The 55917-nt window shown below is 65.8% G+C and carries 51 protein-coding genes and 1 riboswitch (1 of these 52 only partly in view); of the genes, 18 read left to right on the top strand and 33 right to left on the bottom strand.

All coding sequences use genetic code 11. The features are described from left to right. Both gap and V9L21_RS04980 read right to left on the bottom strand, forming a co-directional pair. On the bottom strand, window positions 1-643 hold the 5' portion of the coding sequence (gene gap / locus V9L21_RS04985; protein ID WP_126749283.1) for a type I glyceraldehyde-3-phosphate dehydrogenase. It extends 359 nt beyond the left edge of the window; the window shows 643 of its 1002 coding nt (coding positions 1-643); the start codon lies at window positions 641-643; the stop codon falls past the left edge of the window. Window positions 644-708: 65 nt separating this feature from the next. Further along, window positions 709-2817, bottom strand: coding sequence for a transketolase family protein (locus tag V9L21_RS04980; RefSeq protein WP_337309679.1), 2109 nt, complete (start codon window positions 2815-2817; stop codon window positions 709-711). A gap of 135 nt (window positions 2818-2952) precedes the next feature. Here V9L21_RS04980 and speD point away from each other — a divergent pair, with 135 nt between their 5' ends. Genes speD through V9L21_RS04965 form a run of 3 tightly spaced genes read left to right on the top strand, consistent with a single transcriptional unit; the run spans window position 2953 to window position 5470 of the window. Next, window positions 2953-3342, top strand: coding sequence for an adenosylmethionine decarboxylase (gene speD, locus V9L21_RS04975; protein ID WP_337309677.1), 390 nt, complete (start codon window positions 2953-2955; stop codon window positions 3340-3342). A gap of 26 nt (window positions 3343-3368) precedes the next feature. Next, entirely contained in the window at window positions 3369-4079 is a 711-nt protein-coding gene (locus tag V9L21_RS04970) for a nucleotidyltransferase family protein (protein ID WP_337309674.1), read from the top strand. Next, a complete protein-coding gene (locus V9L21_RS04965; RefSeq protein ID WP_337309672.1) occupies window positions 4076-5470 on the top strand; it encodes an aminopeptidase P N-terminal domain-containing protein in 1395 nt (464 codons plus the stop codon). The genes V9L21_RS04970 and V9L21_RS04965 overlap by 4 nt, the downstream gene beginning before the upstream one ends. On the opposite strand, the gene V9L21_RS04960 is transcribed toward V9L21_RS04965, so the two are convergent. From V9L21_RS04960 to V9L21_RS04920, 9 genes are all read right to left on the bottom strand, one after another. Next, the gene (locus V9L21_RS04960) at window positions 5412-6386 is read right to left on the bottom strand and encodes a LysR family transcriptional regulator (protein ID WP_337309670.1); all 975 of its coding nucleotides are present in this window, start codon (window positions 6384-6386) and stop codon (window positions 5412-5414) included. The two genes, V9L21_RS04965 and V9L21_RS04960, sit on opposite strands and share 59 nt — an antisense overlap. A gap of 33 nt (window positions 6387-6419) precedes the next feature. Further along, window positions 6420-7772: an esterase-like activity of phytase family protein gene (locus tag V9L21_RS04955; protein ID WP_337309668.1), complete on the bottom strand. Its 1353-nt coding sequence runs from the start codon at window positions 7770-7772 to the stop codon at window positions 6420-6422. A 91-nt stretch (window positions 7773-7863) separates the two neighbouring features. After that, the gene (locus V9L21_RS04950) at window positions 7864-8370 is read right to left on the bottom strand and encodes an SRPBCC family protein (protein ID WP_337309666.1); all 507 of its coding nucleotides are present in this window, start codon (window positions 8368-8370) and stop codon (window positions 7864-7866) included. Then, window positions 8351-9484 (bottom strand): saccharopine dehydrogenase family protein, encoded by a 1134-nt coding sequence (locus tag V9L21_RS04945; protein ID WP_337309664.1) that lies wholly within the window; start codon window positions 9482-9484, stop codon window positions 8351-8353. The genes V9L21_RS04950 and V9L21_RS04945 overlap by 20 nt, the downstream gene beginning before the upstream one ends. Then, the gene (locus V9L21_RS04940; RefSeq protein ID WP_337309662.1) at window positions 9481-11091 is read right to left on the bottom strand and encodes an FAD-dependent oxidoreductase; all 1611 of its coding nucleotides are present in this window, start codon (window positions 11089-11091) and stop codon (window positions 9481-9483) included. The genes V9L21_RS04945 and V9L21_RS04940 overlap by 4 nt, the downstream gene beginning before the upstream one ends. 7 nt (window positions 11092-11098) lie before the next feature. Further along, window positions 11099-12649, bottom strand: coding sequence for a polyamine aminopropyltransferase (locus V9L21_RS04935; protein WP_337309660.1), 1551 nt, complete (start codon window positions 12647-12649; stop codon window positions 11099-11101). Between the two features lie 16 nt (window positions 12650-12665). Continuing rightward, window positions 12666-12884, bottom strand: coding sequence for a DUF350 domain-containing protein (locus tag V9L21_RS04930; protein ID WP_015868006.1), 219 nt, complete (start codon window positions 12882-12884; stop codon window positions 12666-12668). 57 nt (window positions 12885-12941) lie between these two features. Further along, window positions 12942-14441 carry a DUF4178 domain-containing protein gene (locus V9L21_RS04925; RefSeq protein ID WP_337309658.1) on the bottom strand — a complete coding sequence of 500 codons (1500 nt, stop codon included), beginning with the start codon at window positions 14439-14441 and terminating at the stop codon, window positions 12942-12944. 9 nt (window positions 14442-14450) lie between these two features. Continuing rightward, complete coding sequence (locus V9L21_RS04920; protein WP_337309656.1) at window positions 14451-15503, bottom strand: SPFH domain-containing protein; 1053 nt, start codon at window positions 15501-15503, stop codon at window positions 14451-14453. A 167-nt stretch (window positions 15504-15670) separates the two neighbouring features. On the opposite strand from V9L21_RS04920, the gene V9L21_RS04915 reads away from it, so the two are divergent. From V9L21_RS04915 to V9L21_RS04905, 3 genes are all read left to right on the top strand, one after another. Then, a complete protein-coding gene (locus V9L21_RS04915; protein ID WP_337309654.1) occupies window positions 15671-18013 on the top strand; it encodes an NADP-dependent malic enzyme in 2343 nt (780 codons plus the stop codon). A gap of 184 nt (window positions 18014-18197) precedes the next feature. Further along, window positions 18198-18611 carry a ribonuclease domain-containing protein gene (locus V9L21_RS04910; protein ID WP_337297294.1) on the top strand — a complete coding sequence of 138 codons (414 nt, stop codon included), beginning with the start codon at window positions 18198-18200 and terminating at the stop codon, window positions 18609-18611. 50 nt (window positions 18612-18661) lie between these two features. Beyond that, complete coding sequence (locus V9L21_RS04905; protein WP_086012221.1) at window positions 18662-19087, top strand: barstar family protein; 426 nt, start codon at window positions 18662-18664, stop codon at window positions 19085-19087. Between the two features lie 268 nt (window positions 19088-19355). Here the strand turns inward: V9L21_RS04905 and rsmA are convergent, their stop codons facing one another. From rsmA to V9L21_RS04890, 3 genes are read right to left on the bottom strand one after another with little or no spacing between them, the layout of a single operon-like run. Next, complete coding sequence (gene rsmA, locus V9L21_RS04900) at window positions 19356-20126, bottom strand: 16S rRNA (adenine(1518)-N(6)/adenine(1519)-N(6))-dimethyltransferase RsmA (protein WP_337309652.1); 771 nt, start codon at window positions 20124-20126, stop codon at window positions 19356-19358. Beyond that, complete coding sequence (locus V9L21_RS04895) at window positions 20126-21532, bottom strand: peptidylprolyl isomerase (protein WP_337309650.1); 1407 nt, start codon at window positions 21530-21532, stop codon at window positions 20126-20128. The genes rsmA and V9L21_RS04895 overlap by 1 nt, the downstream gene beginning before the upstream one ends. 17 nt (window positions 21533-21549) lie before the next feature. Next, entirely contained in the window at window positions 21550-24132 is a 2583-nt protein-coding gene (locus V9L21_RS04890; protein WP_337309648.1) for an LPS-assembly protein LptD, read from the bottom strand. A 234-nt stretch (window positions 24133-24366) separates the two neighbouring features. Here V9L21_RS04890 and V9L21_RS04885 point away from each other — a divergent pair, with 234 nt between their 5' ends. The 5 genes from V9L21_RS04885 to V9L21_RS04865 all read left to right on the top strand — a co-directional run bounded on the left by V9L21_RS04885 (window position 24367) and on the right by V9L21_RS04865 (window position 29579). After that, window positions 24367-25542, top strand: coding sequence for an aminoglycoside phosphotransferase family protein (locus tag V9L21_RS04885; protein WP_337309646.1), 1176 nt, complete (start codon window positions 24367-24369; stop codon window positions 25540-25542). Further along, window positions 25543-26277, top strand: coding sequence for a 16S rRNA (uracil(1498)-N(3))-methyltransferase (locus tag V9L21_RS04880; RefSeq protein ID WP_337309644.1), 735 nt, complete (start codon window positions 25543-25545; stop codon window positions 26275-26277). Window positions 26278-26356: 79 nt separating this feature from the next. Continuing rightward, window positions 26357-27721, top strand: a complete 1365-nt coding sequence (locus V9L21_RS04875; protein WP_337309642.1) for a M20/M25/M40 family metallo-hydrolase — start codon at window positions 26357-26359, stop codon at window positions 27719-27721. Window positions 27722-27822: 101 nt separating this feature from the next. Beyond that, window positions 27823-28284, top strand: coding sequence for a YidB family protein (locus tag V9L21_RS04870; protein WP_337309640.1), 462 nt, complete (start codon window positions 27823-27825; stop codon window positions 28282-28284). 119 nt (window positions 28285-28403) lie between these two features. Next, window positions 28404-29579, top strand: coding sequence for an MFS transporter (locus V9L21_RS04865; protein ID WP_337309638.1), 1176 nt, complete (start codon window positions 28404-28406; stop codon window positions 29577-29579). A 7-nt stretch (window positions 29580-29586) separates the two neighbouring features. On the opposite strand, the gene V9L21_RS04860 is transcribed toward V9L21_RS04865, so the two are convergent. Together V9L21_RS04860 and V9L21_RS04855 are read right to left on the bottom strand one after the other, a co-directional pair. Then, window positions 29587-30441 (bottom strand): alpha/beta hydrolase, encoded by an 855-nt coding sequence (locus V9L21_RS04860; RefSeq protein WP_337309636.1) that lies wholly within the window; start codon window positions 30439-30441, stop codon window positions 29587-29589. After that, complete coding sequence (locus V9L21_RS04855; protein WP_337309634.1) at window positions 30438-31949, bottom strand: M20 family metallopeptidase; 1512 nt, start codon at window positions 31947-31949, stop codon at window positions 30438-30440. The genes V9L21_RS04860 and V9L21_RS04855 overlap by 4 nt, the downstream gene beginning before the upstream one ends. A 92-nt stretch (window positions 31950-32041) precedes the next feature. Between V9L21_RS04855 and V9L21_RS04850 the strand changes: the two genes are divergently transcribed. Beyond that, on the top strand, window positions 32042-32839 hold the full coding sequence (locus tag V9L21_RS04850; protein ID WP_337309632.1) for a DUF72 domain-containing protein: 798 nt from the start codon (window positions 32042-32044) through the stop codon (window positions 32837-32839). 21 nt (window positions 32840-32860) lie between these two features. On the opposite strand, the gene V9L21_RS04845 is transcribed toward V9L21_RS04850, so the two are convergent. Next, a complete protein-coding gene (locus tag V9L21_RS04845; protein WP_337309630.1) occupies window positions 32861-33379 on the bottom strand; it encodes a bactofilin family protein in 519 nt (172 codons plus the stop codon). Window positions 33380-33515: 136 nt separating this feature from the next. Here V9L21_RS04845 and V9L21_RS04840 point away from each other — a divergent pair, with 136 nt between their 5' ends. Continuing rightward, entirely contained in the window at window positions 33516-34439 is a 924-nt protein-coding gene (locus V9L21_RS04840; RefSeq protein ID WP_337309628.1) for an ion transporter, read from the top strand. Here V9L21_RS04840 and V9L21_RS04835 read toward each other — a convergent pair. The 4 genes from V9L21_RS04835 to V9L21_RS04820 form a co-directional block, all read right to left on the bottom strand. Then, window positions 34384-34974: an IMPACT family protein gene (locus V9L21_RS04835; RefSeq protein WP_337309626.1), complete on the bottom strand. Its 591-nt coding sequence runs from the start codon at window positions 34972-34974 to the stop codon at window positions 34384-34386. The genes V9L21_RS04840 and V9L21_RS04835 overlap by 56 nt on opposite strands. Window positions 34975-35012: 38 nt before the next feature. Beyond that, entirely contained in the window at window positions 35013-35600 is a 588-nt protein-coding gene (gene metW, locus V9L21_RS04830; RefSeq protein ID WP_337309624.1) for a methionine biosynthesis protein MetW, read from the bottom strand. Then, entirely contained in the window at window positions 35597-36775 is a 1179-nt protein-coding gene (gene metX / locus V9L21_RS04825) for a homoserine O-succinyltransferase MetX (protein ID WP_337309622.1), read from the bottom strand. Before metX ends, metW begins: the two co-directional genes overlap by 4 nt. Before the next feature lie 128 nt (window positions 36776-36903). Continuing rightward, window positions 36904-37467 (bottom strand): TMEM165/GDT1 family protein, encoded by a 564-nt coding sequence (locus V9L21_RS04820; RefSeq protein WP_337309620.1) that lies wholly within the window; start codon window positions 37465-37467, stop codon window positions 36904-36906. 9 nt (window positions 37468-37476) lie between these two features. Next, window positions 37477-37659, bottom strand: a riboswitch (yybP-ykoY riboswitch). Between the two features lie 266 nt (window positions 37660-37925). Here V9L21_RS04820 and V9L21_RS04815 point away from each other — a divergent pair. Continuing rightward, the gene (locus V9L21_RS04815) at window positions 37926-38510 is read left to right on the top strand and encodes an RNA recognition motif domain-containing protein (RefSeq protein WP_337309618.1); all 585 of its coding nucleotides are present in this window, start codon (window positions 37926-37928) and stop codon (window positions 38508-38510) included. A gap of 105 nt (window positions 38511-38615) precedes the next feature. Here the strand turns inward: V9L21_RS04815 and V9L21_RS04810 are convergent, their stop codons facing one another. From V9L21_RS04810 to V9L21_RS04795, 4 genes are read right to left on the bottom strand one after another with little or no spacing between them, the layout of a single operon-like run. Continuing rightward, window positions 38616-39398, bottom strand: coding sequence for an SDR family oxidoreductase (locus V9L21_RS04810; protein ID WP_337309616.1), 783 nt, complete (start codon window positions 39396-39398; stop codon window positions 38616-38618). A gap of 31 nt (window positions 39399-39429) precedes the next feature. Further along, on the bottom strand, window positions 39430-40074 hold the full coding sequence (gene lptC, locus V9L21_RS04805) for an LPS export ABC transporter periplasmic protein LptC (RefSeq protein ID WP_337309615.1): 645 nt from the start codon (window positions 40072-40074) through the stop codon (window positions 39430-39432). After that, entirely contained in the window at window positions 40071-40619 is a 549-nt protein-coding gene (locus tag V9L21_RS04800) for a KdsC family phosphatase (RefSeq protein ID WP_337309613.1), read from the bottom strand. The genes lptC and V9L21_RS04800 overlap by 4 nt, the downstream gene beginning before the upstream one ends. Then, window positions 40619-41617 carry a KpsF/GutQ family sugar-phosphate isomerase gene (locus V9L21_RS04795; protein WP_337309611.1) on the bottom strand — a complete coding sequence of 333 codons (999 nt, stop codon included), beginning with the start codon at window positions 41615-41617 and terminating at the stop codon, window positions 40619-40621. Before V9L21_RS04795 ends, V9L21_RS04800 begins: the two co-directional genes overlap by 1 nt. Window positions 41618-41704: 87 nt before the next feature. Between V9L21_RS04795 and V9L21_RS04790 the strand changes: the two genes are divergently transcribed. Then, window positions 41705-43687: a cation:proton antiporter domain-containing protein gene (locus V9L21_RS04790; protein WP_337309609.1), complete on the top strand. Its 1983-nt coding sequence runs from the start codon at window positions 41705-41707 to the stop codon at window positions 43685-43687. Between the two features lie 42 nt (window positions 43688-43729). On the opposite strand, the gene V9L21_RS04785 is transcribed toward V9L21_RS04790, so the two are convergent. From V9L21_RS04785 to rpmH, 7 genes are all read right to left on the bottom strand, one after another. Beyond that, a complete protein-coding gene (locus tag V9L21_RS04785; RefSeq protein ID WP_337309607.1) occupies window positions 43730-44683 on the bottom strand; it encodes a zinc ribbon domain-containing protein in 954 nt (317 codons plus the stop codon). 85 nt (window positions 44684-44768) lie between these two features. Next, window positions 44769-45230: a Crp/Fnr family transcriptional regulator gene (locus V9L21_RS04780; RefSeq protein ID WP_126749319.1), complete on the bottom strand. Its 462-nt coding sequence runs from the start codon at window positions 45228-45230 to the stop codon at window positions 44769-44771. Window positions 45231-45320: 90 nt separating this feature from the next. Continuing rightward, the gene (gene mnmE, locus V9L21_RS04775; RefSeq protein WP_337309605.1) at window positions 45321-46739 is read right to left on the bottom strand and encodes a tRNA uridine-5-carboxymethylaminomethyl(34) synthesis GTPase MnmE; all 1419 of its coding nucleotides are present in this window, start codon (window positions 46737-46739) and stop codon (window positions 45321-45323) included. Between the two features lie 78 nt (window positions 46740-46817). Next, window positions 46818-48503 (bottom strand): membrane protein insertase YidC, encoded by a 1686-nt coding sequence (gene yidC, locus V9L21_RS04770; RefSeq protein WP_258503119.1) that lies wholly within the window; start codon window positions 48501-48503, stop codon window positions 46818-46820. Further along, window positions 48500-48787 carry a membrane protein insertion efficiency factor YidD gene (yidD, locus tag V9L21_RS04765; protein ID WP_157616523.1) on the bottom strand — a complete coding sequence of 96 codons (288 nt, stop codon included), beginning with the start codon at window positions 48785-48787 and terminating at the stop codon, window positions 48500-48502. Before yidD ends, yidC begins: the two co-directional genes overlap by 4 nt. Next, the gene (locus V9L21_RS04760; RefSeq protein ID WP_337309601.1) at window positions 48784-49182 is read right to left on the bottom strand and encodes a ribonuclease P protein component; all 399 of its coding nucleotides are present in this window, start codon (window positions 49180-49182) and stop codon (window positions 48784-48786) included. Before V9L21_RS04760 ends, yidD begins: the two co-directional genes overlap by 4 nt. 86 nt (window positions 49183-49268) lie before the next feature. Further along, window positions 49269-49403 (bottom strand): 50S ribosomal protein L34, encoded by a 135-nt coding sequence (gene rpmH / locus V9L21_RS04755; protein WP_007834827.1) that lies wholly within the window; start codon window positions 49401-49403, stop codon window positions 49269-49271. A 319-nt stretch (window positions 49404-49722) separates the two neighbouring features. On the opposite strand from rpmH, the gene dnaA reads away from it, so the two are divergent. From dnaA to gyrB, 3 genes are all read left to right on the top strand, one after another. Then, the gene (gene dnaA / locus V9L21_RS04750) at window positions 49723-51102 is read left to right on the top strand and encodes a chromosomal replication initiator protein DnaA (protein WP_126749323.1); all 1380 of its coding nucleotides are present in this window, start codon (window positions 49723-49725) and stop codon (window positions 51100-51102) included. A gap of 89 nt (window positions 51103-51191) precedes the next feature. Next, window positions 51192-52298 (top strand): DNA polymerase III subunit beta, encoded by a 1107-nt coding sequence (gene dnaN, locus V9L21_RS04745; RefSeq protein ID WP_157611122.1) that lies wholly within the window; start codon window positions 51192-51194, stop codon window positions 52296-52298. Between the two features lie 134 nt (window positions 52299-52432). Next, window positions 52433-55057, top strand: a complete 2625-nt coding sequence (gene gyrB, locus V9L21_RS04740; protein ID WP_337309599.1) for a DNA topoisomerase (ATP-hydrolyzing) subunit B — start codon at window positions 52433-52435, stop codon at window positions 55055-55057. A gap of 135 nt (window positions 55058-55192) precedes the next feature. Here the strand turns inward: gyrB and V9L21_RS04735 are convergent, their stop codons facing one another. After that, on the bottom strand, window positions 55193-55774 hold the full coding sequence (locus tag V9L21_RS04735) for an OmpA family protein (protein ID WP_337309598.1): 582 nt from the start codon (window positions 55772-55774) through the stop codon (window positions 55193-55195). Window positions 55775-55917: the final 143 nt, after the last annotated feature.

Raw genomic sequence — 55917 nt, 5'->3', positions numbered from 1 at the left:
TGGCAGCGCCGGTGCTCGAGGGGATGATGTTTTCCAGGATGCCGCGGCCGCCGCGCCAGTCCTTGTTGCTCGGGCCGTCGACGGTCTTCTGGGTGGCGGTGGCGGCGTGCACGGTGGTCATCAGGCCGCGCTTGATGCCCCACTTGTCGTTCAGCACCTTGGCGAGCGGCGCCAGGCAGTTGGTGGTGCAGCTGGCGTTGCTCACGATGGCTTCGCCAGCGTACTTCTTGTCGTTCACGCCGTAGACGAACATGGGGGTGTCGTCCTTCGAAGGGGCCGACATGATCACCTTCTTGGCGCCCGCATCGAGGTGCTTCTGGCAGGTTTCCTTGGTGAGGAAGAGGCCGGTCGACTCGAGCACGATGTCGGCGCCGACTTCGTTCCACTTCAGCTGCGAGGGATCGCGCTCTTGCGTGAGGCGGATCTTCTTGCCGTTGACGATCAGCATGTTGCCTTCAACCGTGACTTCGCCCTTGAAGCGGCCATGCACCGAGTCGTACTGGAGCATGTAGGCCAGGTAGTCGGGCTCGAGCAAGTCGTTGATGGCGACGATCTCGATGTCGTTCTTGAAGTTCTGCACCGCAGCGCGCAGCACGTTGCGGCCGATGCGGCCGAAGCCGTTGATACCGAGTTTGATAGCCATCTGATTTGCTCCTAAGGTTGAAAAACTTGTGATCTGACGGAAAGAAGAAACGCCTGGCTGCCGGCTCAGTCGCGCAGGGCGGCTTCGACGGTGGCGGCAACGTTCTCTGCCGTGAACCCGAAATGCTTGAACAGCGCCGGTGCGGGTGCCGACTCGCCGTAGCTGTCGATGCCCACGATGGCCGCGCAGCCGTATTTCCACCAGCCGCCGGTGCAGCCCATTTCGACGGCGATGCGCGGCAGCTTCTTGGGCAGCACGCTCTTCTTGTAGGCCACGTCCTGGCGATCGAAGGTGGTGGTCGAGGGCATCGACACCACGCGCACGGCAATTTTCTTCTCGGCCAGCAATTTCTGCGCGGCAAGGGCCAATTGCACTTCGGAGCCGGTGGCAATGATGACTGCGGCGGTCTTCTTGCTCTTGAGGCCGACGGCCTCGGGCTCCGACAGCACATACGCACCGCGGCTGATGTCGCCGAGGTCGCCCTTGGGCGCATAGGCGATGTTCTGGCGGCTGAGCAGCAGCGCGGTGGGGCGCGACTGGTTCTGCAGCGCCACGGCCCAGGCCACGGCGGTTTCAGCCGTATCGCCCGGACGCCAGACGTCGAGGTTGGGAATCAGGCGCAGCGACGCGGCGTGCTCGATCGACTGGTGCGTGGGGCCGTCTTCGCCCAGGCCGATGGAGTCGTGCGTGAACACGTGCACCACGCGGCGCTTCATGAGCGCGGCCATGCGGATGGCGTTGCGGCTGTAGTCGCTGAAGGTGAGGAAGGTGCCGCCGTAGGGAATGAAGCCGCCATGCAGCGCCACGCCGTTCATGATGGCCGCCATGCCGAACTCGCGCACGCCGTAGTTGATGTGGCGGCCGATCACGCCATGGGGAGGCTCGGCCTTGTCGGCGGTGCTGTCGGGCTTGGGCTCGTCTTCGGCGCCCTGGGCGGGCTGCTGCGGCTGGCCCATGACCACGGCACCGGTCTTTGCGTCGAAGCGCAGGGCCGCGGTGCTCTTGGTGTTGGTGAGGTTGGAGCCGGTGAGGTCGGCGCTGCCGCCGAGCATTTCGGGCAGGGCGGCGGTAAAGGCTTCCAACGCCAGTTGGCTGGCCTTGCGGCTGGCCACGGTTTCGCCCTTGGTGTGCGCAGCCACCACGGTGTCGAACGCCACCTGGTGGAAGTTCTTGGGCAGCTCGCCCTTCATGCGGCGGGTGAACTCGGCGGCCAGGCCCGGGTAGGCTTCGGCGTAGGCGGCGAACTTGTCGTTCCAGGCGGCTTCGGCCTTGGCGCCCTCGGCCTTGTGGTCCCAGTCGGCGTAGGCTTCCTGCGGCACTTCAAAGGCCGGGTACGGCCACTCCAGCGCGGCGCGGGTGAGGGTGATTTCATCGGCGCCCAGCGGCTCGCCGTGGGCCTTGGCGGTGTTGGCGCGGTTCGGGCTGCCCTTGCCGATCTGCGTCTTGCAGATGATGAGGGTGGGCTTCGAATCTTCCTTCTTGGCCTTGGCGATGGCCTTGGACACGTCCTTGGCGTCGTTGCCGTCGATCGGGCCGATGACGTTCCAGCCGTAGGCCTTGAAGCGCTCTTCGGTGTTGTCGATGAACCAGGGCTTGACCTGGCCGTCGATGCTGATGCCGTTGTCGTCGTACAGCGCAATCAGCTTGTTCAGGTGCCAGGCGCCGGCCAGCGCGCAGGCTTCGTGGCTGATGCCTTCCATCATGCAACCGTCGCCCAGGAAGGCGTAGGTGTGGTGGTCGACGATGTCGAGGTTCTTGCGGTTGAACTCGGCCGCAAGCAGCTTCTCGGCCAATGCAAAGCCAACCGCGTTGGTGATGCCCTGGCCCAGCGGGCCGGTGGTGGTTTCCACGCCGGGGGTCACGTCGACCTCGGGGTGGCCGGCGGTCTTGCTGTGCAGCTGGCGGAAGTTCTTGAGCTCGCTAATGGGCAGGTTGTAGCCCGTGAGGTGCAGCACCGCGTACAGCAGCATCGAGGCGTGGCCGTTCGAGAGCACGAAGCGGTCGCGATCGAACCAGTGCGGGTTGGCCGGGTTGTAGCGCAGGTGTTCGCCCCAGAGTGCGACGGCCATGTCGGCCATGCCCATCGGTGCGCCCGGATGTCCGGAGTTAGCTTGTTGGACGGCATCCATGGCCAGCGCGCGAATCGCGTTGGCCATCAGGGCTTGGTTTGCCATGGGCGGTGGACTTTCGGGGAATGTGGATTGGGGGGAACCCGCGATTTTACCGGGCTCGCTCCAACCCGCTCCAATACGGCCTGAACACCCGACTGATGTTCTTTGGCGACAGCCGGACTGCTAGAGTTGCCACCCATGCATGGGCTGCACCTCACCGCCGATCTCCACGACTGCCGATGCGCAATGCAATGGCTCACTGACAAGGAGGCGCTCGGCGCCGTTTGCCTGAAGGCCGTAACGGCCGCCGGGCTGCAGCCGGTGGGCAAACTGGTGCACGGGTTTCCGGCCACGCCGCAGGGGCCGGGCGGCGTGACGGCCACGGTGCTGCTGGCCGAATCGCACCTGTGCATCCACACCTGGCCCGAGCAGCGCGGCGCCACGCTCGACGTGTATGTGTGCAACTTCGGCGCCGACCATTCGGCCAAGGCGCATGCGCTGATGGAATGCATGGTGGCGCTGTTCCAACCCGGCCACAGCGAACGCAACGAGCTCGTACGCGGCCAGGTCGGCCAGGTGGCCGCTTGAAGCCGGCGCCTTCCTTGGTGCGGGCAATGATCCTTGCGGCCGGTCGCGGCGAGCGCATGCGCCCGCTGACCGACACCACGCCCAAGCCGCTGCTCGAAGTGCGCGGCAAGCCGCTGATGCAATGGCCGATGGAAGCGCTGGCGGCCGGCGGATTCACCGAGCTGGTGGTCAACACCGACTGGCTGGGCGAGCAAATTTCCGGCCGCTTCGGCGCAGAGCCGCAGCTTGGCGAGCAGCGCGCGCTATCAATTTCATATTCCGACGAAGGCCGCGAGTTTGGCGGCGCGCTGGAAACGGCGGGCGGCATCGTGCGCGCGCTGCCGTTGCTGGGCGATGTTTTCTGGGTGGCGGCGGGCGATGTGTTCGCGCCGGATTTTGCCTTCACGCAGGCTTCGGTGGCGCGGTTCGCGGCCAGCGGCAAGCTCGCGCACCTGTGGCTGGTGCCCAACCCGGCGCACAACCCGAAGGGCGATTTCGGGCTTTCGGCCGAAGGCCTGGCGCTCAACTCGGCGGCCGAGAAGTACACCTTCTCGACCATCGGCCTGTACCGCGCCGCGCTCTTTTCGCCGCCTTACTGCAGCATTGCGGCCGGCAACCCGGCGGGCCTCAAAGCCCCGCTGGCACCCATCTTGCGCGCCGCGATGGACAATGAACTCGTGAGCGCCGAGCTCTACACCGGGCCCTGGACCGATGTGGGAACGCCCGAACGGCTTCTTCAACTGAACACGCCAAGATGACCTCAGAAGACCTCAAGATCTACGCCGAGCGCCGCGCGCGCCTCGCCTCGCAACTGGGCAAGGACGGCATCGCCATCGTGCCGACCGCGCCCGAGCAGCAGCGCAACCGCGACACCGACTTCCTGTTTCGGCACGACAGCTACTTCTATTACCTGACGGGCTTCACCGAACCGAACGCCTGGCTGGTGCTGGCGGGCGACGGCCGTAGCACGCTGTTCTGCGCCCCCAAGGACCTGGAGCGCGAGATCTGGGACGGCTATCGCCTGGGCCCCGACGCGGCCCCCGAGGCGCTAGGCGTGACAGAGGCCTTTTCGGTCAACGACCTCGACGCCAAGCTGCCCAAGCTGCTCGAGAACAGGTCGACCGTGTGGTTTCCGTTCGCCACCCACAAGGGGCTCGAAACCCGCGTCGACGGCTGGCTTCAATCGGTGCGCGCGCGCGTGCGCTACGGGGCGCTGTGCCCCCAGGAGCAGCACGACCTGTGCGGCCCGCTCGACGAAATGCGGCTGATCAAGGACGCGCACGAGCAAGACATCATGCGGCGTGCCGCGCAGATCAGCGCCAGGGCGCACATTCGCGCGATGCAGCTTTCGGCGCGCATGCTGCGCGAGGGCAAGGACGTGCGCGAATACCACCTCGATGCCGAGCTGCTGCACGAGTTCCGCCTGGGCGGCTCGCAGTACCCGGCCTACGGCTCCATTGTGGCGGCGGGCGCCAATGCCTGCGTGCTGCACTACCGCGCCGATGCGGCCCCGGTGCGTAACGGCGAACTGGTACTCATCGACGCCGGCTGCGAACTCGACGGCTACGCCAGCGACATCACGCGCACCTTTCCGGCCAACGGCAAGTTCAGCGGCCCGCAGCGAGCGCTGTACGACCTGGTGCTTGCGAGCCAGGACGCGTCGGCCGCGGCCACCAAGGCCGGCAACCGCTTCAACGACCCGCACGATGCGGCCGTGAGGGTGCTTGCGCAGGGCATGCTCGACCTGGGCCTGCTCGACGGCAACAAGGTCGGCAGCGTGGACGACGTGATCGACAGCCGCGCCTATTTCCAGTTCTACATGCACCGCACCGGCCATTGGCTGGGCATGGACGTGCACGACTGCGGCAGCTACGTCGAGCCCACGCAAGTGGGTGAGGTGAGCGAGCGAAAAGATCCGCTGTCGAACGAGGTCATCAAGAACCGGCCGAGCCGCATCCTGCATCCAGGCATGGTGCTGACGCTGGAACCCGGCATCTACGTGCGGCCCGGCGAGGGCGTGCCCGAGCGGTTCCACAACATCGGCATCCGCATCGAGGACGACGCCATCGTCACGGCCACTGGCTGCGAGCTTATTTCGCGCGGCGTGCCGGTGAAGGCGGACGAGATCGAGGCACTGATGCGAGCTTGACCGCCCGCTGAGACACCGGCGGCGGCACATGCCGCGCCTGCAGGAAGTCGATGAACACCCGAAGCTTGCGCGGTATTTGCGCGGAGCTCGGGTGATAGAGGTAGAAGCCCGGAAAGGTCGGCCACCAGGGTTCGAGCAGCGGCACCAGGCGGCCGCTGTCGAGATCGCCGCGCACCGAGCCTTCGAAAGCCACGGCAATGCCCGCGCCATCGCGCGCAGCGGCCAGCAGCACGTCACCGTCGTTGCTGATCAGCGGGCCGGCCACTTCAATGTCGAGCACGCGGCCGTCCTGCGCGTACTCCCACCGATAAAGGCCGCCGGTGGTCAGGCGGTAGTTCATGCACTGGTGCTCGCGCAGGTCTTCGGGCGTCTTCGGCAATTGGCGTTGCGCAAGGTAGCGCGGCGACGCAACAGTCACCATGCGTTGCGGCCCGCCCATCGGCAACGCCACCACGTCTTGCGCCAGGCTTTCGCCAAGCCGGATGCCGGCATCGAACCCGCCTTCGACCAAGTCGACCATGCGGTTGTCGCAAACCAGTTCGAGCGTGATGTCGGGAAACGCTTCGGCAAAGTCCCCCAGGTGCGGATACAGCAGGAGCTCGGCCGACGCGCGCGCAACGTTCAGCCGCAGCAGCCCCGCCGGCTTGTCGCGCACCTCATTGATGCCTTCGACCGTTTGCGCGAGTGCGGCGAGCGCCGGCTGCGCGCCCTTCAGCAGCTGCTGGCCCAGCTCGGTCACGCCCACGCGGCGCGTGGTGCGGTCGAGCAGGCGCACACCCAGCCGCCGCTCGAGCGTGCGCAAGGTCTGCGACAGCGCCGAAGGCGAGACGCCCAGTTCTTCCGCCGCCCGCGTGAAGCTAGCGTGGTGCGCAACGCGTGCGAAGGCGGCAATGGCGGGAAGCAGTTCGGGCGACATGCGCCCGATTATCGAGACCCCGGCAAACTCGAGCTACTTGGCCTGCAGAAACGCCCCCGCTTCGAGCAGCACCAGTTCGTTGTCGTCCGCCTTGTTCGGCTCGCGGCTGCTGGAGAACGGCAGGTTGTTGTCGTTGCCCACCACGATGTGCGTGGCGTCGACCACATCGACGTTCTCGATGGTGAAGAACGGGAACTTGAGCACACCGTCGTTCAGCGGCTTGCGCGCAAGCTTGGCCGGGTCGGCAAGGTTCAGCAGGTCGATGTAGCCGATCTTGCGCACCGCGCCGCCCACGTTGGCGTCGTTCAGCTCGACCTTGTAGACGCGCTTGAACTTGGCGATGTCGTGGAAGCAGTCGGTGCGCTTCTGGCCTTCGGGGCAGGCCTTGTCGCTCGTGCCTTCGCCGTTGTCGCGTTCGATGATGAGGCCGGTGGTGCCATCGATCATGTTGAAGTCGCCAATGGCATGGCCGTTGGCTTCGAGCACGTATTTCCAGTGGCGGCCGGTCCACTTTTCAGAAGCCACGTCGAACTCCAGCACGCGCAGCGCTTCCTTGCCGTCCTGCTTCTCGTAGTCCTTCGCCTCGGCGTTCCACACCGGGCCTTCGAGCAACGCATAGAGCTTGCTGCCATCCTTGGAGGCCGCCATGCCTTCAAAGCCCTTGGAGCGCTTGAGCTGGAACTCGACCGCGCCACCCGGCGCACCCGGCGTGGTTACCGCGGGATGGTCCGGCGAACGAACGGCCTTGCCGTCGACCTGCGTGTCGAACACCGCGAGCACCTTGCCCTTCAGGTCGGCCTTGATCAGGAAAGGACCGAATTCGTCGCCGATCCACATCGCACCGCCGGCAAACTGCAGGCTCTCGGGGTCGAAGTCGGAACCCGTGAGGTAGCGCTGCTTCGTGCCTTCATGAACGATGCGAAAGGGCACCTTCTTGTCGGGGTCGTGCAAAAACACGGTGTTCAGGCGGTTGAGCTTGCCGCTCTTGAAGTCCACCTTGTAGTGGTTCAGGTAGAGCATGAAGTCGGGCGAATTGGCCTTGGCGCCGGCACCGTTGTCGGTCAGGATCCAGAACGATCCGTCGTCCATCTTCTTGATGCCCGAATGGCCCTGCAGCGGTTGGCCCTTGAAGGGCACCGAAACGCCCGTGCCGCGCCCGCCGGAGAGGCCTTCCACAGTGCCCAGCGCCTCCACGCGCTTGCCCGAGGTGAACTTGCCGCTTGCCTGCAGATCGGCCGGCGCATCCTTGGGCGCCGCAACGAAGCTCTGCGCGGGCAGCACGGCATGGCCGGCGAGGGTTGCGGGGAAGGCGGTCTGTGCAGCGGCATGGCCGCAGGCGAGCGCGGCGGCAAAGGCGATGAAAGTGAGAGGGGCGAGACGCGTCATGAGAGCAAGAAGAAAGGTTTCAGTCGAAACGCGAGACCATGCCGATTGCGCGTGACGCGGCCATGACATGCAGCGCTCAGAATTGGCGGCGTCATGCCGCGCCGTTCCCGTGCTGCATTCGTTGCCACTCAACGACCTCTGCTGCGTGCCCGGCCAGGAAATCGCGCAAGCGACTGAAACGCCGCTGCGTCTGCCGCGCGAAGATCCAGGCCACCACGGGTTCCATCAGCCAGCGCAACGCTGGCGGCCCGGCCTCGATGGTGTAGGCATAGATCAGCACCGAATGGCCTGGGTGCGTGTCTCGGTGCCGCATCGAAGCAGCCCAGCGGCTGAAGGGAAAGGAGCGTCCGACCATCGAAGCCGCCGCCACGCGCGGCCGGTCGAACGCGACGAAGCGCGTGCGCATCGACAGCCCTCGCAGCCAGCCACCGCCCGTGTTTTCTGTTTCGGCACCGACGAACGGGCACGGCGCGCCACCCAGGACACGGGCATCACTCACCAAGGAATCCCAGCGTGCGCGCCAGATGTGATAGTGAAAAGCATCGAAGACCACGTCGGACGGCGCCGGCATCTCGAATTCAAAGCGTTGATGCGCCATGGCTCGTCGCTTTTTCGTCGATCACATCTGTCACCATGCCCCAGCGCGCGAACTCGGTTTCGAACTCGCTCAAGGCCAACAAGCCGCTACAGGCATGCGCGCCAACGGGCAGCGCATAGCCGCGCGCCAAGCGCCGTGCCAGCAGGATCGCGGCCATGCAGGGAATCTCGGGGCCGTGGTTGTCGTCGGCGGCAATGTGCCAGGCACGGCGCGCGGCGGCGCCTTGCGCGTCCAGCCCTTCGACACGCACCACCATGCCGCCCAGCGCCGTGCCGAAGCGATCGAACACGCGGCCTGCGGAATACAGCAACGGTGCGAGTCTTGCCGGTGATGGCAGCAGGCCCACGCGGCGCATCGATGCAAGGAACGCGAACGCATGCTGCGCCAGGCCGACCTCGAGCGCCGCTCGAAACATGACGGACTGCACGCCGGCATAGCGCGCCGGAAAAAGCTCGAGATCGGGAATGTCGCAGAGGGCACCGCGGCGCGGCTTCATGCGCGCGAATTGCACCGTCGTGGGCTTGGCCCATCCTGGTTCTTCGGTCCACGCGCCGTCACGCCAGACCTGGATCGGCTCGCCGCAATAGGCCAGCACGCCGGCAAGCGTGGCTTGGCCGCGCGGCGCACCTTGTGCCGGCGCAATGCAGATATCGATGCTCCGGATGCTGCGCCATCCTGCGGTGAGATGGTCCACCACCGCGGACGACAGTGCCGGCACGGTGCTGGCGCCGGCAACGGCGGTGCGGCCCGCGCTGCGAAAGGCTGCGTCAAGCGCGGCGGGAAAGTCGCAGACGAAGCGCCGCCCATCGGCCAGGCCGATGTAGTGCGCGCCGGCTGCCGCCACGGCGTGCGGCACGCGATAGTCCTGGTTCTGGAAAGGGCCCGCGGTGTGAATGACGAGTTCGGCGCCAAGGCTACGCAGGTTTTCGACGAGGTCGCCGGTCTGGACGTCGATGCGCACGCCACGGGGCGCATTGCCCAGCGACTGCGCAAAACCGGTGGCGCGCTGCATGTCGCGGCCGCCGATCATCAATTCGATACCTGCATCCGCTGCCAATGCGCGGCAGATGCGCGCGCCGAAGTTGCCGTAGCCGCCGAGCACCAGGATTTTCATGCGGCGACCGTGCCCGCAACGTGCCCGCGCGTGAAGGCTTCTTCAAAGATCGAATAGCCCGACCAGTCCGCATGCGCGAACGAGAGACACCCGGCGGCAACGTGGCCGCGGTGCGCAGTACCCACGCGCGCCAGCAGGCCCGGCGTCGGAATGGCCATGGCGTGGCCGTAGCGGGTGATCTCGACGCGCGTGGCCAGCTCCGGCAGGTCTGGATGCGGCACCGAGAGCTCGGCGAGCAGGTCGTCGCGCCATCCGGTCCAGGGGCGGTCTTGCAACAGGCGGCGGCCATCGGCCGTGTCGTAGCTGCTCGGGCCAAGCGGCCTGTACCAGCTGATGACGGTGCCGCGCGGCGTAGGGTCGAGCGTCTGGTGGCGCGCATCGACGTACCCCAGGCCGCGTGTGCCGTACACGACGTTGTCCCAGCTCGGCGCTGCGCCGGGACGATCGGCAAGCGGGCCGCTCAGGTGCACATTGGCGACCAGCCAGGGCGCATAGCGCGTGTGCGCTGCGGCATTGCGCAGCACCTCCGGCGCGTTCTCGACGATGCGGGCGGCGATGAACACCGGCAGCGCGACGACGCAGCGCTCTGCTTGCCAGCGCACCAGCGATTTTGTTTTGGCGTCCCACGCGTCGACCTCGACGCCACCGCGCAGATCGGCGATGCGCGTGACCACCTGCCCGGTGTGCAGCCGGTCACCAAGGGGCTCGGCGAGCCGCTTCGTTAGCCAGCCATTGCCCTCGGGCCACGTAAGCACGCCGTCGCGTTCGGGGTTCGAATCGGCCCCGCCGCCCGACGAACCCGGCGCATGAAACCCATGCCGGCTTGCGAAGTAGTGGATGCCGGCCCAGGCCGAAACGTAGGCGATGCCGGCGCCATAGTCGTCGCGGCAGCAGTAGTCGAGGTACCAGCGCAGTTGCGGATCGCTGAAGCCTTCGCTGTCGAGCCAGCGCTCGAACGGAACGGCGTCGAGCGCGAGCAGTTCGGGGGTTGCCGCCACCTTGAGCGTGGGAATGGCGAAATGCGCCGCGTGCTGCAGCGCATCGATTCGTTGCGCGAACTTGCGGTACTGCGCATGGGTGCTCTCGCCGACGTCGTGCACGGGCAGGAGGCCGTCTTGCCATTCGCCGCGAAAGAACAGGCGCTCCTGCGGGCTGTGGCAAAGGCTGCGCTCGTCGTATTCCCAGCGCCCGGCCACGCGGCGGCGCAGGCCTAGTTCCTCGAGCAGGTCTTGCACTTCGCGTGCGTTGTCGTCGGGCACCGGCAGGTAATGTGCGCCCAGCGGGCAGGCAATGCCGTTGACCATGCCGGCGCGGGAGTTGCCGCCGGCCGTGTCTTCGAGTTCGAGCAGGGCGAAGTCTTCGATGCCCGAAAGACGCAAGGCGCGCGCCGCGGCAAGGCCTGCAACGCCGCCTCCGGCGATGACCACGCGCGTGCGCTTCACGGCTGCGGGGGCGCGGCTCGTGAGTGCGCCGTCGCGCATGGCGTGGCCTCGCGCCATGTCGATGCCGGTGAAGCTGCCTTCGATGATTGGCTGCGGGGCCTCGCAGCCGGCGAGCGCCAGTGCCCCCGCCGCACCCGCCATGCCCAAAAAATCGCGCCGCTGCATGCGGGGGCTAGTGTGTCATGACCTTGCCCCACTCTTGTTCGTAAGTGGTGACGAGGTTCTGGTTCGACAGGCGGTTGACCTCGGCCGGCACGCGCGCCATATCGAGCGGAAAGTCGAACATCAGCGGCAATGTCGAAGGTGCGAGGAAACGCAACCCAGAAGGCAGCGCATCCGGCATGCGATACGGGCGGCGGCTGGCGATGATGTAGCCCCACTCGCCGAAGCTCGGTACATGCGCGTGATACGGCGTGGCCTTCAGTCCGACCGATTCGATGGTCGTCGCCACGGTCCAGTAGCTCTTGCGCGCCACCAGCGGCGAGGTGGTCTGGATGACCGCATAGCCGCTTGCGGAAAGACGCTTTTCCAGCAGCGAATAGAAGCTGTTGGTGTAGAGCTTGCCGATGGCAAAGTTGGTGGGATCGGGAAAGTCCACCACGATGACGTCGAACATGTCTCCGGGTTGCTGCAGCCACTGGAAGGCGTCGGTGTTGACGACCTTCACCTTGGGCGACGACAGCGCATGGCCGTTGAGCGCAGCCAGCGTTTCATGCCCGGTGAAGAGCTTGGTCATGTTCGGATCGAGCTCCACCAGCGTGACCGATTCGACCGAGGGGTACTTGAGAATCTCGCGCACCGCCATGCCGTCGCCGCCGCCGAGCACCGCCACTTTCTTCGGTGCGCCGTGCGCGGCCATCGCGGGATGAACGAGCGCCTCGTGGTAGCGGTATTCGTCGCGCTCTGCGAACTGCAGGTTGCCGTTCAGGAAAAGCCGGTGCCCGAGCTGTCCGCGCGTGACCACGATGCGCTGGTAGGGCGAACTGGCGCTGAACACGATGTGGTCCTGGTAGAACTTGTCTTCGGCCAGCGTGGTGATGTGGTCGGCCCACACAAAGGCGCCAAGCAGCGCCGCGAGCGAAAGAAAGCAGGCCACCGCGTGGGCACCCGTGCGGCGCAGCTCATGGCGAAACAGCCACAACGCCCACACCGCCACGGCCGCGTTCATGAAGCCGAACAGGAGCCCGGTGCGGATCATGCCGAGCTGCGGCACCAGGATGAGCGGAAAAGCCACCGACACCGCCAGCGCACCAAGGTAGTCGAAGGTGAGCACCTGCGACACGAGATTCTTGAGCTGGATGTTGCGTTTGAGAATGCGCATCACGAGCGGTATCTCGAGCCCCACCAGCGTGCCCACCACCATCACCAGGCCGTAGAGCAACAGGCGGAACGCGCCGGGCACATACGCGTTGGCCAGGAAAAGAATGGCCGGCAGCGCGCCGCCGATGAGCGCAACGAGCAGTTCGATGCGAAGGAAGTGCGCGGGCAGCTGGCGCTCGAAATAGCGCGAGAGCCACGAGCCGACGCCCATGGCAAAGAGGTAGGTGCCGATGATGGTGCTGAACTGCAGCACCGAATCGCCGAGCAGGTAGGAGCTCAGCGCGGCCGCGGTCAGTTCATAGACCAGGCCGCAGGCGGCCACCACGAACACGCTGGCGAGCAGCGCGATTTCAACAGGCTGCGGCCCCTTGGCCGGCAGCGCCGGACTGGCAGGAGCGTCCACGGAAGCCAAGCAAACGCTAATGGATGGCCGCCGCCACGATGACGCAGATGCCCAGGCTCATGGCCGCGACCACCAGCCCCAGCGCGACGTTCTGCTTCTCGACGATCTCGCCCCACAGGTCGTACGGGGTGAGCTTGTCGATGATCAGGAAGCAGAGCCAGAAGATCAGCACGCCAAGCAGCGCATACACGAGCGATCCGAGGACCACGCCCGGTTTCAGCCATTCAAATCCCATGGGGACCTCCAGTCGTAGTAGCAGTAGTGAGAGAAGACATCGCGCGAAACTCCGCCGTCATTTGTGGCCGCCGCCGCTCGAGTAGCCGCCGTACGAGCCGCCCGTGCTGCGCGAGCTCGAACAGTTTTGCACGCGCGGGTCGCAGCGCGACGAACAGGTGCTCAGGATGATGAGCAGAACGATGACGATGATCACGATGAGGATGATCGTGCCGCAGCCCATGCCCGACGCAGCGCTGACGGGCAGTGCGTCGCCGCGCACGAACATGTCCTTCTTGTCGTCGAGCTTGAACGCGGCGGACACCGCGCCGCTGTCGAGCTTGCTGCCCGAAGACCAGGTCAGTTCGTTGGCCGAGCGCTCCATCGACAGCAGCGCATTGCCGCTCGCGAAGTCGCGGTTGAAGGTTTTCTGTCCGCGCTCCACCTGCCAGTAGAACTCGCCCGCCACATAGGTGGTCTCGGCGTTGTAGGCGTATTGCTGGGTGTACCGCTTGCCAAGGTAGCTGGCGCTGCTGCCGTTCTCGGCCATGACGGGCGCGCCGGTGGTCGGCTTGACCATGCTCCAGCCATCTTCGGCATCGACCAGGAAGCTGAAGCCGCGCTTCTTGTTGTACAGCAGGTACTCGCTCCAGCCGAAGTGCTCGTCGTCGCCGGGCTCGGTGCCCATGCGATGCTGGAAGCCCACCACCTGCCACTGCGCGCCCTGCAGCTGGCCCACGCTGCCGATGGCGATGAGCGGGCGAACGGGTTCGTTCTGCTCCGCGTGCTTCAACTCGCCGCCGATGCCTTGCGACAGGTCGATGATGCTGTTGCACGAGCCGCAGGTGATGCTCTTGCTGTCGGCCAGGTTGACGGTAACGGGCGCGCCGCAATTGGGGCAGTTGAAGGCGCGGCCTTTTTCGTCCTTGGCGGATTCGTCGCGCAGCCCGGTGAGCTGCAGGTCTTCCAGCTGTACGGAGCGGCCCAGGTAGGCGCCGGGGGGCTGCGTGCTGTAGTCGAGGCTGAGCACCAGCCCGTTGCCGCTGCGCAGTTCGACCATGGGGAACGAGCGGCCCAGTTCCGGCAGATGCGAGAGTTCGCCCTGCGCGGAAAGCAGCGCCACCTGTTCGTTCGACGAAACGGTGTAGCTCTGGCCGTTGAAGGCGCTGGTGGCGCCCACGCGCAGGTCGGTCGGCGGGGGCGCGTCGCGCTGCAGTTCGAACGGCAGCGCAAAGACATAGGCGCCGTTGTCCTCGCTCAGGATGCCGGCGCGGCCGTCTTCGAGTGCGGCGACCCATTCGGTCCAGCGACCGCCCGGATGGCTGTATTGCAGCCGCCCGACGATGGTGAACGGCTGGTCCTGGATGCGGCCCGCGGCAAGCAGCTGCAGCGGGCTGAAGTCGTCGAACAGCTCGGCCATCTTGCCGATGCGCGCGAGCGTGTCGCCTTGGCGCACGACGGTGCTCTGGCAATACGGACACACCGCATGCGTCGATTGCGCGGAACGGAATTCGACCGGTGCGCCGCAGCCAGGGCAGGGCGCACGGTAGGCGCGCTGGGCGCCTGGTTGCTCAGCCATTGCCGGTGCTTAGACCAGCTTCTTGAGCAGCTCCGCCTTCTTGGCGTCGAACTCTTCCTGCGTGAGGATGCCCTTGGTCTTGAGCTCGCCGAGTTTCTCGAGCGTGGTCATGACATCGTTCGGGCTCACCACGGCCACGGCAGGCTGCTGCTGCGTCGCCGCGGCCTGCGCCGCTGCGTTGGGGCTCAGGCCCTGCGCTAGGTTTTGCGCCAGCACCTGGCCGAGCGCCACGCCGGCGCCAAGGCCCATGGCGTCGCCCGCAATGCCGCCGCCACCGTTGGCAGCGCCTTCGGCAAACTTGGGAATGGCTTGCGCGGTCTGGTACTGCATGAACTTGCCCATGTCGTTGCCGACCATGCCCATGCCGATCTTCTGGTCGAGGATCTTCTGCAGCTCTTCGGGCAGCGAGACGTTCTGGACCGTGATGTTCTCGAGCTTGATGCCGATCTTCTCGAACTCGGGCACCAGCTGCGCGGCCAGCGCCTGCGCAAACTGGATCTGGTTGGCCGCAAGGTCGAGAAAGGGCACGCCGCTGGAGGCAATGGCGTTGCTGATGTTCTGCAGCACCAGGCCGCGCAGCTGGCCGTCGAGGTCCGCCACGCTGTAGATGTCGCGCGTGCCGGAAATCTCGGTGTGGAACAGCTTGGCGTCGCCGATGCGGAACGAGTAGTTGCCGAAGGCGCGCAGGCGCACGGCGCCGAAGTCCTTGTCGCGGATGGTGATGGGCTGCGGCGTGCCCCACTTCTGATCGACCTGCTGGCGCGTGCTGAAGAAGTACACGTCGCTCTTGAAGGGAGATTCGAAGAGCTTGTCCCAGTTCTTGAGGTACGTGAGCACGGGCAGGGTCTGCGTCGTGAGCTTGTACATGCCGGGACCGAACACGTCGGCCACCTGGCCTTCGTTGACGAACACGGCCACTTGCGACTCGCGCACGGTGAGCGAGGCGCCGTTCTGGATTTCCATCTCGGCCATTGGGAAACGCCAGGCCAGCGTGCCATCGCCAGTCTCGGTCCACTGGATGATGTCGATGAACTGTTTCTTGATGAAATCCATCAGGGCCATGGCCGCTCCTCGTCGAATTTTTTTACAGACTGCGCATATTGCCACATCGCCTTGACAGGCCGTGATGCTTTCGGCATGCCTTGTGGCTCGCCATGCGGCCTATGGCGTCATGGGCCGAGGTCTACAATCGGCGCCCCCAGAAGAAGCGCCACCAGGAGCAACGGCACATGTCCGATTCGACGAACTCATCGACCCCTACGCCCGAAGACAAGCGCGCCGAGTTGCGGCGCGCCGCCCTCGAGTACCACGAGCTTCCGGTGCCGGGCAAGATTGCCATCGCCGCGACCAAGCAGATGGTGAACCAGCGCGACCTGTCGCTGGCCTATTCACCCGGCGTGGCCGCGCCCTGCGAGGAAATCGTCAAGGACCCGGCCAACGCTTTCAAGTACACGGCACGCGGCAACCTGGTGGCGGTAATCACCAACGGCACCGCCGTGCTCGGCCTGGGCGACATCGGCCCGCTGGCCGCCAAGCCGGTGATGGAAGGCAAGGGCGTGCTTTTCAAGAAGTTCGCCGGGGTCGACGTGTTCGACATCGAGATCGACGAGAAAGACCCGGCCAAGCTGGTCGAGGTGATCGCTGCGCTGGAGCCGACCTTCGGCGCCATCAACCTGGAAGACATCAAGGCCCCTGACTGCTTCTACGTCGAGCGCGAACTGCGCAAGCGCATGAAGATCCCGGTGTTCCACGACGACCAGCACGGCACGGCCATCACGGTGGCGGCGGCCATGCTCAACGGCCTGAAAGTGGCGGGCAAGGACATCACCCAGGTCAAGCTGGTCACCTCCGGCGCAGGCGCCGCGGCGCTGGCCTGCCTGAACCTGCTGCTCAAGGTGGGCCTGAAGCGCGAGAACGTGTTCGTGACCGACTTGGCCGGCGTGGTCTACGAAGGCCGCGAAGAGCTCATGGACGACGACAAGCGCCAGTACATGCAGGAAACCACGGCGCGCACGCTGGCCGAGGTGATCGAAGGTGCCGACGTGTTCCTGGGCCTGTCGGCAGGCGGCGTGCTCAAGCCCGCCATGGTGGCCAAGATGGCGCCCCGCCCGGTGATCTTTGCGCTGGCCAACCCGAACCCCGAAATTTCACCCGAAGACGCCCACGCGGTGCGCCCCGACGTGATCATGGCCACGGGCCGCACCGATTACCCGAACCAGGTCAACAACGTCCTGTGCTTCCCGTACATCTTCCGCGGCGCGCTCGACTCGGGCGCCACCACGATCACCGACGAGATGGAAATTGCGGCTGTGCACGCCATTGCCGACCTGGCGCAAGCCGAGCAGAGCGAGCGCGTGGCTGCCGCCTACGTCGGCGAAAAGCTGTCTTTCGGCCCTGAATACCTCATTCCGAAGCCGTTCGATCCGCGTTTGATGATGAAGATCGCTCCGGCGGTGGCCAAGGCCGCGGCGGAAAGCGGCGTGGCCACGCGTCCCATCAAGGACATGGACGCCTACCGCGACCGCCTGCAGAGCTTCGTGTATGCGTCTGGCACCACCATGAAGCCGATCTTCGACGCCGCCAAGCGGGCGCAGAAGAAGCGCGTGGCGTACTGCGAGGGCGAGGAAGAGCGCGTCCTGCGTGCCGCGCAGATCGTGGTGGACGAAGGCATTGCGCGCCCCACGCTGATCGGCCGCCCGGCCATCATTGCGCAGCGCATCGAGAAGTTCGGCCTGCGCCTCAAGGAAGAGCTCGACTACGACATCGTCAACGTCGAGCAGGACCATCGCTACCGCGACTTCTGGCAGACCTACCACCGCATGACGGAGCGCAAGGGCCAGACGGTGCAAACCGCCAAGATCGAGATGCGCCGCCGCCTGACGCTGATCGGCGCCATGCTGCTGCACAAGGACGAGGTCGACGGCATGATCTGCGGCACCTGGGGCACCACGCTGATCCACCTGCACTACATCGACCAGGTGATCGGCAAGCGCCCGGGCGGCTGCGAAAGCACCCCGCAGGACGTGCCGGTGTACGCCTGCATGAATGGCCTGCTGCTGCCCGACCGCCAGGTGTTCCTGGTCGACACCCACGTCAACTATGACCCCTCGCCCGAGGAGCTGGCCGAAATCACGACCATGGCGGCCGAGGAAATGATGCGCTTCGGCCTCAAGCCCAAGGCCGCGTTGTTGTCGCATTCCAACTTTGGCACCAGCAACGAGCCCAGCGCGGTCAAGATGCGCAAGACGCTCGACTTGCTGCGCGTGCAGGCGCCCTGGCTGGAAGTGGACGGCGAAATGCACGGCGACGTGGCGCTCGACAGCAAGCAGCGCGCGGTCGTCATGCCGCACAGCGCGCTCGCGGGCGACGCCAATCTGTTGGTTTTTCCGAACATCGATGCAGCCAATATTTCTTACAACCTGCTCAAGACCGCGGCAGGCGGAAATATCGCCATCGGCCCGGTGCTGCTCGGTGCCGCCAAACCTGTGCATATTCTCACGGCCAGCGCAACTGTTCGGCGCATCGTGAACATGACAGCCTTGACAGTCGCTGACGCAAACGCGGAGCGATAGGCCATCTGGCGAGAGTGGCTGCCCACTTAATCAGCCACTCTCCGCCCCTTCGCACTGCTCAAACTTTGGGCAGTCGCTTGCTATTTTCGCCAGCGTGGTGCACACTCGCGGGCTTGAATTTGCGGGTTAACCCCAAGGTTTATCCGCCAATTCGGAACCCCCCGCTCTTTTCTTGTGGTGCCCCATGGCGGCTTACGCCTCGATCACGTCCTCTGTCACTAAGTTTGCGCTCACCGGCTTTGTGCTGGCGGCGTTGGCGACGGGGGCCGAGGCCCGCCGCGAGTGGTTCGGCACCGGAAAGCCCGCCCAGGAATCGATCGCACTGTCCGAATTGCCGGTTCAGGGCCAGCGAACCTACGAAGCCATCCTGAGTGGCGGCCCCTTCCGATACGAAAAGGACGGCACTGTATTTGGCAATCGCGAGCGTCTTTTGCCGCCCGCGCGGCGCGGTCACTACCGCGAGTACACGGTGGCAACACCCGGCTCGCGCGATCGCGGTGCACGGCGCATTGTCTGCGGCGGTGAACAGCGCACCACACCCGAGGCCTGCTGGTACACGGCAGACCACTACGCGAGTTTCAGACGGATTGCACCATGAGCGATGACAACGACTTGAGCGGCGCCCCCAAGCGCCCCGAAGAAATGATGATGACTATGGAAAGACCAGCGGAGATGACCTTATCCCTTCGTGCCGTACGCCCGAACATCGTGCAATCGATTCGTGCGTTCCGCGTGAACGACCTGCAGGAAGCCGCCAACGCAGCAGGCCAGCACTTCCTGTACGCCAACCTGGGCAATGCCCAGACCAAGCAGGACGTTCTCGACCTCATCGCGCAGCAGTTCACCTTTCCGGCGCACTTCGGCAAGAATTTCGACGCGCTGTACGACTGCATGACCGACCCGTTGCATAAATCGGGCCCGCAGCCCGGTTTCGTCATCGTGCTCGAACAGATCCCGGCCAACGCCAAGTTCGACAAGGAAGCGCGCGAGCAGCTGCTCGACATCTTCCGCGACGCCTCCGACTACTGGGGAGACCGGAAGGTCCCGTTCCGGTGCTTCTATTCTTTTCTGTAGCCCGTTCTGCACACACCAGCCAAGCAGAACGGGCGAACGAGGCTCAGCCGAACGGCGCAGCACTCGATGGCATCGAAATCAACGGCGGCACAGCTGCCGCGGCAACCGGCACGGAGCCGGAAGGCGAAAAAATGCCGACCGATAAACTGGTCGACGTTTCGCCGCTCGCATTGCGCATGAGCAGCCCCTTCAATGCGGGGTACTGGCTGGCGGCGGCTTAAAGCTCTCGCCCCAGGCGCAAGAAAAAAGCCCGTCTCGACGGGCTTTTTTATTTGGGCTCGGGAGGCACCGCCTGCGCCAAGGCCACGTATTCGGCCACCGGCACTTCCTCGGCCCGTCTCTGGGCGTCGAATTCGCCCGCAAAGCCGTGCTCTTCGAGCCACCGGCCCAGGGTATGCCGCATGATCTTGCGGCGCTGGCTGAAGGCGACCTGCACGATCTCACCAAGCCGGGCGGCGTCGACAGCCGGCGGCTGCGCCAGCGGCACCATCCGCACCACGGCGCTGTCGACACGCGGCGGCGGATCGAAGCTCTCCGGCGGCACGAATAGCACGTTTTCCATCTCATAGCGCCACTGCAGCATCACGCTCAGGCGGCTGTAGTCAGACGTGGCGGGCTTGGCGACCATGCGGTCGATCACTTCCTTCTGCAGCATGAAATGCTGGTCGGCAATCAGGTGCGCGAAGCTCAGCAGATGAAACAGGATCGGAGTTGAGATGTTGTAGGGCAGGTTGCCGACCACGCGCAGCGGCGTCGGGAACCGGGTGGCCAGTTCGGCGAAATCGACCTTGAGAACATCGGATTCGATGACGTCGAGCTGCGGATGGTCCCGCAGGCGCTTGGCCAGGTCCCGGTCGAGCTCGACCACCGTCAGGCGCCCCAGCCGTTCGACCAGCGGCTGCGTGAGCGCCGCGAGCCCCGGCCCGATCTCGACCATGGCATCGCCGGGCTGCGGTGCGATCTCGTGCACGATCGCATCGATGATGCCGCCGTCGGACAGGAAATGCTGCCCGAACCGCTTCCTGGCGATATGTGCCATCAGGACTGGGGCGTCTCGCGGTATTCGACGTAGGCGCGCGCGCGCACTTCCTGCACCCAGGTGGTGAAGGCTTCCTCGACCCGCTGCTCGCGCAGCACGGCCCGTGCGGCTTCGCGCTGCTCGGCCTGCGTGAGCTTGGATTCGCGGCGGCCGACCACCTGGATCAGGTGGACGCCAAAGCGCGACACCACGGGATCGCTGATCTGGCCCGGTGCGAGCCGGTCCATGGCTTCTTCGAACTCGGGCACGAACTGGCCCGGGCGCGACCAGCCGAGATCGCCGCCTTCCTTTGCGCTGGCGTCTTGCGAGTTGTCGCGCGCCAGGCCGGCGAAGTCGGCCGTGCCGGCTTGCAAGCGGCGCTTGAATTCGGCCAGCTGCGCCACCGCTTGCGCGGTCGTGCGCTTGGGGTCGTTGAGCAGCAGGATGTGGCGCACCTGGGTTTGTGTAACGGTTGCATCCATGGCACCCAACTGGGCCTTGGCCAGCACCTTCAGCACATGAAAGCCCGCACCCGATCGGATGGGGCCGGCAATGCCGTTGACCTGCGTCGACTGGGTCGCTTCGACGAACAGGGTCGGATAGCGGTCGGCACTGCGCATGCCGATGGCGCCGCCGTTGGCGCGGTCGGGCGAATCGGAGTTTTCCTGCACCAGCTTGGCAAAGTCTTCGCCTGACCGGGCGCGCTGCGCAAGACCCTGGGCCTTCTGCTGCAGGGTGGCGACTTGCGCATCGGTGGCGTTCTCGGGCACGGCGACGAGCAGCTGCGCGAGATTGATGTTCTGCAGGGCCGCGGCCTTGGTGGGCGAATTGCGCTGGTCGCGCAGGTATTCGTCGGCCTCGGCATCGCTGATCTTGACCTTCGACTCGACTTCCCGGTCGCGCAGGCGTGTGAGCAGCAACTGGTCGCGCAGGTCGTTGCGGAACTGGCGCGCCGTAATGCCTTCAGCCGCCACGCGGCGACGCAACTCTTCAACGCTGAGTTCGTTCTGGCGTGCCACGGTCTGTTCAGCCTGGTCGATCGCCAGATCGTCCACCTTGATGCCGTTTTCCTTCGCCAACTGGAGCTGAGCGCGCTCGGAGATCAGGCGGTCGAGCACGAGGCGCGTGAGTTCAGCGCGGGGCACGCGCTCGGCCTCGGGGTTTTCGCGAACGAGGCGCGTGACGCGCGTTTGCACCTCGGTATTGGTGATGGGCTCGGAATTGACCAGCGCGACGATGTACTCGGCCGAGCGCTGCACGGGCGCCGCCGTGGAAGGGGCACTGCGCGGCACCGGAGGCGCAAGGCGCGGCCCCGCCCGCATGATGTCCGTGATGCCCCCGCCGCCGGAACGCAGGCCCTGCGCACCCGACGTTGCGGCCAGCGCCGCGAGGCAGCTCAGGGTAAGGATGGAACGGATGTGTTTCATGGCGTTGCTCAATCGTCTCAGTCGTAATTGGTGAAGCGGCTCGGCGCCTCGGTGGGCTCGCGAAGGGGCTGATAGCGCTGGATGTTTTGCCGCAGTGCCTGCATGGGACTCGATCCGATGCTAGAAAATCCGACGAATTCGAGCTGGAACATGATCCGGGTGTTGGCCGTCACCTGCCCGGTGGTCACGCGCTGCAGCACCACGCGGCCGATCCAGCAGCAGCCGTCGTACTCGAAGCCGAGCACGCCGTCCGTGAGTTTCTTGTCCTGCAGGCTGTAGTTGAGCCGGCCCACCGCATACCAGCGGCCGCCGCCCTGGCCCTTGCCCGGGCCGAGGTCCTTGCCCTTGTCGCCCCACAGGTCGTTGAGCGGCCACTGCCAGCCCACGTCGATCGACTTGTTGCCGTCGGTGGCGGTCGGGGTGCTGGGCGCCTGGTAGCGGAAGGCGGCGCTGAGATTGTGGTATGGCTCGGGGTTGTAGCGCGCGCTGATGGCCGAACGCGTGGACCTTTGCGTGTCGGGGTTGTATTGCACGACGGTGTCCAGGCTCCACTTGGGCGTCCAGTTGATCTGGCCGCCCACCAGCAGGTCGCTCGCGCGGTCGGTGACCGGCACGCCGCCCGGCAGCGTGACCTTCTGGTCGCTGAAGCGCAGCCGCTGCGCAATGCCGAAGCGCGCCGCCTCGACGCCCGTATCGGGGTCGATCAGGCGGGAGGTCACGCCGAGCGTGAGCGTGTTGGTGTCGGAGATGCGGTCGTTGCCCGAGAACGCGTTCTCGGTATAGATCGTCGCAAAGCTGAAGTCGTTGGCGGCCGAATCGTAGTTCGGCAGCATGCTCTGGTTGCGGTACGGCGTGTAGACGTAGTACGCGCGCGGTTCCAGGGTCTGGCGGAAGGCACGGCCGAAGTAGCTTGCGTCGCGCTCGAAGATCAGGCCACTGTCGAGGCTGAAGGTCGGCACCGTTCGGCTGCTCGACGTCGGGAAGAAGTACAGCGAATTCGGGTTGTAAGGCACGCCGTTGACATACGTGATCCCGTTGACGGTGAGCTTCGGAATGTCCGCTTGCGGCAGGTAGTAGTTGTACGAAGTCGCGTGCAGCTGCAGCTTCGGAATGACGAAGGAGCTCGGCGTGATGAACGGTCGGCTGATGGTTGCCTGCGCAAAGGCGCGGTCCCCGTCGGGCTGCGACTGCTGGTTGACGTCGAAGCCGGGCTGGCCGCTCAGGATGCTGTTGACCCGGAAACGCGTGTAGTCGAGGTTCAGCCCCACGTCGAAGCCGTGCCAGTCGTACTTGGCGTAGTTCGCGGTGATCTGCGGCATCCGGTCGTACGACGGCACGATCGGCGAGAGGTTGTATTGCAGCGTCTGGTAGCGCGTGGTGCGCAGGATGCCGCTCCAGTCGCCCTTGGCCCAATTGAGCGCCGCTTCGTTAGGGAGTTGCCGCTGCGCCAGCGTGGGCGTGCGCGTGAAGTCGCGCCAGTAGTCGTCGTCGCTGACGCGGTTGATGTTGATGTTGGCCGACAGCGAATCCAGGCCCAGCGCCTTGGCGTTGAACTCCTGGTGATGGGTGCCCCAGATGCCCCAGCGCTTGCTGCTGTTGGGCGCCGCGGTCAGGTCCTTGGCCTGGATTTCCCCATTGGCGAGCTGCTGAAGCTGGCTGGCGCGCAACTCGTTGTAGCGCTGGCCCACAAGGCGGTCGCTCCCCATGAAGTCGAGGCGAATGCTGCCGTCGTACCCCTTCTCGAGATAGCGGAATTCCGAGCCCAGGTTGAGGCCCCGCTTGCTCATCAGCGTGGGCGTGAACGTGGCATCGCGGTTGGGTGCGATGTTCCAGTAGTACGGCTGCGAGATCTCGATGCCGTTGGTGTTGTCGATGCCGATCGTGGGCGGCAGCAGGCCGCTCTTGCGCTCGCTCGACAGCGGAAAGCTCACGCTCGGCAGCGGCGGCGTGCTGATGCCCATGAAGCTCAGCCGCGCATTGGTGGCCACGCCGACATTTTCCTCGGTGTCGGTGGTCATGGTGGCCGCGGTCAGCAGCCAGGCCGGCATCCAGCCCGGGTAGTCTTCGCGGCGGCAGGTGGTGTAGGTGGCGGTTCGGGCCACCGACACGCTGCTGTCGACGAAATCGATGCGCTGCGCCTCGCCGTGCCCGCCGGTGGCGAGAAAGCTGTAGCGCACATTGTTGAAGAAGCCTTCGAAGGTCTCGAGCTTGAGTTCGAGCTCGGGGCCTTCGTATACGTTGCCGGCCTGGTTCACCCGCACGTTGCCGCGCGCCTTGGCACGGTCGTCGGGCTGGTAGTACTCGAGCCGGTCGGCGGTGATGGCGACTTCGCCGCGCCGCAGCGTGGCATTGCCTTCGACCACGGTCTCCAGGTCCTGCCGGCCCGACAGGCGGTCGCCGGTGATCAGGCTCGGCAGCTGGCTGCGCTCGGCGGGAGGCAGTGTTTCGGTCAGTTGCGGCGTGCGCTTGAGCACCAGCGGACCGTCCAGACCGCCTGCGGGCTGCGCGGACGCGCCGTGCGCGTGCAGAAGCGCCAGCGACAGCAACGCCAATGGCAGCGGCGGACCGGAACGCCGCAAGGCAGCAGCACGTCGGCTCATCAAGCGCCCCGCCGCATCGTTCCGGAGAAGGACCGCAGTCTCCCCGAGGAGGGCTGCGAGTGCACAAGGTGCCAAACGTGGGAGCTTTGGATCGTAGGCATCGGTCAGGAACGAAGGATCGTCGGGAGGACGGCGCGGCAGGCCGGCAGGTTGCAGGAGCCGGCGGCAACTCTGTTCGACCAGGGAGGACCGCAGGAGTTGCCGCGCCAGGCGGATTTGTAGAATCGATTATCCATGACAGCACCCCCGTCCCCGGCCACAGAGCCCGCACCCCCTGCCAACCCCATTCTCTGGGCCGATCCGCAGCGCGCCGCAGTGTTCGAAGGCTGGCTGGCCGGCATTGCCGGCGCGCACCGCCTGCTGCCTGGCACCGTGCGCCTCGCGTCGGCCGATGCGAGCTTTCGGCGCTACTTCCGTGTCGACACCGCGGAGGCCGCCGGCACCCGCATCGTGATGGATGCGCCGCCCGACAAGGAGAACAGCGAGCCGTTCGTGCACATCGCCCGCCTGATGGCCGAAGCCGGCGTCACGGCGCCGCGCGTGCTCGAGTGGGACCGGCCCAACGGCTTTCTGCTGCTCGACGATCTCGGCCACCAGACCATGCTCGACGTGATCGACCCGGCCAAGCCCGACGCGAGCCGTCCGCTCTACGACCAAGCGATCGACGCGCTGATCCGCTGGCAACTGGCTTCCAGGCCGGACGTGCTGCCGCCCTATGACAGGGCGTTGCTCGAGCGGGAGCTGGCGCTTTTCCCAGAGTGGTACATCGGCCGCCACCGCGGCATTGCCGTCGAAGGCCAGCTCAAGGAGCGGCTCGAGCGCAGCTTCAAGCTCATCGTCGAGAGCAACCTGGCAGCGCCCAGTGTCTACGTCCACCGCGACTTCATGCCGCGCAACCTGATGGTGAATGTGGCCCCCACTCTCGGCACTGGCGTGTCCTCGCTGCCCCCCGAGGGGGCGCTCGCCGCCTTGGGGCGGCCCGGCGGCGGCTCGGCTGCCGACCTGGGCGTGCTCGACTTCCAGGACGCGGTCTACGGGCCGATCACCTACGACATCGCCAGCCTGATGCGCGACGCCTTCCTGAGCTGGGACGAAGAATTCGTGCTCGACGTCACCATCCGCTACTGGGAAGCCGCCCGCAAGGCCAAGCTGCCGGTTGACGCGGATTTCGGCGCTTTCTATCGTTCCGTCGAATGGATGGGCCTGCAGCGCCACCTCAAGGTCGCCGGCATCTTCGCCCGCCTGACGCTGCGCGACGGCAAACCGCGCTACCTGGCGGACACGCCGCGTTTCATCGCCTACATCCGCTCCACAGCCAGCCGCTACATGGAGCTGACCCCGCTGCTGCGCGTGATCGATGAAATCGAAGGCAACTCGGCCATCACCGGCTTTGCCTACGGCAGGGTCTAGATGCCCCGCTTTCATTGCCCGGTGCCGCTGGCCGCCGGCGCCACACTGGCCCTGCCGCCCGGCGCCGCGCGCCACGTGCAGGTGCTGCGGATGCAGCCCGGCGATGCACTCACACTGTTCAACGGTTCCGGCGGCGAATACGCGGCCACGGTCGAGCGCATGGGGCGCAGCGACGTTTCCGTCACGGTCGGCGTCCACACGCCGGCGGAGCGCGAAGCTGCGCGCGCGGTGCATCTCGCGGTCGGCATGCCGGCCAACGAACGCATGGACTGGCTGGTCGAAAAGGCCACCGAACTGGGGGTCGCAAGCATCCAGCCCCTGGCGACCGCCCACGGCGTGCTGCGCCTTTCGGGCGAGCGTGCCGAGAAGAAGAGGGCGCATTGGGAAGCGATTGCCATTGCGGCCTGCGAGCAATGTGGCCGCAACCGCGTGCCGGTGATTCATCCGGTGCGGTCTTTCTCGAGCCCCTCGGCGTGGATCGACGCAGCGGCAGGCAAGGAGGCGCTGCGCCTCATCCTGAGCCTGGCCGAAGGCACGCGCCGCCTGGCCGACGCCATTGAGTCGGCTCCGGCCGATCGAAGCGTGCTGGTGCTGAGCGGTCCCGAAGGCGGCCTGAGTGCCGCTGAAGAGCAAGAGGCGCTCGCGTGCGGCTTTGCGCCGGTCACGCTCGGCCCCCGCGTGCTGCGCGCGGAAACCGCGGCCCTCGCTGCGCTGGTATCGCTGGCCGGTCACTAGCGCGGCCCGCCCGGGGTGCAAGTTGCGGAACAATGCTTGCTTCACCCATTCATCACAACCAGAGAAGGATCTTCACGTCATGCTTCGCTCGCCACGCGCGCTCCGATTTGCGCCCCTCGCTCCCCTTGTGCTGGCCATGCTCTTCGCCGCCCAGGGGGCGCAGGCTCAGAACACTGCCGTGGCGCCCACGCCCGCGCAAGTCGCTCCTGAGGTGGACAAGGCCTTTACGCAGCTGACAGCGGCGCCTTCGATCCAGAAGCTGCTCGACGCAGTCAAGGCCGACCACGACCGTTCGATCGAAGACCTGAAGATGCTGACCGAGATCGAGGCGCCTCCCTTCAAGGAGCAGAAGCGCGCCGAAGCTTTCCTGGCGCGCATGAAGGCGCTCGGCCTCACTGACGCGAAGATCGATGCCGAAGGCAACGTGATCGGCCTGCGCAAAGGCACCGGCAACGGCCCCAAGCTGCTCATTTCGGCGCATCTCGACACCGTGTTTCCCGCCGGCACCGATGTGAAGGTGAAGGAGCGCGACGGCAAACTGCACGCGCCCGGCATCGCCGACGACACGCGCGGCCTGTCGGTGCTGCTGTCATGGCTCAAGGTGCTCAACGACAACAAGGTGCAGACGGTCGGTGACCTGCTGTTCGTTGCCAATGTCGGCGAGGAAGAACTCGGCAACCTGCGCGGCATGAAGGCGATCTTCCGCGACAACCTGGACATCGACGGCATGGTGGGGCTCGAGCCTTCGCCCGATGGCAACGTGCTGATTCTCGGCACCGCGAGCCACCGTTATGAAGTCACGTTCAAGGGCCCGGGCGGGCACAGTTTTGCCGCATTCGGCCAGGTGCCGAGCGCCATCCACGGCATGGGCCGCGCCATCGCCAAGATCGCAGAAGTGCGCACGCCCAGCTTTCCGAAGACCACCTTCACGGTCGGCACCGTGGGCGGCGGCACCTCGGTGAACACCATTGCACCGGATGCGCGCATGGCCATCGACATTCGCTCGGACGACATGGCGTCGCTGCTCGAAACCGAGAAGAAGATCCTTGCGGCCATCGACGAGGCCGTGGCCGAGGAAAACAAGCGCTGGAACGTGTCCACGCTGAGCGCCAGCAACAAGCTGATCGGCGACCGGCCCGGCGGCCGCACGCCTTCCGATTCGGTGATCGTGGAAGCGGCCATCCGCTCGAACACCGCCTTCGGCCACAAGACGCTGCTGCGCGGCGGCAGCACCGACGCCAATGTGCCGATGTCGTACGGCATTCCAGCCATCATCATCGGCGGAGGCGGCAAGTCGACCGGCTTTCACGCTTTGAGCGAATCGATCGACGTGACAGACGCATGGAAAGGCGCGCAGAATTCGCTGGTGACTGTGCTCGGCCTGGTCGGCGTGCAGGGGGTCAGCCCCGCATTGCTGCCGAAGCGCGCGGCGCGCACCAAGTAATTTGTCACGCTGCGCGCTCGAAAGTGGGCAACCCCTTTCGCTCGCAGCTCATCTTGCTGGCGACAATGCCGGCAGTTCTGTCACACACCAAGGAAACGTCCATGGGAATGCTCGATTCGGTACTCGGCCAAGTGCTGGGAGGCGCTGCCCAACAGCAGCAGCCACAAGGCGGCGGCATCGGCGGCTTGGGAGATCTCGGCGGCCTGGCCGGCGCGCTGGGCGGCCTGCTAGCCAATAACGGCGGCCAAGGCGGCCTGGGAGGGTTGGTCTCCAAGTTCGAACAGGCCGGCATGGGCGACGTGATCGGCTCGTGGATCGGCAAGGGAGAAAACCAGCCGGTCTCCGGCGGGCAGCTGCAAGACGCGTTGGGCAGCGACACCATCGCCAACATCGCTTCCAAGCTCGGCATCAATGCGCAAACGCTGCTGCCCATGCTGGCGGCCATGTTGCCCACCCTCATCGACCAGCTCACGCCGCAAGGCAAGGTGCCGGAGCAAGGCCTCGACACTCCGAACGACCTCCTGGGTTCGCTAAGCAGCCTGCTGCAGAACAAGCAGCTGTAAGCCAATTTGCTCACAAGAACTAAGGCGCCCGCGAGGGCGCTTTTTTTTGGCTGGCGCATCCGGGGCGAATCACGTAGAACCTCAGCCTTCATGCCGCAACCTGCTTCCACCTTCTTCCGATGAACCGCAATCTCTGGCTGCTTGCCATCTGCCAGGGCTTGTTCCTGACCAACAACGTCACGTTCATTGCCATCAACGGCTTGGTGGGCCTGAGCATTGCGCCGCGCGGCTGGATGGCCACGCTGCCGATCATGGGCTATGTGGTGGGCGGTGCGCTGACCACCGGGCTGGTGGCACGCACGCAGCAGCGCTTCGGCCGGCGCGGGTCGTTCCAGATCGGCTTGGCGGTCGGGCTCGGATCGGCCTTGCTGTGCGCGTTCGCGGTGGTTTCGAAGAACTTCTGGCTGCTGTGCTTTGCCACCGTGGTGGCCGGCTACTACAACGCCAACGCCGGCCTCTACCGCTTTGCAGCCGCCGAACTCGCGGCACCGGCGTGGCGCGAGAAGGCAGTGTCGCTGGTGATGGCCGGTGGGCTGATCGGCGCCGTGGCGGGGCCCAACCTCGCCACGGCCACGCGCGAAATGTTCGCCGTGCCGTTTGCGGGTGCCTACATTGCGCTGGCGGCGGTGGCGCTGCTGTCGATGGTGTTCATGCGCTTCATTGAATTTCCGCCCCCGCTCACACGCCAGCAGGCCATGGGTGGAAGGACGTTGTCGCAGCTCATCCGCCAGCCGGTGTTCATCGTGGCGGCCGCGGCGGGTGCGTTGGGTTTTGGCGTGATGAACCTGCTGATGGCCGCCACACCCATTGCGATGCAGATCTGCAGCCTGCCTTTCTCCGATGCCGCACTGGTGCTCGAATGGCACGTGATCGGCATGTTCGCGCCCGGCTTCTTCACCGGCCACCTGATCCGCCGTTTCGGTGCGCTGCCGGTGATGGGCGTGGGGGTTGCGCTCAACTTCGGCTGCATTGCCGTCGCGCTGTCGGGTGTGGAGCTTCAGCATTTCCTGGTGGCGCTGTGCCTGCTGGGCGTGGGCTGGAACTTCCTGTTCACCGGCAGCACGACCCTTTCGCTCACGGTCTACACCGCGGAAGAACGAGACCGGGCGCAGGGCGCGCTCAACTTCTGCGTGTTCGCGACAGTGGCACTGACCTCGTTCGCCTCGGGTGTGCTGGTCACGACGCAGGGCTGGCAGCTGTTGAACTACGGTTCGCTGGTGCCGGTGGTGCTCACGGGCGCCGGGCTGCTGTGGCTTGCGAAGTCCCGCCGGCGCGAGGCCGCCGCAAACGCCTGAACCCCGCTCAGCGGGGCGGAAAGCGCGTGTCGAGCCACCGCTGCAGCGCGGCGAACACGGGCCCGGCATCCAACTCGTTGAATATCTCGTGGTACATGGCCTCGAAGCAATGCGCCTCGACCATGCCACCGGCCGCGGCCGCGGCCGCAGCAGCAAAGGCACGGCTCGCGGCCGGCTTCACGAGATGATCGTCGCCCGCATACATCAACAGCGTGGGCACGTGCCAATGCGGCGCGGCCTGCTGGATGGCCGCGCCTTCGTGCGCGAGAAAACGCGCCAGCCGGCTGCCGATGCGGTCATGCGTGAGCGGATCGGCGCGGTAGGCCCGCACGACGGCCGGGTCGTGCGAAAGAAAGTTGTCGTCGAGCCCGTTGCCGACACGCAGGTTCGGCGCAATGCGCGGCAGCACCGCGAGCAGCGCCTTCTGTAGAGCGCTCAGGCCGGGATCGAGCCCCGGGGACGACAGCACCAGCCCATCCACCGGCCGAACCTCGCGCGACACCAGGCTGGCCGCGACCAGCCCGCCCAGGCTGTGGCCCAGCAGCACCAGCGGTAGGCCGGCGTTCTCGCGGCGAGCGTCGTCGATGACCAGCGCAAGATCTTCGACCAGCCGCAGCTCGCCCGGCAAACCGCCGCGTGCGCCCGACGATTCGCCGTGGCCGTGGTGGTCGTATCCCCACACCGCGAAGTTCCATTCATGCAGGCGCGCGGCAAGCCCGGCATAGCGCCCGGCGTGCTCGCCGAGCCCGTGCACCAGGACCACCACCGCACGCGCCGCGCCGGCCGCGGGAAGGCGGCGCAGCGCCAGCGTTTCGCCGTCCGGCGTGGGCAGTGAAACGTGCTGCGGCGCAGGTCCGGTCAAGCGGCGGCCGGCTCAGCGGCGGCGGTGCGGTGCGCAGCCGGCAAGGCCGCGATCACCTCGGCCACGGCGGCCGTCAGCTTCTTGGCATAGGGCACATGAAGGAACTCGTTCGGCCCGTGCGCGTTGCTCTTCGGACCGAGCACGCCGCAAACCATCATCTGCGCCTTGGGAAAACCGGCGCTCAGCATGTTCATCAGCGGAATGGTGCCGCCCTGGCCGATATAGCCGCACGACGCGCCGAAGTGCGCCTGCGAAGCCTTGTTGAGCGCGTCTTCGAACCAGGGCGTGATCGTCGGCGCGTTCCAGCCGGTGGCGCCGCCGCCGCTTTCGAAGGTGACACGCGCCTGGTAGGGCGCGTTGTCCTCGAGCAGCGCCTTCAGCTTCTGCACCGCCTCGGCCGCATCGACCAACGGCGGCAGGCGCAGCGAGAGCTTGAACGCGGTGTAGGGGCGCAGCACGTTGCCCGCATCCTTCAGCGCCGGAAAGCCTTCGGCGCCGGTAACCGACAGCGTGGGTTTCCAGGTCCGGTTGAGCAGTGCTTCCACCGGATCTGTGGTGGTCGGCAGCGCGAACATGGTCGAGCCGCCGCAGTCATAGTGCGCCCACGGAAAGCGCTTGTAGACCTCTTCGCCAAGGATGGCGGCGGTGGCCTTGGCCTGCGCCAGGCGGTCGGCCGGCACTTCGCAATGAAAGCTCGCGGGCAGCAGGCGGCCGGTGGCGCTGTCTTCGAGCCGGTCGAGCACCTGCCGCATGATGCGGAAGCTCGACGGCACCAGGCCCGACGCGTCGCCGGAGTGAATGCCCTCGGTCAGCACCTCGACCTTGAGCGTGCCGCTGGCCATGCCGCGCAGCGACGTGGTGAGCCACAGCTGGTCGTAGTTGCCGGCGCCGGAGTCGAGGCAGATCACCAGTTCCACATTGCCCAGCCGCGGGCGCAGCGCATCGACGTACGGCAGCAGATCGTAGGAGCCGCTTTCCTCGCAGGTCTCGATGATCCCGACAATGCGTGGATGGGCCGCGCCCTGGTTCTTGAGCGCCTGCAGCGCCGCCACGCTCGCGTAGACCGCATAGCCATCGTCGGCGCCGCCGCGGCCGTAGAGCAGGCCGTTCTCGTACTTGGGCGTCCAGGGGCCGAGGTCGTTGCGCCAGCCGGTGAATTCGGGTTGCTTGTCGAGGTGGCCGTACATCAGCACGGTCTCGCTCATGTCGGTGCCGGTGGCCGGCACTTCGAAGAACAGCACCGGCGTGCGGCCTTCGAGTCGCACGATTTCCAGCTTCAGGCCTTCGACCTTCTGCGCCTCGACCCAAGCGGCCGCGTTGCGCAGCACCGTTTCCAGGTAGCCGTTGGCCGACCAGTCCTTGTCGAAGCCGGGCGACTTGGCGGGAATGGCGATGTAGTCGGTGAGTTGCCTGACGATGTCGCCGTCCCATTGGGCGGTGACATCGGAGAGGGCGCGCTCGGCGTCGAGCGTTCCGGCGGGCATTTCGCGGTGCAGGGGGGCGTTCATCGGTGGGTTCTCCGCGGGGGTGACGAAAAATCGCATTTTGCGCCTCGCCGCGACCCCGCGTAGAGTGCGGCGATCTCAACCCGGAGCGCAATGTGAGCAAGGCAACATCGACTCGGACCCAGGCAAATATCAAGGTGGGCATCGGCGGCTGGACCTACGAGCCCTGGCGGGACAACTTCTATCCCAAGGGGCTCGCGCATGCGAAGGAGCTGCGCTATGCGAGCCGCAAGGTCAGCGCCATCGAGATCAACGGCACCTACTACAGCACCTTCAAGCCCGAGACCTTTCGCAAGTGGCACGACGAGGTGCCCGACGACTTCATGTTCTCCATGAAAGCCTCGCGCTTTTCGACCAACCGCAAGATGCTGGCCACTGCGGAAGACTCGATCAAGCGCTTCATCGACAGCGGCGTGAGCGAGTTGGGCGACAAGCTCGGGCCGATCGTGTGGCAGTTCATGCCCACCAAGCAGTTCGATGCGGAAGACTTCGAGGCCTTTCTGGAGCTGCTGCCCAAGAAGGAGGGCAGCCGCGTGCTGCGCCACGTGATGGACGTGCGGCATGAGAGCTTCATCACGCCCGCCTACCGGGCGCTCGCGAAGAAGCACAAGGTGTCGACCGTGTTCACCGACGCCGACAAGTTTCCGTCGTTCGAAGAGCCCGAGGGTGACTTCGCGTACGCCCGGCTCATGATGGCCGATGCCAAGCTCAAGACCGGCTATGCGCCGAAGGCACTCGACAGCTGGGCCGAACGCGCGCAGCAATGGGCCGAAGCGCCGAAGAAGCGCGACGTGTTCGTCTACTTCATCAACGGCGCCAAAGAAAAAGCACCGGCCGCGGCCGGTGCCTTGCTGGAGCGCCTGGGCTGGAAGCCACCCGAAGAGGCGGCGTAACAGCTAAAAGTCAGAAATGGATCAGGTGGCCGATTGCAGCGACTGCTTGGCGCCGAAGCTGATTTCGCCCGAAAGCTGGCCGCCTTCTTCGATCACGATCTTGCCGTAGCGGATCTTGCCGGTGACCTTGCCGGTCGAATGGATCACGAGCTTTTCGCGCACCGTGAGGCTGCCGTCGAAAACGCCGCGGATTTCGGCGATGTCGATTTCGGCCGAGCCCTTGAATTCGCCCTGCTCGGCGATCTGCATCAGGCGCGAATCCATGGTCGCCTCGACCAGGCCTTCGACCACGAGCGTGTCGCAATCGGTGATCTCGACGCCCTTGAGCTTGATGTTGGGGCCGACGGTGAGCTTGCTGCCGCCTTCCTTGGCGGCGGGAGCGGCCGCCGGAGCCAGGCCGCCTTGCTGTGCGGTGAGGGAAGAAGGATTGACGGGCGAACCTGAGAGATTGGTACCCGAGCCCACCAGCGGCGCGGGGCGGGAGGTCAACGAGTCGGTGTCACGATCACGCTTGCCGAAAAATGGGGACTGTGTAGCCAAAGGGGAGCTCCTCAACAAAGGGGCTATCGTAAGAACCACTCCATGGCCTGCGGCACTTCATTGCGCAAGAAACGTAACTGAATAAATCCCCGCCGGGTTGGACAATGCCCCCTTTCGTGACCTCCCGGCTTGCAAGATGACCCGATCGAACACTGCTCCCGCTGCCCGGACCCTGGCTATCTCCTCGACCATCGACGCGCGCTTCGACAAGCCGGCAAGCGGCTGGCGACGGCGCTTGTTCACCGTGATCTTCGAGGCCGACACGCGTGCTGGCCTGCTCTTCGACCTGGCGCTGATCGCCGTCATCGTGACCAGCGTGCTGGTGGTCATTCTGGACAGCGTGCAATCGATCCGCGACCAGTGGCGGCCTCTGTTCAATGCATTCGAATGGGGCTTCACCATTCTCTTCACGCTCGAGTACATTGCGCGGCTCGCCTGCGCGAACAAGCCGATGCGCTATGCGCTGAGCTTCTACGGCGTGATCGACCTGCTCGCGCTGCTGCCAACGTACCTGGTGGCGTTCGCGCCCGAACTCGCCTACCTCATCGATGTGCGCGTGCTGCGGCTTTTGCGCGTGTTCCGCATCTTCAAGCTGTCGCGCTACTCGGTGGAGTACCGCGCGCTGGTCTCCGCCGTGGCTGCCAGCCGCCGGAAGATCACAGTGTTCGTCGGCTTCGTGATGCTCGTGGTGCTGGTGATGGGCACGCTGATGTACGTGGTGGAGGGCCCGGTGCACGGCTTCACCAGCATTCCGGTGGCGATCTACTGGGCCATCTCGACCATGGCCACGGTGGGCTTCGGCGACCTGGTGCCGAAGACCGATCTCGGCCGCGCCATTGCTTCGGTGATGATGCTGGTGGGCTGGGGCGTGCTGGCGGTGCCTACCGGCATCGTTACCGCCGAGATGGCGCGCCGCGGCCCGGACGACGATGAGGCACCCGTGGCGCTCGCGCCGCGCGGCGTGCTGGGGATGGCAGCGCCTCCAGCGGTGCCCGCGAGGCGGCTTACGCCGGCGGCCAGACGGCGCGCCCTTGCGCAGCATCGTCGAGGCGGGCGATGAAAGCGTTGGCGTCGGGCTCGGGCAGCGTGAATGCGAATTCCACCGCATCGCCGTGCCGCACGTCCATGAGCGAGGCACCGCTCACAGCTGCAATCTCGCGCCGCACGAGCCCTTCGAGCGCATAGGGCACGGTGCATTGCAGCAGCCGCTGGCGCACCAGAGGGACCAGCGTCGCTTCGAGGCAGGCCTGCGCGACGGCATCGGTGTAGGCCCGCACGAGCCCGCCCGCGCCCAGCTTGATGCCGCCGAAGTACCGGACCACGGTGGCGAGCACGCCTTCGAGCTGCTGGTGCCGCAGCACCTCGAGCATCGGCCGTCCGGCGGTGCCGCCCGGCTCGCCGTCGTCGTTGGCCGCCGATTGGCCGCCTGCCATCAACGCCCAGCAGACATGCGCCGCGGCGGGGTGTTCATTGCGCAGCGCCGCCACCACGGCGAGCGCCGCAGCGCGGTCGGCCACCGGCTGCACGCAACCGATGAAGCGGCTCTTCTTGACCAGCAGTTCGCTGTGCGCCGGTTGCGAGAGCGTGAAGCTCATGGGGCGGCCGTGTTCGCTTTTGCAGGGCGCGGAAGCGCTCAGCGCTCCCGCTCGAACTTGAACACCGCCGTGCTCGCGCGCGCGTTGGGCAGCCAGCGCACGCTGCGCCCTTCCTGCACGCCGAAGGCATCGAGCACGCGCAGACTGTTCTTTTGCGCCAGCACCTCGAAGTCCTTGAAGGTACCGACCCGGATATTGGGCGTGTCGTACCACTGGTAGGGCAGGCGGCGCGTCACAGGCATGCGGCCGCGCGCAATGCTGATGCGGTTGGGCCAGTGGGCAAAGTTGGGAAACGCGACGATGCCGATGCGGCCCACGCGCGCGGTTTCTCGCAGCATGACCTCGGCATTGCGCAGGTGCTGCAGCGTGTCGATCTGCAGCACTACGTCGAAGGTGGCGTCGTCGAACACCGCAAGGCCTTCGTCCAGGTTCAGCTGGATCACGTCGACGCCGCGGCGAATGCACTGCAGCACGTTGCCGTCGGCAATTTCCACGCCGTAGCCGGTGCAGCCGCGCTCGCGCTGCAGCAGGTCGAGCAGGGCGCCGTCGCCGCAGCCGAGGTCGAGCACGCGCGCGCCCTCGGGCACCAAGTTGGCGATGAGGCGCTGGGTTTGGATATCGCTCATTGGGCTGCACTCCCTTCGGCCTCGGTTTCGAGCGCCACGCGCTCGAAATAGGACCGCACCACGCCCATGTAGCGCACATCGTCGAGCAGGAACGCATCGTGCCCGTGCGGCGCGTCGATCTCGGCGTAGCTCACGTTGCGGCGGTTGTCGAGCAGCGCCTTCACCAGTTCGCGGCTGCGCGCCGGCGAAAAGCGCCAGTCGGTCTTGAAGCTCACGAGCAAAAACTTGGCGGTGGCCTTCGCAAGCGCAGCGCTGAGGTTGCCGCTGTGCGCGCGTGCCGGGTCGAAGTAGTCGAGCGCGCGCGTGATCAAAAGGTAGGTGTTGGCGTCGAAGTACTCGCTGAACTTGTCCCCCTGGTAGCGCAAGTAGCTCTCGATCTGGAACTCGATTTCCTGCGTGGAATAGCGGTAATCCAGCGCCGCGGGCTCGCCTTCGACCGCGCTGCGCAGGATGCGTCCGAACTTCTCGTTCATGACGTCGTCGCTCAGGTAGGTGATGTGGCCGATCATCCGCGCGATGCGCAGGCCCCGCTTGGGAACGACGCCGTGCTCGTAGAAGTGGCCGCCGTGAAAGTCGGGGTCGGTCACGATGGCGCGGCGCGCGACTTCGTTGAAGGCGATGTTCTCGGCCGTGAGATTGGGCGCGCTGGCCACCACCACGGCGTGGCGCACGCGGTCGGGGTACTGCAGCGTCCATGACAGCGCCTGCATGCCGCCGAGGCTGCCGCCCATCACGGCCGCGAGCGTGCGGATGCCGAGCGCGTCGAGCAGCGCGGCCTGGGCATCGACCCAGTCCTCGACCGTGACCACCGGAAAGTCGGCGCCGTAGATGCGCCCCGTGGCGGGGTTGGTGTGCATCGGACCCGTCGAGCCGAAGCAGGAGCCGAGGTTGTTCACGCCGATCACGAAGAAGCGGTTGGTGTCGACCGGCTTGCCCGGGCCCACCATGTTGTCCCACCAGCCTTCGGACCTGGCCTGGCCTTCATAGACGCCAGCAACATGGTGCGAGGCGTTGAGCGCATGGCACACCAGCACCGCGTTGCTGCGGTCGGCATTCAGGGTGCCGTAGGTTTCGTAGGCGAGCGTGTAGCTGCCGAGCGAGGCGCCGCTGCGCAAGGCCAGCGGACCCGCGAACTGCATCGACTGCGCAGAGACGACCAAAGAAGTTGACGACATCAATAAAAAACCCGGCCTCGCCAAAAACGAGCCGGGTTGTTCGCCAACTGACTGTCTTTAGCTGAATTTATAAAGCGCCCGCAAGCTGAAGCAAATCGGCGCAGCCGGCAGTATATCGCTCCGCCGAATTACCAGCCGACGATCATCACGATGCCGAGCACGAGGAAGATCGCCGCAGAGATGCCGTGCACGAGCGTGATCGGCACCCGCTTCACCAGCTTGTCGCCCAGCCAGACCACGGGCGCATTGGCCAGCATCATGCCGAGCGTGGTGCCCGCGACCACCCAGATATAGGCGTCGGTGAACCGGGCGGCGAGCATGACGGTGGCGATCTGGGTCTTGTCGCCCATTTCGGCCAGGAAGAACGCGATGAGCGTGGTGCCGAAGACGCCGTAGTGCGAGGCGGCGGGCGCGTCCTCCGCATCGAGCTTGTCCGGAATCAGCATCCAGGCGGCCATGGCGACAAACGAGCCGCCCAGAATCCAGCGCAGCACGTCGGGACCAAGCCAATGGGTGATGTAGTTGCCGACGGCACCCGCCAGGGCATGGTTGACGACTGTGGCAACAAAGATCCCGAGCACGATCGGCCAGGGTTTTCTGAAGCGTGCGGCCAGCAGGAGGGCAAGCAACTGGGTCTTGTCGCCCATTTCGGCGAGCGCGACCACGCCGGTTGCAACGAGAAAAGCTTCCATGAGAGCAGGGGTTCCTTGGGCCGAAGGACGCAATTGACCGTGCAACACCTTCGGCCATATTCCCGAAGTTGCACGGTCAAAGGTCTCGCCAGGTGAATCACTGCACGCGCCATGTCCCGTGTGGGGCAGGACAAGTCTGTTGACGCGGGCCCTTCTCGCAGTGGAAGGCGGCTACTCCCCAATGACGGGGCGGATTCTACCTGCTGCTTTGCGGCCCCTCCGGCGCTGTTCTTGTAAGCGGGCGCTAGCTTCTTTTAATTTTTGGAGGCCCTACAGGAAGCAGCAAATTCCTGCTTGCATTTTGTGTATTTCACCCATAATGCACGAGCCTCCCTCTTCATTTTGCCGGGGCGGCAGTTCGGTGATCGGTCAGTTTCGCGCGACTCGACAGCTCTTGGTTGAGTGATGCTTTCGGGACTCCATCGCTTTTCTTGCTATGTGTTTATAGGAGTCCCTTGATGGGCAACAAACTGTATGTCGGCAACCTGCCTTACTCGGTGCGCGACGGTGATCTCGAACAGGCTTTCGGACAATTCGGCTCGGTGACCAGCGCCAAGGTCATGATGGAACGCGACACGGGCCGCTCGAAGGGCTTCGGCTTCGTCGAGATGGGCAGCGACGCGGAAGCACAAGCCGCAATCAACGGCATGAACGGCCAGCCCCTGGGCGGCCGCAGCGTCGTCGTCAATGAAGCACGCCCAATGGAAGCACGTCCCCCGCGCAGCGGTGGCGGCGGCTACGGCGGCGGCGGTGGTGGTTATGGCGGCGGTGGTGGTTATGGCGGCGGTGGTGGCGGTGGCTACGGCGGCGGCGGCGGTGGTGGTGGCGGCTACGGTGGTGGTGGCGGCGATCGCAGCGGCGGTGGTGGCCGTTCCGGTGGCGGCGGCTACGGCGGTGGTGGTGGCCGCAGTGGTGGTGGCGGCGGCGGTGGTGGCGATGGCGGTTTCCGCAGCCCCTACGGTGCCGGTCCCCGTGGCGGCGGCGGTGGCCGCTCCGGCGGTGGTGGCGGCGGCGGCTACGGCGGCGGAAACAGCGGCTACTAAGCCCTGCATTCCAGCCACACAGGCAAAAGGCTCCCTCGGGAGCCTTTTTCTTTTGGCGCTCGCGAAGGATCCGCTCGCGCAGCCGCGGCAATGGCCGCGGGCGGTTCAGCTTTCGCCGCTGCGCTTCTTGCGGGCCCTGCCTTGCACGGCGCGGTCGAGCAGGGCGTTCGGCAGCATGCGCATGAGCTTGGCGATAACGCCCATTTGCCAGGGAATCACGCGGTAGCTGGTGCCGGCCTCGATGGCGCGCACCGCCTGGTCCGCAAAATCTTCCGCCTTCATGAGAAAGGGCATGCCGTACCGGTTGCCTTGGGTCAGCGGCGTGTCGATGTAGCCGGGGCAGAGGGTGACGACCTTGACGCCGCTGTTGTGCAGCTCGCCGCGCAAGCTCTCGCAGTACGCGACCACGCCCGCCTTGCTGGCGCAATAGGCGCCATGTCCCGGCAGGCCGCGAATGGCCGCGACGCTCGCAATGCCGACCAGCCGGCCGCTGCCGCGCTGCCTCATTGCCGCCACAAACGGGTGAAAGGTGGCCATCAGGCCGACATTGTTGGTGGCAAAGGTTCGCGCCATCACGTCGATGTCGTCCCGCTCCGTGGTGTCGATGCCCACGCTGATGCCGGCATTGGCAATGACCACGTCGGGCAGGCCCTGGCGCTCGATGCAGGCAGCGCCGGCCGCAAGGATGCTGTCGGTCTGCGCGACGTCTGCGCTATAGATCTGGTAGCTGGCCGGATCGAGATTGCGGGCGTTCGCCCAGGTTTCGATTTCCGCCGTGCGCCGTGCCACAAGAGCCAGCCGGTAGCCGGCTTCGTGGAAGCGGGCGGCCAGGGCCTGGCCGATGCCGCTCGATGCACCGGTGATGAAGACCAACGGGGACGTACTCATGGGTGCGGGGTGGCTTCCGGTGATTTTTTCTTCAGCGCGGCTTGCCGCCGGAGGCGGCCGCCGACGGAATCAGGACGCCGCGCACCCGCCCGGTCAGGTTGGCGACCCCGCTCAGGTTGTCGTAGTCGAGGTTGTCAGCGGTGAACTGGTCAGTGCCGCGAATGAGCGTGACGGGCTTGTTCGAGGTCACGCGTTCGGTGTCGAGAAACGCGTGCAGGAAGTCGCCGCGGAACTCGAGGCGCGGCGTGGCCTTGCCGTTGGGGCCGACGACCGGATCGCGAATCACGATGGCATTGCCGAAGAGCTGGATCTCGCTGCCGTCGGAATTCGACAGGCCGCGGTTGGCCGTGGCATGGGTCGTGTAGCCCTGCGGCGAGACGGAGCGCACCCGCACGTCGTCGACTTCGGTGGTGTCGGTGTCGGGGTAGTGACGGCCTTCCTTGCCGTGGAGTTCGCTGCGCAGGTCGCCGTTGGGCAGGTAGTTCTTGATGACGAAGCCGCGCATGAAATAGTCGGGTTCGTGCGTGGGCGCGGCCTTGGTGGTGGGCTCGAGCAGCTTGGGCGCGTTGCGCACGAGCCAGTAGGTGCCGAGCGCCACGGCTGCCGTCAGGATGATGGGCAGGTAGATGGTGGCGCGGTCGACGGCGTCGCGCAGCAGGTTCCAGGCGCGGCTCATTGCGTGGGACCTCGTGCCGCGTCGAGCAGGCGCCTGTACTGGCCGCAGGCCGTCAGCAGCAAGTCGCAGAACTCACGCGCCGCGCCTTCGCCGCCGCGCGCGCGGGTAACGTAGTTGACGGCGTCGCGCACTTCCACGTGAGCGTTGGCCGGCGCCGCCGCAAAGCCGACGCGCGCCAGCACCGGAAGGTCCGGCCAGTCGTCGCCGATGGCCGCGGCCTGGTGCCAGCCGAAGCCCAGCTGTTCGAGCATGGCCTCGGCCGCGGGCAGCTTGTCTTCGGTGCCGTAGCGCACATGCTGGATGCCGAGCGCCTCGAGCCGCACGCGCAGCGGCTTGGAGTCGCGCCCGGTGATCACCGCCGGCGTGATGCCGGCCAGGCGAAGCAGCTTGAGCCCGTAGCCGTCGAGGATGCTGAAGCGCTTGAGGGTTTCGCCGTGCTCGGTGAAGTACACGCCGCCGTCGGTCAGCACGCCGTCGATGTCGAAGAAGGCCACCCGCACATCCTGCGCGGCGAGCAAGGTTTCAGCCTGGAAGTCGAGCGGCATCAGATGACCTTCGCGCGCATCAGGTCGTTGATGCTGAGCGCGCCGATCAAATGCCCCGCGGGGTCGACGATGAGCACGCTGGTGATGCGGTGTTCTTCCATCAGCTCGGCAGCCTCGACCGCCAGCGCCTCGGCGCGCAGCGTGCGCGGGCCAGGGTGCATCACATCGGCGGCAGTCAGGCCGCGCAGGTCGCCGCCGGTCTCCACCTGCCGGCGCAAGTCGCCGTCGGTGAAGATGCCGATAGCGCGGCCGTTGGCGTCGACCACGGCGGTGGCGCCCAGGCCCTTGGAACTCATTTCGCGCATCAATTCGCTGAGTGTTGCGGTGGGCGCCACGCGCGGCACGTCGTCGCCCGAGCGCATCACGTCGCTCACATGGGTGAGCAGCTTGCGGCCCAGCGCACCGCCCGGGTGCGAGCGCGCGAAGTCTTCGGAGCCGAAACCGCGTGCATCGAGCAGCGCCACCGCCAGTGCGTCGCCCATCGCCATCTGCGCGGTGGTGCTCGCGGTGGGGGCCAGGTTGAGCGGGCAGGCTTCCTTGGCAACGCCGGCGTCGATCACGATGTCGGCGTGGCGCGCCAGGGTGGAATCGGTGCGGCCGGTCATGGCGATGAGGGGCACGCCCTGGCGCTTGACCACGGGCAGGATCACGGTGAGCTCGTCGACCTCGCCGCTGTTCGAAATGGCCAGAACCAAGTCGACCGATTTGATCATGCCCAGATCGCCGTGGCTTGCCTCGGCCGGGTGGACGAACATGGCCGGCGTGCCGGTGGAGGCCAGGGTGGCGGCGATCTTGCGGCCGACGTGGCCGCTCTTGCCCATGCCCATCACGACCACGCGGCCGCGCACTTCGAGGACCTTGCGCACGGCTTCGACAAAGCTCGGGCCCACGCGCGACTTGAGGCCGAGTACGGCGTCGGACTCGATGTCGAAGGTGGCGCGGGCCCGCGCGAGGATGGCGTCGGCGTCGACCACGGGGGGCAGGGGGGCTGAACTCATCGGCGGATTTTACGGGGCGCTCGGGATCTGCCGTCATCGGGTGAAAGCGGCGCGTGCGGGGCATGGACATTGCTCTAGCATCCAGCCATGTCTTCGTTCGATCTCACGCTGTTGTATTTGCTTGCCGCGGTCATCGGCGTCGTGGTCTGCCGCTCGCTGAAGCTGCCGCCGATGCTCGGCTATCTGTCGGCCGGCGTGCTGATCGGCCCTCATGCGCTGGCATTGGCGCAGAACTCCGAAGCCATCCGCCACCTGGGGGAATTCGGCGTGGTGTTCCTGATGTTCGTCATCGGGCTGGAGTTCAGCCTGCCCAAGCTGCGCGCCATGCGCAAGCACGTGTTCGGACTCGGCCTGCTGCAGGTGTTGCTGACGATGACCCTCGCCACAGCCGGCGCACTCTTGATCGCCTCGCAGCTGCCACCGGCCTGGCGGCTGGGCTGGCAGACGGCGCTGGCCCTCTCGGGCGCGCTCACCATGAGCAGCACCGCCATCGTGGTCAAGCTGATGGCCGAGCGGCTCGAACTCGAAAGCGAGCACGGCAAGCGGGTGATGGGCGTGCTGCTGTTCCAGGACTTGGCAGTGGTGCCGCTGCTGGTGCTGATTCCCGCACTCGGCGCGCCGCCCGAAGCGCTGGCGAAGGCGCTCGGCTTTGCGACGGTGAAGGCCATCCTGCTGATCGGCGTGCTGCTCTATGGCGGGCCGCGCATCATGCGCTGGTGGCTCACGCTCGTGGCGCGGCGGCGCAGCGAGGAGCTTTTCATCCTGAACGTGCTGCTGATCACGCTCGGCCTGGCATGGCTCACCGAACTGGCCGGACTGAGCCTGGCGCTGGGTGCCTTCATCGCCGGCATGCTGGTTTCCGAAACCGAATACAAGCACCAGGTCGAAACCGACATCCGCCCGTTCCACGACGTGCTGCTGGGGCTCTTCATCACAGTGGGCATGTCGCTCGACTGGCACATCGTGGTGGACCGCTGGGCGCTGGTGGGTGTGCTGCTGCTGATACCACTGGCGTTCAAGCTGGTTCTGGTGACGGTGCTGGCGCGGGTGCTGGGCGCCACCTCGGGCGTGTCGCTGCGCACCGGCCTCTACCTGGCGCAGGCGGGCGAGTTCGGCTTTGTGCTGCTGACGCTCGCGCAGGAGCGCAGCCTGCTGCCGCCGTGGCTGGCCAACCCGGTGCTGGCGTCGATGGTGCTGTCGATGCTGGCCACGCCGTTCATCGTGATGTACACCAACGCCATCGTGCGCAAGCTGGTGGCGAGCGACTGGCTCCAGCAGTCGCTGCAGATGACATCCATCGCGCGCAAGACCATCAACACCGCCAAGCACGTGATCATCTGCGGCTACGGGCGCTGCGGCCAGAACCTGGCGCGCATCCTCGAGCGCGAAGGCATTCCCTACATGGCGCTGGACCTCGACCCCGACCGCGTGCGGCAGGCCGCCGCGGCCGGCGATTCGGTGGTGTTCGGCGATGCGGCGCGGCTGCAGGCGCTGATGGCGGCCGGCCTGGCCCGCGCCAGCGCCGTGGTCGTCACCTATCTCGACGTGCCCGGCGCCATGAAGGTGCTGGCCAACACCCGCGCCCATGCACCGCAGGTGCCGGTGATCGTGCGCACCCAGGACGACCACGACCTGGAGAAGCTGCAGGCGGCCGGCGCCACCGAGGTGGTGCCCGAAGCCATCGAGGGTTCGCTGATGCTCGCGAGCCATGCGCTGGCCCTGGTCGGCGTGCCGATGCGGCGCGTGATCCGCGTGGTGCAGGACCAGCGCGACGCACGCTACAACCTGCTGCGCGGCTACTTTCATGGGGCCGACGACGACAACGCCGACGAGCTCGACCATGAGCGGCTCAACACCTTCACGCTCACGCCTGGTGCGCGCGCCGTGGGCCAGACGCTGGCGCGGATGGCGCTGGAAACACTGGGTGTGCGCGTTGCCGGCCTGCGCCGGCATGACGGCCAGCCGCAGGTGCCCACGGACGACACGGTGTTGACGGACGGCGACACCCTGGTGCTGTCGGGCAAGCCCGCCGCATTGGCAGTCGCCATCGAGCGGCTGCAAAAAGGCTGAGCGACGGCTCCGGCAGGGGTGGCCGCGGCCTTCCGGGCCCGGTCAGTTCACGAGCGTGGGATTGCGCTTTTCTTCCTCGATCCGCTGCTGGCGGCGCACCGCCTCGCATTGCGCATGCGGCTTGAATTCGGCCTTGAGGCACTGCGCAGCCATGCACTGCGCCTTCGCGATGAAATTGCGGTCGCCGCAGATGGACTGCGGATCTGACGGTCCCGCCGCTGCGGGCTGCGGCGCGGGCGCGGCGGCCACTGCCGGCGCGGCCTCGGGCGCGCCAGGCTGCGACGGTGCCACTGGCGCCGGCTTGCGAGACTTGGCCGCGGCGGATGGCGACTTCGGGGTGGCGGCGGCCGGCGTGGCAGTCGCCGCAGCCGCGAGTGCCGCGTCTGCCGCAGCTGGCGGCTCCGCGGACGGAAGCGCCGGCGGTACCACCTCGGGGGCCGAAGACGCTGGTAGGGGCGCCACGGCAGGCGCGGCAACAGGCACCGCGGGCGACGCTGCTTCGGCCTGTTCGTCCGGCGTGCCTTTTCCGTAGCCGTACCAGCCGGCGACGATCATGAGCAGCCCCACGGCCAGCAGCACCAGCCAAAGCAGGATGCCGCGCATACGCGGTGGCTTGTTGCGCACTTCCGCGCTGGCAGGGCGCGGCGTCCGAGACCTCGAAGCCTTCTTGACCCGGGGCTCGCGCGGCGGCGAAGGCGGCCGCTTGGAGCGGCCCGCCCCGACGATGACGGTTTTTTCATCGGCCAGCGATCCGGCATGCGCGTAGGCGGCCTGAGAAGCAATCGGCAAGCTGCCATCGAAAAGCCCGCCGGGAATGGTGGGCGCGCGCAATTGCGCGGGCGCCGTGGCGGCCCATTCGCGCTCCGCCCGACTCTCAGGGCTTGGAGGCGGCGCCATCGGTGCTGGCGCCGCGGGCGCCAGCTTTCCGCCGCAACTCCTGCAGAAATTCGCGCCCTCGCGGTTCTCCGCGCTGCACACCGGACAGATCAAGGCCATGACGACTGACTTCTAGGAAAACGAATTCAAAACTGGCTGTGAAGAGCCGTCTGGGCCTGAATTGCGGAACCGACCCGATGGATGTTCAGGTCACCGCGACGCGCTTGGACCGGTGTCCCATGCGCTTGGCGATCACCGCACCGAGCCCCATCGCGATTTCGAGGGCCAGGTTGGGTTGCCGATTCGACATTTCCGCAAAGCGGATGGCCGTGAGGCGCCATACGCGGCCCGCGCCGGTCACCACCACGTTGGCCGAATGCGGCTCGCGCGAGAAGAACGAGCCTTCACCCACAACCGATCCGGGCATGAGTACGGCCAGCTTCATCTGTTCCTTGCTGCTGACGCGATGCACGCTGATGGCGCCGCCTTCGAGGAAATACACCGAGCGGTCGTGCGTACCTTGCTCGATGAGAACGTCGCCTACGCCGGTATCGATGGGCTGCAGGTAGCCCGCCAGCGTTTCCCACTGCTGTACGTTGAGCGTCAACGCAAACGCGTCGTTGCTGTTGTTGTCCGCGATGGCGCGGCTCAGGTTCTGGATGGACATGCTTTTCTCAACCCCCGCATCTGTGCCGAAGTATCCGCGAAGGCCGCAGGTTTCGGCTACAACTCTTTACGTTTTTCGTTGCGGCTGTCGCTATTTACCGATGCAGAAGCGCGAAAAGATGACCCCCAGCAAGTCGTCCGCGCCGAATTCGCCGGTGATTTCGTTCAGTGCGTTCTGCGCCAAGCGCAACTCTTCGGCCAGCAGATCAAGCAACTGGGCTTGCGCAGCCAAGTGGCTTGCAGCCAACTCCAAGTGGGTTTGGACGCGGCCCAGCGCCTGCACGTGGCGCGCGCGGGCGAGGTAAACGCCCTCAGGTACGGACTGCCAACCTGCCATGGCGAGCAGTTGTTCGCGCAGCGCTTCGATGCCGAGGCCGGTCTTGGCGGAAAGGGCAATGCCCTGCACCGACGTAGGCATGGCGGCTGTGGGCGCTGCGTCCTGCTTGTTCCACACATCGAGCACCGGCACGCTCGCGGGCAGCTTCTGCCGCAGCCCGCGCAGGATCTCCGCGTCGGCGGCGGCGTAGTCGGCATGGCTAGAGCGCGTCAGGTCGTGCAGAAAGAGCACGGCGTCGGCCTTCTCAATCTGGCCCCACGCGCGCGCAACGCCGATCTGCTCGACCTCATCGCTGCTCTCGCGCAGGCCCGCCGTGTCGGCCACATGCAACGGCACGCCGTGGATCTGGATCGTTTGCGAGACCACGTCGCGTGTCGTGCCCGCCACCGCGCTCACGATGGCCAGTTCGGCGCCGGCGAGCGCATTGAGCAGCGAACTTTTGCCTGCATTGGGCTGGCCTGCGATCACCACCTTGATGCCCTCGCGCAGCAGCGCGCCCTGCCTGGCACGCTGCTGCACCGCCGCCAATTGCGCCTGCAATTTCGCCAGCTGCCCGGTCGCATCGGCCTTTTGAAGAAAGTCGATTTCCTCTTCCGGAAAGTCGAGCGTCGCCTCGACCAGCATGCGCAGGTGGATCAGCGCATCGCGCAGCGTATGGATCTCGCGCGAGAAGGCGCCCGAGAGCGAACGGCCGGCGCTGCGCGCAGCCGCCTCCGTGCTGGCGTCGATCAGGTCGGCAATGGCCTCGGCCTGGGCCAGGTCGATCTTGCCGTTGAGAAAGGCGCGCTGGCTGAACTCGCCCGGCTCGGCCACGCGCAAGCCGGGCAGCCGTGGACGGCCGGTGACCGGATCGGGCTCGGCGGCCGCCTCGAGGCAGCGCGCCAGCAGCAGCTGAAGCACCACCGTTCCGCCGTGCGCCTGAAGCTCGAGCACGTCTTCGCCGGTGAACGAATGCGGCGAGGGAAAGTGGATGGCCAAGCCATGGTCGACCGGCTCGCCGGCCGCATCGCGGAAGGGAAGGTAGGTGGCTTCGCGCGGTTTCAGCGACCGGCCGCAAAGCGCTTCGATCAGCGGCGCGAGCCGGGCGCCCGAAACGCGCACGATGCCCACCGCCCCGCGCCCCGAGGCGGTGGCAATGGCGACGATGGGATCTGTGGTGCGGGCGAATGTCATGGAAACGCGATTCTTTCAGCAAAAGCAAAAGGGCCGCGAATGCGGCCCTTTGCGGAGTGGCGGAGAGCCCGCTGCGGCTTACTTGCCCAGCACGCCCAGCCGCTTGTTGATGAACCACTGCTGCGCGATCGACAGCACGTTGTTCGTGATCCAGTACAGCACCAGGCCGGCCGGGAAGAAGATGAACATCACGCTGAACGCGAGCGGCATGATCCACATCAGCTTGGCCTGCATCGGGTCCGGAGGCGTCGGGTTGAGCCAGGTCTGGAACAGCGAGGTCAGCGTCATCACGATCGGCAGGATGTACCACGGATCGGGTGCCGAAAGGTCGGTGATCCAGCCGATCCACGGCGCGTGGCGCATTTCGACCGACGACAGCAGCACCCAGTAGAGCGCAATGAACACCGGGATCTGGATCAGGATCGGGAAGCAGCCGCCCATCGGGTTGACCTTCTCGGTCTTGTAGATGCGCATCATCTCCTGCTGCATTTCCTGCGGCTTGTCCTTCAGCCGCTCGCGCATTTCCATGATCTTGGGGTTGATGGCCTTCATCTTGGCCATGCTGGCGTACGCCTTGGCGTTGAGCCAGTAGAAGGCCGCCTTCAGCAGCACCACCAGCGCCACGATGGCCCAGCCCCAGTTGCCCAGAATGCCGTGCAGCTGGTTCAGCAGCCAGTAAAGCGGCTTGGAGATGATCGCGAAGATGCCGTAGTCCTTGACCAGGTCGAGGCCCGGTGCAATGGCTTCGAGCTTCTTTTCTTCTTCGGGGCCGGCGAACAGTGCGCTATTGACCACCAAGGTCTGGCCCGGCGCGATCTTCGGCAGCGTGGCCACCATGGCCACGGTGAAGAGGTTGTCGCCCAGGTCCTTCACGCGGAACTCGCGTCGGAGCTGTTCGCTCGCCGGGTCGCCCTTGAGGAGCCACGCCGACACAAAGTAATGCTGAACCATCGCAATCCAGCCGTCGTTGGCGGGCGGCGGCGGCTCGACCTTGCCCTTGGCAATGTCCTTGAAGTCGAGCTTGTGGAACTTCTTCTCGTTGGTGTAGGCCGCCGGACCGGTGAAGGTGTTGGTGCCGAACATCGTGCCTGCCGCTACCGTGCCGTGGCGCAGCAGTTGCATGTAGAGCTGCGCATCGCGCGGCTGGTCGCTTACGTTGACCACTTCATGGCGCACGCCGACGGTGTATTCGCCGCGCTTGAAGACATAGGTCTTGACGTACTTGAGGCCGCCCGAGGGGGCGCTTTCGAAGCTCACTTCGAGCGTGTTCTGGCCCTCGGCCATTTCGCGCGGACCGGCCTTCGGCGTCATCGGCGTCAGGTGGTTGGGAAAGGCTTCTCCGGTCTGGCTCAGCAGGCCGGTTTGCGCCACGTAGCGCGTGGCGGGCGAGTCGTTCTCGAACAGCACCACGTGCTTGGTGCGATCGGCTTCGTCGAACTTGAGCAGTTCGAGGTAGTTGACCGTGGCGCCTTCGCTGTCGATCACCGCCTTGAAGAGATCGGTGGTCACGTTGACGCGCTCACGCGGCGCCGCGGGCGCAGCCTGCGTGGGCACGGCGGCGGCGCTGCCACCGGCCGTGGATGCGCTCGGTACGCCGTTGCTGGCCGCCGGCGTGCTGCCCGCCGGGGCGGAGGCCACGGCAGCCGGCTTGGTCGACGGCAGGAAGGTGGGCTTGTTGCCGTTGAAGACCTGCCATTGGTCCCACAGCAGCACCAGCGAGAAACCAAAAATCACCCACAGGATCGTGCGGCGTATATCGTTCATGACGAAGACTTCTTGTCGGAGGAAAGGAGAGACGAAAACAGCGAGCCTGACTTGTCAGTACGACACTGTGATGCCGGTGGAACCGGATCGTGCCCGCCCTGGCACCAGGGCTGGCAGCGCACGATGCGGTGCAGGGTGAGATAGCTGCCCTTGAGAGCGCCGTGGACTTCCAGCGCCTCGATCGAATAGACGGAGCAGGTCGGCTCGAATCGGCACGACTGCCCGAGCCACGGGCTCAGCAACAGGCGGTAGCCCTTCACAAGGCCGATCAGCAGGCGCTTCATGACGACGAGGATGCAGGGGCGCGCGCGGCCCGCGCCAGCAGTTGCTGGAGCTCGGCGCGTACCGCGGCCTTGAGCTTGTCGGAGCTGGCGCTCACGAATTCCTTGCGGTCGAACGCCGCGCGCAGCCGCACCACGTGCGCCGCACGAGGCAGGCCGACGTCGGGCGCGGCGCTCACGGTATAGATCTGTCGCTTGATGGCGTTGCGCGTGACAGCACGGCGCGCCCAGCGCTTGGGCACCATGGCACCCAGCCAGACATCGTCGGACGCGAACAAGGGCTGCGCGCTCGATGTTGAATCGAGTGCGCAGCGATGCAATGCGAAATGAGCAGTGCGCGCCACGGTGGCACCTGCGAGGACGGCCTGGAATTGCGCGCGGGTCTTGAGCCGCTGCATGGAAGCCGGGCCAGACACGCCAGAAACACTGGCTGGGAAAGCTGGCGCTGGCGGGTCGGCGGCTGGCAACGGCAGAGGAACTGCCGTCAGACGGCCAGGCGCTTGCGGCCCTTGGCGCGGCGTGCGTTGATGACGGCGCGGCCGCCACGGGTCTTCATGCGGACCAGAAAGCCGTGGGTACGGGCGCGGCGGACTTTGGAAGCTTGGTAAGTGCGTTTCATGATGAGATTTCCTGCTGATTCCCCCGATATCCACCGGACCCGACGAAGCCTTGAAAGGCCAGATCGGGCAGGCGGGCGCTGGGAGCGTTTTTCGGATGACCCCCGAAAGACGCAATGAGGTTTTCAGGGAAACCCGCAATTATCGCAAACATTCGGCCCAACACCAAACATCGAGTAACTTTGCGGGCCTTTACATGGTGCCCGGGGGGATGTGGATAAGGTTTTGACAAGTTAGAATGCGGGCCGCCTTGCAGCAGAGAATATCCACAATACATATACCAAAAAATGGACGAGGGACGCACCACTTTTTCAAGCACCCATGTCGACTGACGGCATCGGTGAAAGCCTCTGGCAGGCCTGTGTCGACCAGCTCGCGCAGGAGCTGTCCGAGCAGCAATTCAATACCTGGATCAAACCCCTGACGGCGCAGGTCACCGACGACCTTTCGCGCATGACGGTGTTCGTTGCCAACCGCTTCAAGCTCGACTGGATTCGCGCCCAGTACGCCGGCAAGATCGCCGCCATGGCCGAGAAGATGTACGGCCAGCCGGTAGCAGTTGAGTTAGCGCTTGCTCCGCGCGAAGCGCCCGTGCGCTCTGCACCCATTGCCGTCATGGCAGAAACCGACGTGCCGCGCGACATGGCCGGCCCGGGCGAGGAGCCGGCTGCGGCCGGCTTCAAGAACCGCCTGAATTCGGGCCTGACTTTCGACACCCTGGTGGAGGGCACGGCCAACCGGATGGCGCGCGCCGCGGCCATGCACGTGGCCGGCATGCCGGGCCATCTGTACAACCCGCTGTTCATCTATGGCGGCGTCGGCCTGGGCAAGACCCACCTGATGCACGCTGTGGGTAACCGGCTGCTCGCCGACCGGCCCGATTCCAAAGTTCTCTACATCCATGCCGAGCAGTTCGTATCGGATGTGGTCAAGGCCTATCAGCGCAAGACCTTCGACGAGTTCAAGGAGCGCTACCACTCGCTCGATCTGCTCCTGATCGACGATGTGCAGTTCTTCGCCAACAAGGACCGCACGCAGGAAGAATTCTTCAATGCGTTCGAAGCCCTGCTGGCCAAGAAGTCGCACATCGTGATGACCAGCGACACCTATCCCAAGGGCCTCGCTGACATTCACGAGCGGCTGGTTTCGCGCTTCGATTCGGGCCTCACGGTCGCCATCGAGCCGCCCGAACTCGAAATGCGCGTGGCCATCCTGATCAACAAGGCGCGCGCCGAATCGGCTGAAATGCCGGAAGAAGTTGCGTTTTTCGTTGCCAAGAACGTGCGCTCCAACGTGCGCGAGCTCGAAGGTGCGCTGCGCAAGATCCTGGCTTACTCGCGCTTCAACCAGAAAGAAATCTCGATTGCCCTGGCGCGCGAGGCGCTTCGCGATTTGCTGTCGATCCAGAATCGGCAGATCTCGGTCGAAAATATCCAGAAGACGGTGGCCGACTACTACAAGATCAAGGTCGCCGACATGTACAGCAAGAAACGCCCGGCCAGCATTGCGCGGCCGCGGCAGATCGCGATGTACCTGGCCAAGGAACTCACCCAGAAAAGCCTGCCGGAAATCGGCGAGCTATTCGGCGGGCGCGATCACACGACGGTGCTGCATGCGGTGCGCAAGATCTCGGGCGAGCGCCAGCAGCTCACCGAACTGAACCAGCAACTCCACGTGCTCGAACAAACGCTCAAGGGCTGACCCCGGATGTCATCAAGAAAGCCACCCGCAACAGCGGAGAATGGCGTCTTACAAGCGGATTCAAAGAGATAAGAGAAGAGGAAGAAGACATGATCGTTTTGAAGGCAACCCAAGACAAAGTCCTCGCCGCGCTGCAATCGGTGGCGGGCATCGTGGAGCGGCGCCATACCCTGCCTATCCTGGCCAACGTGCTGATCCGCAAGACCGGCGGCCAGCTGCAGCTCACAACCAGCGACCTCGAAATCCAGATCCGCACCACGGCCGAGCTCGGCGGCGACGAAGGCAACTTCACCACCACCATCGGCGCGCGCAAGCTCATCGACATCCTGCGCACCATGCCGGCCGACCAGACCGTGAGCCTCGAATCGAGTGCGAGCAAGCTGGTGCTCAAGGGCGGCAAGAGCCGTTTCACGCTGCAATCGCTGCCGGCCGAAGACTTTCCGCTGGTGCAAGAGGCCGCCAATTTCGGGCCCGTGTTCAGCGTGCCGCAAAAGACGCTGAAGGACCTGCTCTCGCAGGTTTCGTTCGCCATGGCCGTGCACGACATCCGCTATTACCTCAACGGCATCCTGTTTGTGGCCGAAGGCAAGCAGCTGAGCCTGGTGGCCACCGACGGCCACCGCCTGGCGTTTTCGTCGGCCACGCTCGACGTCGAAGTGCCGCGCCAGGAAGTCATTCTTCCCCGCAAGACCGTGCTCGAAATGCAGCGCCTGCTGTCGGACGCCGAAGGCGCCATCGAGATGCAGTTTGCGAACAACCAGGCCAAGTTCAGCTTCGGCGGCATGGAGTTCGTCACCAAGCTGGTCGAGGGCAAGTTCCCCGACTACAACCGCGTGATTCCCAAGAACCACAAGAACAGCGTCACGCTCGGCCGCGCTCCCCTGTTGGCCAGCCTGCAGCGCACCGCCATCCTGACGAGCGAGAAGTTCAAGGGCGTGCGCCTGAACATCGAGCCCGGCACGCTGCGCATCGCCTCCAACAATGCCGAGCAGGAAGAAGCACAGGACGAGCTCGACATCGACTACGGCGGCGACGCCATCGAGATCGGCTTCAACGTGACCTACCTGATCGACGCCCTCGCCAACATGGGCCAGGATATGGTCAAGCTGGACCTGGCCGACTCCAACAGCTCCGCCCTTTTGACCATCCCCGAGAACGCATCCTTCAAATATGTCGTGATGCCGATGCGGATCTAGAAGACAGAAAACACAGCGCCTTGCGCAGACAGCCCGCGGCCCTCCGCGGGTTTGCGCTTTCAAGAGGCAGGAAAAGCAGGCCGCCAAGGCCCGAAAAATCCCGTGAATGCCGTGAGAGATAGAGGAATATCCGAATGAGTGCAGAAGAAAACAAGCCCGAAGTACCCCACACCGAACCGGTCTACACGCCCGAGATCGAGAGTGCGGTGCCGATCGAGATCACGCCCGCCGACACCAGCTACGGCGAAGGCTCGATCACGATCCTCGAAGGGCTCGAGGCGGTGCGCAAGCGCCCCGGCATGTACATCGGCGACACCTCCGACGGCACGGGCCTGCACCACCTGGTGTTCGAGGTGGTCGACAATTCCATCGACGAAGCGCTGGCCGGCCATTGCGACGACATCGTCGTGACCATCCACAGCGACAACTCGATTTCCGTTACCGACAACGGCCGCGGCATTCCCACCGGCGTGAAGATGGACGACAAGCACGAGCCCAAGCGCTCGGCCGCTGAAATTGCACTGACCGAGCTGCACGCCGGCGGCAAGTTCAACCAGAACAGCTACAAGGTGTCGGGCGGCCTGCACGGCGTGGGCGTGAGTTGCGTGAACGCGCTGAGCGTGATGCTGCGCCTGGTGGTGCGCCGCGAAGGCAAGATCCACGAACTCGAATTCAGCCGCGGCTTCGTGCAGAACCGCCTGCTCGAAACCGTGAACGGTTTCGAGGTCTCGCCCATGAAGATCATCGGCGACACCGACAAGCGCGGTACCGAGGTGCACTTTCTGCCCGACACGGAAATCTTCAAGGAGAACAACGATTTCCACTACGAAATCCTCTCCAAGCGCCTGCGCGAGCTGAGCTTTCTGAACAACGGTGTGCGCATCCGCCTGAAGGACGAGCGCACCGGCAAGGAAGACGACTTTTCGGGCGCCGGCGGCGTGCGCGGCTTTGTCGAATTCATCAACAAGGGCAAGACCGTCCTGCATCCGAACTCGTTCTATGCAGCGGGCGAAAAGCCGGCCGACACCTACGGCGGCATTCCCGGCACGCACATCGGCGTTGAAGTGGCCATGCAGTGGAACAGCGGCTACAACGAGCAGGTGCTGTGCTTCACCAACAACATTCCCCAGCGTGACGGTGGCACCCACCTCACGGGCCTGCGCGCCGCGATGACCCGCGTCATCAACAAGTACATCGAAGAAAACGAATTCGCCAAGAAGGCGAAGGTCGAAGTCACCGGCGACGACATGCGCGAAGGCCTGTGCTGCGTGCTGAGCGTGAAGGTGCCCGAGCCCAAGTTCTCGAGCCAGACCAAAGACAAGCTGGTGTCCAGCGAAGTGCGCGCGCCGGTGGAAGACATCGTCGGCCGCCTGCTGACCGATTACCTGCAAGAGCGCCCGAACGACGCCAAGATCATCTGCGGCAAGATCGTCGAGGCCGCCCGCGCCCGCGAAGCCGCCCGCAAGGCCCGCGAAATGACGCGCCGCAAGGGCGTACTCGACGGCATGGGCCTGCCCGGCAAGCTGGCCGACTGTCAGGAAAAGGACCCGGCGCTGTGCGAGGTCTACCTGGTGGAGGGCGACTCCGCAGGCGGCTCCGCCAAGCAGGGCCGCGACCGTAAGTTCCAGGCCATCCTGCCGCTGCGCGGCAAGATCCTGAACGTGGAAAAAGCGCGCTACGAGAAGCTGCTCACCAGCAACGAAATTCTCACCATGATCACGGCGCTGGGAACCGGCATCGGCCGGGCTGGCGCCACCACCGCGGGCGGCGGGGCGGACGACTTCAACGTTGCCAAGCTGCGCTACCACCGCATCATCATCATGACCGACGCCGACGTCGACGGCGCCCACATCCGCACGCTGCTGCTCACGTTCTTCTACCGGCAGATGCCGGAGCTGGTCGAGCGCGGCCACATCTACATTGCGCAGCCGCCGCTCTACAAGGTGAAGGTCGGCAAGGAAGAGCAATACCTGAAGGATGGCCCCGCACTCGACGCCTTCCTGCTGAAGGTGGCACTGAAGGATGCGAGCATCGAGACCGGCGGCCCCAACTCGACCACCCTGAGCGGCGACACGCTGGCCGAACTCGCGCGCAAGCACCAGCTGGCCGAAGCCGTGATCGCGCGCCTGCGCAACTTCATGGATGCCGAAGCGCTGCGCGCCATTGCCGACGGCGTGGCGCTCGACCTGGACACCACGCCCGCGGCCGAAGCCTCGGCCGTGGCGCTGCAGGCCAAGCTGCGCGAGCTCAACACCACCGGCGTGCCCGCCGAAGTGAGCAGCGAGTTCGACGCCCGCACCGACAAGCCGCTGCTGCGCATCAGCCGCCGCCACCACGGCAACATCAAGAGCAGCGTGCTCACGCAAGACTTTGTGCACGGCGCCGACTACGCCGCGCTTGCCGAAGCCGCCAACACCTTCCGCAACCTGCTGAGCAGCGAGGGCGCCATCGTCCGCCGCGGCGAAGGCGAGCGCGCCAAGGAAGAAAAGGTGGCCGACTTCCGCATCGCGATGAAGTGGCTCATCGGGCAGGCCGAAAACGCCACCTCGCGCCAGCGCTACAAGGGCTTGGGCGAAATGAACCCCGCACAGCTGTGGGAAACCACCATGGACCCGACCGTGCGCCGCCTGCTGCGCGTGCAGATCGACGACGCGATCGAAGCCGACCGCGTGTTCACGATGCTGATGGGCGACGAGGTGGAGCCGCGCCGCGAGTTCATCGAGCAGAACGCGCTGCGGGCTGCGAACATCGACGTGTAAGAAGCGGGGCAGCGACTCGGCTGCCGCAAACCGATTCGGTAAAAGAAAAAGCGCCCGGCATTGCTGGGCGCTTTTTTTACGCCAGGCGCAACGTGCAGCCTGGCGTTCTTCGTGGTCTCTACTGAAGACTGCGGACTACTTCCCCTGCGCCATCCCCAGGATGTCCACCACCACACGCCGGTCCGGCTGCAGGCAGGCCACCAGACGAGGCGAGCGCTGCAGGCCCTGGCAGTCGCGCGTCACCGGCTCGCGCTCGCCCACCGAGCGCACCTCCATCGGCGCACGCACCCCCGCGGCCTTCAGGTAGTCGCGCACCGTGTTCGCACGCTGCAGCGCCAGCCGGTCGTTGTAGGCCTCATCGCCCAGCCGGTCCGTGTGCCCCGTGATCGTCAGGCTCTGCACCTGCATCTCCGGGCTCTGCAAGGCACGGGCCAGTGCGTCCAGTTCGCTGCGCCCCTGCGGCAGCATGTCCGCCGCGCCCGAGCGGTCGAACTTGAACAGCGTGTCGGCGCTCAGGTTCACCCGCCGCGTCGCCGGCGGGACCGGAGCCGGGGTGGGCACAGGCGCCGGCGTCACCACCGGCGTGAGCGCGCAGTTCTGCCCCTGGCACCAGTTGTAGCGCTCGTCGTGCAGGCTGGCGCAGCCCGCGAGGATCGCGAGCGTGGCCAGGGCCGTGGCGCCCAGCGCCAGCCGTTTCAGTGTGTTCTTCGTTTGCATGGTGTGTGGATTCCTTCCTGTGGTCAGTGGTGCATGGTCCAGTCGTGCTGCGGCTCGTGCGGCATGTTCGGCGGCGCTCACCACGCCACCTTCACGCCCAGCTGGCCCGAGACCCCCTCGCGGCCCTTGCCGCTGAGCGAGCG

Source organism: Variovorax sp. CCNWLW235, from assembly GCF_037204085.1.
GTDB lineage: Bacteria > Pseudomonadota > Gammaproteobacteria > Burkholderiales > Burkholderiaceae_C > Variovorax.
Note: the sequence above shows the minus strand (reverse complement) of the source record. Positions and strands in the feature narration are given on the sequence as shown.

Coding starts and splice junctions, on each gene's coding strand:
- V9L21_RS04980 (WP_337309679.1), bottom strand. CDS start 2,817: ATGGCAAACCAAGCCCTGATGGCCAACGCGATTCGCGCGCTGGCCATG.
- speD (WP_337309677.1), top strand. CDS start 2,953: ATGCATGGGCTGCACCTCACCGCCGATCTCCACGACTGCCGATGCGCA.
- V9L21_RS04970 (WP_337309674.1), top strand. CDS start 3,369: ATGATCCTTGCGGCCGGTCGCGGCGAGCGCATGCGCCCGCTGACCGAC.
- V9L21_RS04965 (WP_337309672.1), top strand. CDS start 4,076: ATGACCTCAGAAGACCTCAAGATCTACGCCGAGCGCCGCGCGCGCCTC.
- V9L21_RS04960 (WP_337309670.1), bottom strand. CDS start 6,386: ATGTCGCCCGAACTGCTTCCCGCCATTGCCGCCTTCGCACGCGTTGCG.
- V9L21_RS04955 (WP_337309668.1), bottom strand. CDS start 7,772: ATGACGCGTCTCGCCCCTCTCACTTTCATCGCCTTTGCCGCCGCGCTC.
- V9L21_RS04950 (WP_337309666.1), bottom strand. CDS start 8,370: ATGGCGCATCAACGCTTTGAATTCGAGATGCCGGCGCCGTCCGACGTG.
- V9L21_RS04945 (WP_337309664.1), bottom strand. CDS start 9,484: ATGAAAATCCTGGTGCTCGGCGGCTACGGCAACTTCGGCGCGCGCATC.
- V9L21_RS04940 (WP_337309662.1), bottom strand. CDS start 11,091: ATGCAGCGGCGCGATTTTTTGGGCATGGCGGGTGCGGCGGGGGCACTG.
- V9L21_RS04930 (WP_015868006.1), bottom strand. CDS start 12,884: ATGGGATTTGAATGGCTGAAACCGGGCGTGGTCCTCGGATCGCTCGTG.
- V9L21_RS04925 (WP_337309658.1), bottom strand. CDS start 14,441: ATGGCTGAGCAACCAGGCGCCCAGCGCGCCTACCGTGCGCCCTGCCCT.
- V9L21_RS04920 (WP_337309656.1), bottom strand. CDS start 15,503: ATGGCCCTGATGGATTTCATCAAGAAACAGTTCATCGACATCATCCAG.
- V9L21_RS04915 (WP_337309654.1), top strand. CDS start 15,671: ATGTCCGATTCGACGAACTCATCGACCCCTACGCCCGAAGACAAGCGC.
- V9L21_RS04910 (WP_337297294.1), top strand. CDS start 18,198: ATGGCGGCTTACGCCTCGATCACGTCCTCTGTCACTAAGTTTGCGCTC.
- V9L21_RS04905 (WP_086012221.1), top strand. CDS start 18,662: ATGACTATGGAAAGACCAGCGGAGATGACCTTATCCCTTCGTGCCGTA.
- rsmA (WP_337309652.1), bottom strand. CDS start 20,126: ATGGCACATATCGCCAGGAAGCGGTTCGGGCAGCATTTCCTGTCCGAC.
- V9L21_RS04895 (WP_337309650.1), bottom strand. CDS start 21,532: ATGAAACACATCCGTTCCATCCTTACCCTGAGCTGCCTCGCGGCGCTG.
- V9L21_RS04890 (WP_337309648.1), bottom strand. CDS start 24,132: ATGAGCCGACGTGCTGCTGCCTTGCGGCGTTCCGGTCCGCCGCTGCCA.
- V9L21_RS04885 (WP_337309646.1), top strand. CDS start 24,367: ATGACAGCACCCCCGTCCCCGGCCACAGAGCCCGCACCCCCTGCCAAC.
- V9L21_RS04880 (WP_337309644.1), top strand. CDS start 25,543: ATGCCCCGCTTTCATTGCCCGGTGCCGCTGGCCGCCGGCGCCACACTG.
- V9L21_RS04875 (WP_337309642.1), top strand. CDS start 26,357: ATGCTTCGCTCGCCACGCGCGCTCCGATTTGCGCCCCTCGCTCCCCTT.
- V9L21_RS04870 (WP_337309640.1), top strand. CDS start 27,823: ATGGGAATGCTCGATTCGGTACTCGGCCAAGTGCTGGGAGGCGCTGCC.
- V9L21_RS04865 (WP_337309638.1), top strand. CDS start 28,404: ATGAACCGCAATCTCTGGCTGCTTGCCATCTGCCAGGGCTTGTTCCTG.
- V9L21_RS04855 (WP_337309634.1), bottom strand. CDS start 31,949: ATGAACGCCCCCCTGCACCGCGAAATGCCCGCCGGAACGCTCGACGCC.
- V9L21_RS04840 (WP_337309628.1), top strand. CDS start 33,516: ATGACCCGATCGAACACTGCTCCCGCTGCCCGGACCCTGGCTATCTCC.
- V9L21_RS04835 (WP_337309626.1), bottom strand. CDS start 34,974: ATGAGCTTCACGCTCTCGCAACCGGCGCACAGCGAACTGCTGGTCAAG.
- metW (WP_337309624.1), bottom strand. CDS start 35,600: ATGAGCGATATCCAAACCCAGCGCCTCATCGCCAACTTGGTGCCCGAG.
- metX (WP_337309622.1), bottom strand. CDS start 36,775: ATGTCGTCAACTTCTTTGGTCGTCTCTGCGCAGTCGATGCAGTTCGCG.
- V9L21_RS04820 (WP_337309620.1), bottom strand. CDS start 37,467: ATGGAAGCTTTTCTCGTTGCAACCGGCGTGGTCGCGCTCGCCGAAATG.
- V9L21_RS04815 (WP_337309618.1), top strand. CDS start 37,926: ATGGGCAACAAACTGTATGTCGGCAACCTGCCTTACTCGGTGCGCGAC.
- V9L21_RS04810 (WP_337309616.1), bottom strand. CDS start 39,398: ATGAGTACGTCCCCGTTGGTCTTCATCACCGGTGCATCGAGCGGCATC.
- lptC (WP_337309615.1), bottom strand. CDS start 40,074: ATGAGCCGCGCCTGGAACCTGCTGCGCGACGCCGTCGACCGCGCCACC.
- V9L21_RS04800 (WP_337309613.1), bottom strand. CDS start 40,619: ATGCCGCTCGACTTCCAGGCTGAAACCTTGCTCGCCGCGCAGGATGTG.
- V9L21_RS04795 (WP_337309611.1), bottom strand. CDS start 41,617: ATGAGTTCAGCCCCCCTGCCCCCCGTGGTCGACGCCGACGCCATCCTC.
- V9L21_RS04790 (WP_337309609.1), top strand. CDS start 41,705: ATGTCTTCGTTCGATCTCACGCTGTTGTATTTGCTTGCCGCGGTCATC.
- V9L21_RS04785 (WP_337309607.1), bottom strand. CDS start 44,683: ATGGCCTTGATCTGTCCGGTGTGCAGCGCGGAGAACCGCGAGGGCGCG.
- V9L21_RS04780 (WP_126749319.1), bottom strand. CDS start 45,230: ATGTCCATCCAGAACCTGAGCCGCGCCATCGCGGACAACAACAGCAAC.
- mnmE (WP_337309605.1), bottom strand. CDS start 46,739: ATGACATTCGCCCGCACCACAGATCCCATCGTCGCCATTGCCACCGCC.
- yidC (WP_258503119.1), bottom strand. CDS start 48,503: ATGAACGATATACGCCGCACGATCCTGTGGGTGATTTTTGGTTTCTCG.
- yidD (WP_157616523.1), bottom strand. CDS start 48,787: ATGAAGCGCCTGCTGATCGGCCTTGTGAAGGGCTACCGCCTGTTGCTG.
- V9L21_RS04760 (WP_337309601.1), bottom strand. CDS start 49,182: ATGCAGCGGCTCAAGACCCGCGCGCAATTCCAGGCCGTCCTCGCAGGT.
- rpmH (WP_007834827.1), bottom strand. CDS start 49,403: ATGAAACGCACTTACCAAGCTTCCAAAGTCCGCCGCGCCCGTACCCAC.
- dnaA (WP_126749323.1), top strand. CDS start 49,723: ATGTCGACTGACGGCATCGGTGAAAGCCTCTGGCAGGCCTGTGTCGAC.
- dnaN (WP_157611122.1), top strand. CDS start 51,192: ATGATCGTTTTGAAGGCAACCCAAGACAAAGTCCTCGCCGCGCTGCAA.
- gyrB (WP_337309599.1), top strand. CDS start 52,433: ATGAGTGCAGAAGAAAACAAGCCCGAAGTACCCCACACCGAACCGGTC.
- V9L21_RS04735 (WP_337309598.1), bottom strand. CDS start 55,774: ATGCAAACGAAGAACACACTGAAACGGCTGGCGCTGGGCGCCACGGCC.